Annotated in this window: 48 protein-coding genes and 8 pseudogenes (1 of these 56 cut by a window edge); 18 read left to right on the top strand and 38 right to left on the bottom strand. The window is 58.5% G+C overall.

The genetic code is table 11. The features are described from left to right. From NKK52_RS30720 to NKK52_RS30710, 3 genes and pseudogenes are all read right to left on the bottom strand, one after another. Window positions 1-1,516: the 5' portion of an ABC transporter substrate-binding protein gene (locus NKK52_RS30720; RefSeq protein ID WP_023685645.1), read on the bottom strand. The gene continues 5 nt to the left of window position 1, outside the view; the window shows 1,516 of its 1,521 coding nt (coding positions 1-1,516); its start codon is at window positions 1,514-1,516; the stop codon falls past the left edge of the window. Between the two features lie 49 nt (window positions 1,517-1,565). Next, window positions 1,566-2,588, bottom strand: coding sequence for a dipeptidase (locus NKK52_RS30715; RefSeq protein ID WP_023685646.1), 1,023 nt, complete (start codon window positions 2,586-2,588; stop codon window positions 1,566-1,568). A gap of 641 nt (window positions 2,589-3,229) precedes the next feature. Continuing rightward, window positions 3,230-3,674: pseudogene (locus tag NKK52_RS30710) on the bottom strand (hypothetical protein); the annotation flags it as partial. A gap of 157 nt (window positions 3,675-3,831) precedes the next feature. On the opposite strand from NKK52_RS30710, the pseudogene NKK52_RS30705 reads away from it, so the two are divergent. Then, window positions 3,832-4,906, top strand: a pseudogene (locus NKK52_RS30705) (IS630 family transposase). A 51-nt stretch (window positions 4,907-4,957) separates the two neighbouring features. Here NKK52_RS30705 and NKK52_RS30700 read toward each other — a convergent pair. Together NKK52_RS30700 and NKK52_RS30695 are read right to left on the bottom strand one after the other, a co-directional pair. Further along, window positions 4,958-5,902, bottom strand: coding sequence for a PhzF family phenazine biosynthesis protein (locus tag NKK52_RS30700; RefSeq protein WP_084634057.1), 945 nt, complete (start codon window positions 5,900-5,902; stop codon window positions 4,958-4,960). Continuing rightward, window positions 5,899-8,619 (bottom strand): AMP-binding protein, encoded by a 2,721-nt coding sequence (locus NKK52_RS30695; RefSeq protein WP_245263165.1) that lies wholly within the window; start codon window positions 8,617-8,619, stop codon window positions 5,899-5,901. Before NKK52_RS30695 ends, NKK52_RS30700 begins: the two co-directional genes overlap by 4 nt. Window positions 8,620-9,401: 782 nt before the next feature. Here NKK52_RS30695 and NKK52_RS32330 point away from each other — a divergent pair. Both NKK52_RS32330 and NKK52_RS30685 read left to right on the top strand, forming a co-directional pair. Next, window positions 9,402-9,989, top strand: a pseudogene (locus NKK52_RS32330) (transposase); the annotation flags it as partial. Between the two features lie 160 nt (window positions 9,990-10,149). Next, on the top strand, window positions 10,150-11,433 hold the full coding sequence (locus NKK52_RS30685) for an ATP-grasp domain-containing protein (protein ID WP_023685650.1): 1,284 nt from the start codon (window positions 10,150-10,152) through the stop codon (window positions 11,431-11,433). A gap of 912 nt (window positions 11,434-12,345) precedes the next feature. Here the strand turns inward: NKK52_RS30685 and NKK52_RS30680 are convergent. The 3 genes from NKK52_RS30680 to NKK52_RS30670 all read right to left on the bottom strand — a co-directional run bounded on the left by NKK52_RS30680 (window position 12,346) and on the right by NKK52_RS30670 (window position 17,257). Continuing rightward, complete coding sequence (locus tag NKK52_RS30680) at window positions 12,346-14,349, bottom strand: class I tRNA ligase family protein (RefSeq protein WP_023685651.1); 2,004 nt, start codon at window positions 14,347-14,349, stop codon at window positions 12,346-12,348. 324 nt (window positions 14,350-14,673) lie between these two features. Next, window positions 14,674-15,453, bottom strand: a complete 780-nt coding sequence (locus tag NKK52_RS30675; RefSeq protein WP_023685652.1) for a phytanoyl-CoA dioxygenase family protein — start codon at window positions 15,451-15,453, stop codon at window positions 14,674-14,676. Window positions 15,454-15,952: 499 nt separating this feature from the next. Next, window positions 15,953-17,257 (bottom strand): lysine N(6)-hydroxylase/L-ornithine N(5)-oxygenase family protein, encoded by a 1,305-nt coding sequence (locus tag NKK52_RS30670; protein WP_023685653.1) that lies wholly within the window; start codon window positions 17,255-17,257, stop codon window positions 15,953-15,955. A gap of 1,397 nt (window positions 17,258-18,654) precedes the next feature. Between NKK52_RS30670 and NKK52_RS30665 the strand changes: the two genes are divergently transcribed. Together NKK52_RS30665 and NKK52_RS30660 are read left to right on the top strand one after the other, a co-directional pair. Next, window positions 18,655-19,167, top strand: a complete 513-nt coding sequence (locus tag NKK52_RS30665) for a hypothetical protein (RefSeq protein ID WP_245263166.1) — start codon at window positions 18,655-18,657, stop codon at window positions 19,165-19,167. A gap of 146 nt (window positions 19,168-19,313) precedes the next feature. Continuing rightward, window positions 19,314-20,009, top strand: coding sequence for an OmpW/AlkL family protein (locus tag NKK52_RS30660; protein ID WP_023685657.1), 696 nt, complete (start codon window positions 19,314-19,316; stop codon window positions 20,007-20,009). 233 nt (window positions 20,010-20,242) lie between these two features. On the opposite strand, the pseudogene NKK52_RS30655 reads toward NKK52_RS30660, so the two are convergent. Then, a pseudogene (locus NKK52_RS30655) lies at window positions 20,243-20,581 on the bottom strand (transposase); the annotation flags it as partial. 672 nt (window positions 20,582-21,253) lie between these two features. On the opposite strand from NKK52_RS30655, the gene NKK52_RS30650 reads away from it, so the two are divergent. Next, on the top strand, window positions 21,254-21,463 hold the full coding sequence (locus NKK52_RS30650) for a hypothetical protein (protein ID WP_023685659.1): 210 nt from the start codon (window positions 21,254-21,256) through the stop codon (window positions 21,461-21,463). A 122-nt stretch (window positions 21,464-21,585) separates the two neighbouring features. Here the strand turns inward: NKK52_RS30650 and NKK52_RS30645 are convergent, their stop codons facing one another. The 3 genes from NKK52_RS30645 to NKK52_RS30635 all read right to left on the bottom strand — a co-directional run bounded on the left by NKK52_RS30645 (window position 21,586) and on the right by NKK52_RS30635 (window position 22,451). Continuing rightward, window positions 21,586-21,756, bottom strand: coding sequence for a hypothetical protein (locus NKK52_RS30645; RefSeq protein WP_023685660.1), 171 nt, complete (start codon window positions 21,754-21,756; stop codon window positions 21,586-21,588). A gap of 74 nt (window positions 21,757-21,830) precedes the next feature. Beyond that, complete coding sequence (locus tag NKK52_RS30640; RefSeq protein ID WP_023685661.1) at window positions 21,831-22,121, bottom strand: phage tail length tape measure family protein; 291 nt, start codon at window positions 22,119-22,121, stop codon at window positions 21,831-21,833. A 108-nt stretch (window positions 22,122-22,229) separates the two neighbouring features. After that, complete coding sequence (locus tag NKK52_RS30635) at window positions 22,230-22,451, bottom strand: hypothetical protein (RefSeq protein WP_023685662.1); 222 nt, start codon at window positions 22,449-22,451, stop codon at window positions 22,230-22,232. A 94-nt stretch (window positions 22,452-22,545) separates the two neighbouring features. Between NKK52_RS30635 and NKK52_RS30630 the strand changes: the two genes are divergently transcribed. Both NKK52_RS30630 and NKK52_RS30625 read left to right on the top strand, forming a co-directional pair. After that, complete coding sequence (locus NKK52_RS30630; protein WP_156939312.1) at window positions 22,546-22,794, top strand: hypothetical protein; 249 nt, start codon at window positions 22,546-22,548, stop codon at window positions 22,792-22,794. Between the two features lie 294 nt (window positions 22,795-23,088). After that, a complete protein-coding gene (locus NKK52_RS30625) occupies window positions 23,089-23,256 on the top strand; it encodes a hypothetical protein (protein WP_156939313.1) in 168 nt (55 codons plus the stop codon). A 2-nt stretch (window positions 23,257-23,258) separates the two neighbouring features. Here NKK52_RS30625 and NKK52_RS30620 read toward each other — a convergent pair whose 3' ends face one another. Next, window positions 23,259-23,909 carry a hypothetical protein gene (locus NKK52_RS30620; RefSeq protein WP_031204435.1) on the bottom strand — a complete coding sequence of 217 codons (651 nt, stop codon included), beginning with the start codon at window positions 23,907-23,909 and terminating at the stop codon, window positions 23,259-23,261. A 222-nt stretch (window positions 23,910-24,131) separates the two neighbouring features. Here NKK52_RS30620 and NKK52_RS30615 point away from each other — a divergent pair, with 222 nt between their 5' ends. Both NKK52_RS30615 and NKK52_RS30610 read left to right on the top strand, forming a co-directional pair. Next, window positions 24,132-24,368 (top strand): DUF2188 domain-containing protein, encoded by a 237-nt coding sequence (locus tag NKK52_RS30615; protein WP_155921697.1) that lies wholly within the window; start codon window positions 24,132-24,134, stop codon window positions 24,366-24,368. Window positions 24,369-24,431: 63 nt separating this feature from the next. Further along, window positions 24,432-24,772, top strand: a pseudogene (locus NKK52_RS30610) (transposase); the annotation flags it as partial. Window positions 24,773-24,946: 174 nt separating this feature from the next. On the opposite strand, the gene NKK52_RS30605 reads toward NKK52_RS30610, so the two are convergent. The 3 genes and pseudogenes from NKK52_RS30605 to NKK52_RS30595 all read right to left on the bottom strand — a co-directional run bounded on the left by NKK52_RS30605 (window position 24,947) and on the right by NKK52_RS30595 (window position 26,326). After that, entirely contained in the window at window positions 24,947-25,216 is a 270-nt protein-coding gene (locus tag NKK52_RS30605; RefSeq protein WP_502901980.1) for an ArdC-like ssDNA-binding domain-containing protein, read from the bottom strand. A gap of 443 nt (window positions 25,217-25,659) precedes the next feature. Beyond that, window positions 25,660-25,874, bottom strand: a pseudogene (locus tag NKK52_RS30600) (helix-turn-helix domain-containing protein). Between the two features lie 173 nt (window positions 25,875-26,047). After that, the gene (locus tag NKK52_RS30595; RefSeq protein ID WP_023682785.1) at window positions 26,048-26,326 is read right to left on the bottom strand and encodes a helix-turn-helix domain-containing protein; all 279 of its coding nucleotides are present in this window, start codon (window positions 26,324-26,326) and stop codon (window positions 26,048-26,050) included. 93 nt (window positions 26,327-26,419) lie between these two features. On the opposite strand from NKK52_RS30595, the gene NKK52_RS30590 reads away from it, so the two are divergent. Next, window positions 26,420-26,698, top strand: coding sequence for a DNA -binding domain-containing protein (locus tag NKK52_RS30590; RefSeq protein ID WP_023682786.1), 279 nt, complete (start codon window positions 26,420-26,422; stop codon window positions 26,696-26,698). 8 nt (window positions 26,699-26,706) lie between these two features. Here the strand turns inward: NKK52_RS30590 and NKK52_RS30585 are convergent, their stop codons facing one another. The 14 genes from NKK52_RS30585 to NKK52_RS30520 form a co-directional block, all read right to left on the bottom strand. Beyond that, entirely contained in the window at window positions 26,707-27,138 is a 432-nt protein-coding gene (locus NKK52_RS30585; RefSeq protein ID WP_352515268.1) for a DUF2285 domain-containing protein, read from the bottom strand. A gap of 118 nt (window positions 27,139-27,256) precedes the next feature. Further along, entirely contained in the window at window positions 27,257-27,514 is a 258-nt protein-coding gene (locus NKK52_RS30580; RefSeq protein ID WP_023682788.1) for a transcriptional regulator domain-containing protein, read from the bottom strand. Window positions 27,515-27,547: 33 nt separating this feature from the next. Beyond that, window positions 27,548-28,147: an acyl-homoserine-lactone synthase gene (locus tag NKK52_RS30575; protein WP_023682789.1), complete on the bottom strand. Its 600-nt coding sequence runs from the start codon at window positions 28,145-28,147 to the stop codon at window positions 27,548-27,550. A 90-nt stretch (window positions 28,148-28,237) separates the two neighbouring features. After that, window positions 28,238-28,966, bottom strand: a complete 729-nt coding sequence (locus NKK52_RS30570) for a LuxR family transcriptional regulator (protein ID WP_023671873.1) — start codon at window positions 28,964-28,966, stop codon at window positions 28,238-28,240. A gap of 522 nt (window positions 28,967-29,488) precedes the next feature. Beyond that, on the bottom strand, window positions 29,489-30,895 hold the full coding sequence (locus NKK52_RS30565; protein WP_023682790.1) for an aminotransferase: 1,407 nt from the start codon (window positions 30,893-30,895) through the stop codon (window positions 29,489-29,491). Between the two features lie 954 nt (window positions 30,896-31,849). Continuing rightward, window positions 31,850-32,344, bottom strand: coding sequence for a Mov34/MPN/PAD-1 family protein (locus tag NKK52_RS30560; protein ID WP_031203875.1), 495 nt, complete (start codon window positions 32,342-32,344; stop codon window positions 31,850-31,852). Further along, the gene (locus NKK52_RS30555) at window positions 32,344-34,146 is read right to left on the bottom strand and encodes a ThiF family adenylyltransferase (protein WP_023682793.1); all 1,803 of its coding nucleotides are present in this window, start codon (window positions 34,144-34,146) and stop codon (window positions 32,344-32,346) included. Before NKK52_RS30555 ends, NKK52_RS30560 begins: the two co-directional genes overlap by 1 nt. A 419-nt stretch (window positions 34,147-34,565) precedes the next feature. Then, a complete protein-coding gene (locus NKK52_RS30550; protein WP_023682794.1) occupies window positions 34,566-35,063 on the bottom strand; it encodes an Lrp/AsnC family transcriptional regulator in 498 nt (165 codons plus the stop codon). 481 nt (window positions 35,064-35,544) lie between these two features. Continuing rightward, the gene (locus NKK52_RS30545) at window positions 35,545-37,089 is read right to left on the bottom strand and encodes a fumarate hydratase (RefSeq protein ID WP_023682795.1); all 1,545 of its coding nucleotides are present in this window, start codon (window positions 37,087-37,089) and stop codon (window positions 35,545-35,547) included. A gap of 5 nt (window positions 37,090-37,094) precedes the next feature. Further along, a complete protein-coding gene (locus tag NKK52_RS30540; RefSeq protein ID WP_023682796.1) occupies window positions 37,095-38,528 on the bottom strand; it encodes an aldehyde dehydrogenase family protein in 1,434 nt (477 codons plus the stop codon). Between the two features lie 197 nt (window positions 38,529-38,725). After that, window positions 38,726-39,652, bottom strand: coding sequence for a LysR family transcriptional regulator (locus tag NKK52_RS30535; protein ID WP_023682797.1), 927 nt, complete (start codon window positions 39,650-39,652; stop codon window positions 38,726-38,728). A gap of 128 nt (window positions 39,653-39,780) precedes the next feature. After that, window positions 39,781-40,683 carry an HpcH/HpaI aldolase/citrate lyase family protein gene (locus NKK52_RS30530; RefSeq protein WP_031203880.1) on the bottom strand — a complete coding sequence of 301 codons (903 nt, stop codon included), beginning with the start codon at window positions 40,681-40,683 and terminating at the stop codon, window positions 39,781-39,783. A 132-nt stretch (window positions 40,684-40,815) separates the two neighbouring features. Next, entirely contained in the window at window positions 40,816-41,967 is a 1,152-nt protein-coding gene (locus tag NKK52_RS30525) for a CaiB/BaiF CoA transferase family protein (RefSeq protein ID WP_023682799.1), read from the bottom strand. A gap of 19 nt (window positions 41,968-41,986) precedes the next feature. Further along, entirely contained in the window at window positions 41,987-43,234 is a 1,248-nt protein-coding gene (locus tag NKK52_RS30520; protein ID WP_023682800.1) for a methylaspartate ammonia-lyase, read from the bottom strand. Between the two features lie 258 nt (window positions 43,235-43,492). Here NKK52_RS30520 and NKK52_RS30515 point away from each other — a divergent pair, with 258 nt between their 5' ends. The 4 genes from NKK52_RS30515 (at window position 43,493) to NKK52_RS32325 (ending at window position 44,927) form a co-directional block, all read left to right on the top strand. Then, window positions 43,493-43,720 carry a hypothetical protein gene (locus tag NKK52_RS30515; RefSeq protein WP_023682801.1) on the top strand — a complete coding sequence of 76 codons (228 nt, stop codon included), beginning with the start codon at window positions 43,493-43,495 and terminating at the stop codon, window positions 43,718-43,720. 160 nt (window positions 43,721-43,880) lie between these two features. Further along, a complete protein-coding gene (locus NKK52_RS30510) occupies window positions 43,881-44,099 on the top strand; it encodes a hypothetical protein (protein ID WP_156939247.1) in 219 nt (72 codons plus the stop codon). Continuing rightward, window positions 44,096-44,533 carry a hypothetical protein gene (locus tag NKK52_RS30505; RefSeq protein WP_156939248.1) on the top strand — a complete coding sequence of 146 codons (438 nt, stop codon included), beginning with the start codon at window positions 44,096-44,098 and terminating at the stop codon, window positions 44,531-44,533. Before NKK52_RS30510 ends, NKK52_RS30505 begins: the two co-directional genes overlap by 4 nt. Before the next feature lie 25 nt (window positions 44,534-44,558). After that, window positions 44,559-44,927 (top strand): transposase, encoded by a 369-nt coding sequence (locus NKK52_RS32325; RefSeq protein ID WP_156939256.1) that lies wholly within the window; start codon window positions 44,559-44,561, stop codon window positions 44,925-44,927. A gap of 121 nt (window positions 44,928-45,048) precedes the next feature. Here the strand turns inward: NKK52_RS32325 and NKK52_RS30500 are convergent, their stop codons facing one another. The 8 genes from NKK52_RS30500 to NKK52_RS30465 form a co-directional block, all read right to left on the bottom strand. Further along, window positions 45,049-47,157 (bottom strand): prolyl oligopeptidase family serine peptidase, encoded by a 2,109-nt coding sequence (locus tag NKK52_RS30500; RefSeq protein WP_023682805.1) that lies wholly within the window; start codon window positions 47,155-47,157, stop codon window positions 45,049-45,051. A 511-nt stretch (window positions 47,158-47,668) separates the two neighbouring features. Then, entirely contained in the window at window positions 47,669-48,673 is a 1,005-nt protein-coding gene (locus NKK52_RS30495) for an ABC transporter ATP-binding protein (protein ID WP_023682806.1), read from the bottom strand. Continuing rightward, window positions 48,666-49,673 carry an ABC transporter ATP-binding protein gene (locus NKK52_RS30490; protein WP_156939249.1) on the bottom strand — a complete coding sequence of 336 codons (1,008 nt, stop codon included), beginning with the start codon at window positions 49,671-49,673 and terminating at the stop codon, window positions 48,666-48,668. The genes NKK52_RS30495 and NKK52_RS30490 overlap by 8 nt, the downstream gene beginning before the upstream one ends. Next, window positions 49,670-50,602, bottom strand: a complete 933-nt coding sequence (locus NKK52_RS30485; protein WP_023682808.1) for an ABC transporter permease — start codon at window positions 50,600-50,602, stop codon at window positions 49,670-49,672. Before NKK52_RS30485 ends, NKK52_RS30490 begins: the two co-directional genes overlap by 4 nt. Beyond that, on the bottom strand, window positions 50,599-51,600 hold the full coding sequence (locus tag NKK52_RS30480) for an ABC transporter permease (protein ID WP_023682809.1): 1,002 nt from the start codon (window positions 51,598-51,600) through the stop codon (window positions 50,599-50,601). The genes NKK52_RS30485 and NKK52_RS30480 overlap by 4 nt, the downstream gene beginning before the upstream one ends. Beyond that, entirely contained in the window at window positions 51,593-53,260 is a 1,668-nt protein-coding gene (locus NKK52_RS30475; RefSeq protein ID WP_031203883.1) for an ABC transporter substrate-binding protein, read from the bottom strand. Before NKK52_RS30475 ends, NKK52_RS30480 begins: the two co-directional genes overlap by 8 nt. A gap of 199 nt (window positions 53,261-53,459) precedes the next feature. Beyond that, complete coding sequence (locus NKK52_RS30470; RefSeq protein ID WP_023682811.1) at window positions 53,460-54,056, bottom strand: hypothetical protein; 597 nt, start codon at window positions 54,054-54,056, stop codon at window positions 53,460-53,462. Window positions 54,057-54,086: 30 nt separating this feature from the next. Then, window positions 54,087-54,374, bottom strand: a complete 288-nt coding sequence (locus NKK52_RS30465) for a hypothetical protein (RefSeq protein ID WP_352630797.1) — start codon at window positions 54,372-54,374, stop codon at window positions 54,087-54,089. 258 nt (window positions 54,375-54,632) lie between these two features. Between NKK52_RS30465 and NKK52_RS30460 the strand changes: the two are divergent. The 3 genes and pseudogenes from NKK52_RS30460 to NKK52_RS30450 all read left to right on the top strand — a co-directional run. Continuing rightward, window positions 54,633-54,832 (top strand): annotated as a pseudogene (locus tag NKK52_RS30460) (transposase); the annotation flags it as partial. Window positions 54,833-55,420: 588 nt separating this feature from the next. Beyond that, window positions 55,421-56,434 (top strand): D-alanine--D-alanine ligase family protein, encoded by a 1,014-nt coding sequence (locus tag NKK52_RS30455; protein WP_023682814.1) that lies wholly within the window; start codon window positions 55,421-55,423, stop codon window positions 56,432-56,434. Between the two features lie 555 nt (window positions 56,435-56,989). After that, window positions 56,990-57,255, top strand: a pseudogene (locus tag NKK52_RS30450) (site-specific integrase); the annotation flags it as partial. Between the last annotated feature and the right edge of the window lie 416 nt (window positions 57,256-57,671).

Genomic DNA, 57,671 nt, shown 5'->3' with positions numbered 1-57,671 from the left:
TCCATTTCGCGTCGTAGAACGGAATGAACTCGTCTGGATTGATGTGCAGCTCGAGGTCTTTCGACATCGCAGTGTTCATGCTCCACACCCACAGTGGAACCCAATAGGCCCGATCGGCGATCAGCTTCAGAGCCTTTGAATAAAGCGCTTTGCGGCGATCCCTATCCATGATTTTGGAGGCTTCCACGACAGGCGCGACGATCTCAGGGTCGTTCACCACGTCGTCGCCTGTGCCTGCAAAGAAGTCACCAACGCTCAGCGCGACATCCCCCACGCCATAAGAACCCCAGTCACTATAATACATGTCCTGCTTATGGGCGCGCCACTGTTCTACGCCCGCTGCATACTGGAGATTGTTGAGGTTCAGGTTGATCCCGACCGCGGCGAGGTTGGCCTTCACGGCTTCTGCCACCGAGACGCCTTCGGGCGAGATGACCATGCTCAGGTTGATGCCCTTTTCCAATCCAGCTTCCTTGAGCAGCTGCTTTGCCTTTTCCGGATTGTACTCATAGGTGGTAACGTCGGTCTCGCAGCCGAACTGTACCGGATTGCAGGCCGAGTTGATGATCGGAGAAGTTTCTCCCTTGAATGCGTCGCGTATTTCTTTCCGGTTGATGGCGTAGTTGACGGCCTTGCGAACGCGTACATCAGCGAGCGGTGAGTTGGGGACGTGGGGATCGAGGCTGATTTCGTCGAAACGCATAACAGGCGAGCTTTCGACGTGTACGCCTGGTTGACCGGCAAGCCGCTGGATGTCATCTTTGGGAACACGCCAGATCCAGTCGATGTTGCCATTCAGCAATTCGGCATACTGGGTGTTGCTTTCCGGCAGGACCCGGAAGTTAATCTTGCCGATCTGCGGTTGTTCCTTCTGGCCGCCCTTGTAGTAGTCTAGGAATCGCTCAAGCTTGACTCCGACACCAGGCGTCAGTTCAACAAGTTTATAGGGACCAGTTCCGATGGGCTTGACAGCCATGCCAGCCGCACCGACCTTTTCGTAGTAGGCCTTGGGGTAAATAGGGACGTTGCCGGCGAGCATCTCCAGTGCCAACGGATAAGGAGCCTTCATGGTGAGTCGGACAGTATCATTGTCGAGCTTTTCAGCCTTATCGATCCAATTCACAGCGATGGCGTATTTAGCGCCGAAGTCAGGGCGGGAGACTAGGTTTAGGGTGAAAACCACATCGTCGGCGGTGAACGGAGACCCGTCGTGAAATTTGACGCCCTTGCGGATTTTGAAGTCGATCTGGGTGTCGGAGTTGAACTTGTATGACTCGGCCAGTTCGGGCACGAACTTTCCGGACTTAAAGTCCTTGGACACAAGGCCGTCGTAGAGGATGCGACCGACAGAGAGAGATTCTCGGCTGGTCCCGGTATAGTAGTCAAGCGTCTCGATCTCGTTGGTAAAGGCAACATTGAGCGTGTCGTCCGCCTTGCCCGCGAAAGCCGGGTGGCCGATTGTCATGAGGGCAAGAAGCCCGACGGCAGCTTTGTATTTTCTGACCTTGTTTTTCATTGCAGTTCCCCTGTTCTCGATGACAATGAGTTCCGATGCACCGTTTCGTTCATGTTTCTTTTGCTTCATCCCCCCAGATGGTTTCGTAGATCCGCAGCAGGTTATCGCCATAGATCTTGCGAATGTCGTCAGCCGTAAAGCCGCGCCTCAGCAGAGCTTCGGTCAGGGCCAACATGGTCTTTGGCGTTTCGATGCCTGCGGGATAGAAATGCGGGGGCTCGGGATAGGCGTCAGCGCTCCAGATATTTTCGGCAAGGAACCCACGATAATCCTTTATCGAAGCGGCATCATCCATGTAGGGAGACTGCCCGCTGTAGTAATCGATCCCTAGAGTGATGCACTGCGTACCAACAAGGTCGCACATGTAAACGATATGATCGATAAACTGGTCGATCGTCGGACGCTTGTCGCCCGAGACGAAACCGGGGAAGCCCACCACTCCAATGGTGCCGCCGCTCTCAGCGATCGCCTTGATCATCTCGTCCGAAATGTTGCGGGGCGACGGATGAACTGATTTGGCGTTTGCGTGCGAGATGATGACGGGCGCAGAAGAATGCTCGATGGCGTCCATCGTCGTCTGAATACCGGTATGCGAGCAATCGACGATCATGCGCGCTTGGTTCATCCGGTCGACTACTTGCAATCCAAAGCGACTCAGGCCTGCATCGGTGCGTTCTTCGCAGCCATCGCCGATGCGGTTCTTCACGTTATACGCGAGTTGCATGATGCCAACGCCAAGCGCTTTGAAAGCGTCGATCAGGTCGAGACTGTCCTCGATCGGTGCCGGCCCTTGGAAGTGCATGATGATGCCCGTCTTGCCCAGTGCCTTGGCCTTCCGAATGTCGGCAGCGGCACGGACCAACACGAGATCATCCCGCTCCCTCAGCAGCCTATGCCACGATCCGATCGTCCGCATCGTCGCGCCGGCGCCGTGCCAATACCCCACGGTTGGCGCAATCGCAGTCAGACCGCCAGCCTGGTAGTCCGCAATTCGCGCATGGTCATCCAGAAGCGGGCATACGGCATCAATGATGATTGCGGCCTCGTGCAGCTGTTTCTCCGTGGCATCCATCAAGTCCTCCTAGTCCAGTCCTCATTGCGTCCGGTCCACTAGCCGACCTGATTTTCTTGTAGGAAAATTTTGTCATCTATGCAACAAAATTGTCGTACTGTCGACACAAGAGAATCTCGGCGCCTCACCAAGGGAGCGGAAGGAACTCCGGGAAACCCACCGCATCTGGGCACGGCAGCCGTCGGGCTGGGGTCCTCTGCGGGACTCTCGGGCGGCAATTGACCGGGCACGTGCAGTGACGACAGGTTGAATTCCGGCGGCACCTGCGCAGCACCAAGTTGGCGAAGGTTCGGCTAACATGCTCGTCGTCTCTGCCGGTGCAACGAACAGCATTGCGACGCGTCCTTAGTGGGATTCATCGGTTCGACCGCGGTCGACAACATGAAAGCGACGTGCAACTAACAATCACCGTGGCGAACCCGGCAGCCCGGACCTGACCGCGCCCATCGCCCGGCGCTCGACCGCTCGAGAAGCCGTCAGCCGCTTGCCCTACCGTTGGGCCGATAGTGGCGAAAGACCTCAGGCTGACCAGCCACGAACAAGACGGAGATGGTCAAACGAGTTCGCTGTGCCGTTGGTATTGTTCCAGATGTAACGTGCCATGCTCGACAGATCGTTCTGAGCAAGCAACGTTCGGACTGCGCCGGGGCCACAGTGCTGTCCAGCCGCACGACCGCACCGTCTTCCAGTTTTAGTTGGGGCATTCGACGGCAGCGCTCGATTGATCTCTTCCCAGGTCTCTGGCCGAATTGCGCTGATCGTCTTTTGCAGCACCGACTTCTGCGGGCTCCAGGGACTACGGCAGACGGGCAAAGGCGCGAAACGAGGCTAGTCTTCGAGGTTGGAATGCGGTGTTGCTCGAGAAACGCACAGCGCAGCACCGCTTTGCCCCGGGGGTCTTGACGCCGCACCGAACCAAGTCTCGCGCCAAGCAGGTCATAGTGCTCATCCAGCCACTAGACCGCCTTCAACTCATGGCCGATCTCGTGCGTGGCGACAAAGATCGAATATGCTGGCTTGGACGGTGCGTTCTCGGCGCCTTGTCGGCTCCGGCGGTGCCGGATTGTGCTTTGGACTCGGCGCCATGAGGCGAAGTGTACCTGAAACCGCCGGACCTTGCCTGCGCAAAAACCTAGGGGCCCCCGAACAATATCAAAGTGATGGACGGAAACTAGTGGTTCTCGCCTGACATAAGAGTCCGGCTTGGGATTCCCTTTCGCGGGTTTGCATGCGAGTCTGGCGCATGCGCACAGGAATATCCCTCACCGTTTCGTTGATTGATCGCCAGCGCCTGAATGCGCTGATCCGGGATCTCGCACGCAGAAGCACGTTTGGCGCGCCGAGATCATTCTGTTGAGCAGCGACGGCGTCGGGACCGTCCAGATCATGCGGCAAACCGGCAAGTCCAAGACCTGCGTGTGGCGCTGGCAGGAGCGCTTCGCCGCCGAAGGCTTCCAAGGACTGTTGCGCGCAAGACGCGGCCCTCGCGCATTCCACCACCCGGGCCTGAAGTCGCCGAGCGCGTGGTGGCGCTGACGTTGCAGGACCCGCGGGCGAGACGACGCACTGGATCGCAGACATGATGGCGCAAGCGGCTGGCATCAGCGCAAGCGCTGTTCGTCGCATCTGGAAGGCGCACGGGCTGCGGCCGCATCGCTGGCGGCAGTTCAAGCTCTCCAACGATCCGCAGCTTGTCGACAAGCTGCGCGACGTCGTAGGCCTCTATGTCGATCCGCCTGCTCACGCCATCGTGCTGTCGGTCGACGAGAAGAGCAGATCCGGGCGCTTGACCGCACCCAGCCGGGCCTGCCGATGAAAAAAGGAAGCCTCGGCACCATGACCCACGACTACAAGCGCAATGGCACGACCACGCTGTTTGCCGCCCTCAACGTGCTCGACGGCACCGTTATCGGCAGGAACGTGCAGTGGCATCGCCATCAGGAGTTCATCCGCTTCCTCAACGCCATCGAGGCGCATGTTCCGGCCAGCAACGCCGTCCACGTCGTCCTCGACAACTACGCCGCTCACAAGCATCCCAAGGTGCGGGCCTGGCTCGATCGCCGTCAGCGCTTCACTTTCCACTTCACGCCGACTTCGTGCTCGTGGCTCAACGCGGTCGAGGGCTTCTTTGCCAAGCTGTCGAAGCGTCGCCTCAGGCGCGGCGCCTTCCACCCGTCGTCGACCTCCAGGCCCAAATCAACCGCTTCCTCGAAGAGCACAACCAGCAACCAAAGCCCTTCAGTTGGACCGCCGACCCCGACAAGATCATTGCCGCCGTCAAACGTGGGCACCAAATGTTAGATTCCATCCACACCTAGTCTAGCCGGAGCGCACGGCGACTATTTCGGATAAGCCTCTCACGGCACCTGCTATTCGCGCCCTTGCAAAGTTCGTGGCCAACGTTTCCACGCAAACGGCAATCCGTGGTGATCATCTAGCGGGCCTTCGTTCCCTAGCTTGGCTTTTCCTGCGACGATCACACGACCATCGGATGATGAGAGTTGCAACACTCCTCCACTCTCAGATGCCTGCAGCGCACGCAGCTCCGTCCTCCCCAGGACCCTTGCCCAATAGGGATAGAGCTTGCAGTGCGCGGACACGCAGACCTGATCCTCATTGATAGCGATCCTCGGCGAAAAGAACCTTGACACGATATCAAACTCGGCGAGTGCTCCTTTTGGATCAACAAGAGCCGTGAGAACGAGACCGCGGCAATCGATCTCTGCTATGGTCCGAAAATTCGGCTCATAGTCAAGAACGAGACGTTCGTCGCCGACGACGACAACGAAATCATCATACGCCCTCCGAACTTCCTTGATCGGCAGGCCCATGCACCGTTCGATCGTTTCATATTCCATGGAATTTGCCGCAGCCGTGTCGATTGCCGGAAGCGCGACTTGCACGACGTCCCCTTCCAGCCAACCGTGGAGAAGGCCGCTTTGCGACTGATAGGACACTCGAAGGTGCCGGCCGTAGTCGGCGAAAAAATAAAGCCAGTATGTCGCCGCCAGCGTTCCATGCCCGCAGAGATCCAGTTCGGCGTTCTGCGTGAACCAGCGAATTTCGAAATGACCTGCAACTTCCAACGGGCGAAGAAAGACGGTGACAGGCTGGCGAAACCGTTGCGCCAGCCGGAGGCACTCGGCCGTTGCCGGATATTTCTCATAGAGCACGACTGCCGCCGGATTGCCGGCGAAGCGGTCGTCCGCAAACGCATGAACGACCGTCGGCAAATCGCAATCCGATCGAGTCGCATCAAACGTTTCCTGACTTGAGCTAGGTGGGCTGACGAAACCTTGCTTGCCAGGGGTCATATCTCAACTCCCGGACTCGGGCTGAGATCATCAAGTTCCGTCGAAACTTGAAAGCCTGGGTCGGCCTGCTCTTCTTCGCTCGGATATGCGCGTTGCGCCTCGGCTCTGGCTCTCTCGTCCAAAAAGCCATATGGCTCGGCCCGCATGACGGGAACCAGCTTGGCCTCCATCTCTCTTGCGTCCACCAACATCGCGTGGGTCCCGCCTATTGGGAACTGCCGCAGCACATCTCTCATTTCGCGAACGTCGCGCTGAGTATCGTGTGCCAAGAAGGAATACTCGGGTCGACCCTTAACGTCGCGAGCATAAACCGAGGTCGAGAGATCCACCGGACCTTCTCCGAAGTCAGCGAGCCCCCTTAGGTTAATTGTCTTGCTGTAAGGTACGTCCCCTAACAGCTCGCACCTATGCACATGTGTAAAGCTTGATGTGCCGAGGCCGATAATCAAACCATCTGAGCGGCTGATCTCGCCAAATATCGAGTCATCGCCAAACGGGCTGCCCTGCCACCAATCTGTCTGGCACAATCGTTCCGTTCCCGGGCCGATAACGACCATCGAATAGGCGGGATGTTTGGTGCGCCTGGAGGGAAGCTGTCTCAACACTAGATCGGCCAATACGCCTGTCTCGGACTTCGTCTCCGTCCAGTGAAAATGCCGGGTGGCGCAGTAGCTCAACGTGAACGCGGGGAGAATAACTGTGGAGGAAGCGGAGACGCGCACTAATGCTTTCAGAAGAGTGGACGTTACCTCATCCGCACTTACGTTCCTCAGCGCCACCAAAGATGAGTGCAGGACAATGGTGCTGGGCGCTCGTGATTCGACGTATTCAACAATTTGCGCGAGCTCGTTTCCAAATCCGGAAGCTTGCCCGCACGCGGCAGTAGCGCCCGCTTGAAATCCGGTGCGGTCGATCGGTCGAATTCGCCTAGCCCACTCCTCGAGCGACAGGCCTTGCGCTTCATAGACGTCTTCGCCGAACATGAGGCCGCTTTGGGCCAGCATGAGCTGTATGTCGAGGAAGTGCAGGGAATCAATGCCATGTTCCCGGGCCGCGCAGTTGGGCAAAGCCGGTCGTTCCGTGACAGCGCGCACCGCCTTCAGTAGATGATCCAAAGGTGACCCCGTTCCCTGTCCGGCCTGGGGGTGAGCTGCGGCAGGCCTAGTATTCGCCCGAAGCGCTTCCTTGGCTGCTCTCTCAAGCGCGAGCTGATCGAGTTTTCCATTGGCGGTGAAGGGAAGCTCGACAATAGGCACAACAAGTCGAGGAACACGATCTTTCGGCAGCGCACGGGATAACCGCCGCTGAATTTCATCCACGTCGGCGCTCGCAGGCGTCACCAAGCAAACCAGCTCCTGATCCGCGTCGTCGTCTCCATTTAGCACGACCACCGCTGAGTCCCTGCAAGCACCCGTCTGGTCGATCGCGCTAGTGATTTCCCCTTTCTCCAGTCTGGTTCCGCGAAACTTTATTTGCTCATCCTTTCTTCCGAGAAACCGCAGACCGTGTTCTGACGAAGCCATGACGTAATCACCAGTGCGATACAGAACTTGCTCACCATTGTCCGTTATGCATCGCGCGAAGCGCAATTTCGATTGTGCTTCATCAGCGACATAGCGATGTGACGTCTGCACGCCTCCCACCCAGAGCTCGCCCTCGGCCTCAAGGCCAACATTGGACCCGTTCTCATCGACAACAAAGAAATCGACGTTGCACGCTGGCTTGCCGATGAACATCGGACTGGCTTCATCACCTCGAGGGCAATAGTGGTAACTAACGGCAACGCAGCACTCGGTAGGACCATAACTATTTATTAGAATGGCATTGGGAAGGCACGAATAGAATCGCCGCCTAACTGAATCTGGCAAGGACTCACCATTGCATACCAGATATTTTAGATCGGTGAATTGCTCAGCAATATGAGGCAGACGTTCAACAGTTCCAAGAAACCGTCGCAGCAGCGTCGGCACCATCTGAACGACGTTGGTTCGGCTATGAGCCAGAAACTCGATCGTCTGAATAATCTGTGTTTGCAGTTGAGTGGATGGCAAGACTATCGCACCGCCTGTCACGAATGGTACGAAGAATTCGGGAATGGAAACATCGAACGCAGGGCGCGTAAGCTGCGAAATGCTAGCTCGCTCCGAGAAATCGATCATGTCGACATACCAGTCGACCAAATTCAGAAGAGCTGCCTGGGAAACCGGCACCCCTTTCGGGATTCCAGTGGTTCCGGAGGTATGCATGATATAGGCGATCTCCGAGAAGGCTGACTTGATGCCGCCGCTCTGCGAAAGGCGCTCGACGCGGATCGAACCATTGGAATGGTGCTCGACTATGGCCTTGGGTTTCGTGTTGCGGCGGATATAGTCCAATCGCTGGTCGGTTTCCGCTGGGTCAATAGGAACGAAGGCTGCACCAAGCAATTGAGTAGCCAAAATGGTCGCAACCAGTTCTACAGATCGGGGAAGTTTGACAATGACCGCATCACCATGGCCGACCCCAGCAGCCTTCAGGCGCCCTGAAAGGCCGGACGCGGACATCCCCAACTCGCGGTAACTCACGTCGCCATTATCGTTCGTGCGCACAGCAATATTCGACGCAAACCTGTCCAAATTCTTTGCGATGAGGTTGGCTAACGACTCGCGCCCAAAACGCAACGGCCGGCGCGGACCCGAGAGGGTCGGCGTTAGAGTCTGCATCGTCAGCATCTTCATTTGGGTTCTCTCCAAAGCTCTCGAGTTCTTACGCATCCGCCCCGTGCAGCCGACGTGCTGAGCAGCCCGGCGGCGACGGAGGGTCTTCATTTGCGAGTCGCATGATCTCCTGAGTGGCGGCCGGTCGATGTATCCGGGACTGGCTTAAATACCTTGGCGCCCGGACAGTGATTGCTGCCAAAAGTCGACAGCGGCAAGCTGACGGTCGCCTTACCCTGCTTCATCGAAAGGCTGGAGCATGCCAGTAAGTGGGCAGTTCCCACCAACGCTCATCACCTCGCGCAATGTTTCGTCGCTAGTCCGTTGCTGCATGAACTTCACTGTACAACCGCATGAGCTGTGCCAAGTCGAAAAACAATTTCGGTTCAACACCGTTCGCTTCCGAGGTCCTCATTCAATTTGTCTGCGCGAACGCGGTTCTGTCCGCTTTCCGACAATGGATAAACGTTCAAAGGGGAATGTTGCGGAACGTTCGACACCGCCAAGACATCCAGATCCTTAAGGTCACTGCGCGTTTTCGACCGAGCGATCTGATCGCTGGTGGCTCCTCGAGTCCCTTCGTTGTGCGCGATGCACACCCTGACAAACGGCTGCCAGCAGTAGCAGCAGCGAGCAAAATGGCACGACTCTTGATGGCCCATTGAATGCGGACGCTGCCGCCTGCGGGCATTTGCCTTGCGGGCAACCCCAAAAAGGGATCAGGAGTTGAGCAACATGTCTGCGCAGATGGTCGGCTTGCCGAACGGCGAATGGAAATGGAGGTGGGCGCAGCCATCGGCCCCGCCTATAGCGAGAAGAACCCGCTGCGCCCCGCCCACCCGCAACGTCGCGAGCGCGACAAGGAGGCGCGCTCCGGCGCCGTCGAGCTGCGCACCGAAGCTCAGGAAGGAAGTACTCCCCGGGTTTACTCGAACCCCCGCCGCGCTGACCGCCGTCATCCAGGAAGCTATATTTTGAGCCCATCTCGACCCGGCGATTGACGCCAAGGGGTGAGCGGCAGCCTGGTATCAACGTGAGGCCTTTCTTCGAGCGGCCGATCGAGGGCGATCGGCCATACCTGTGGGTTGACGCCACTTGCCCGAAGGTCCGCCGTGGTGGGCCGATCGTCTCGGTCGCCGTCGTCATACCGTCGGCGTCACGCGGACGGACGACGCGAGGTACTGGGGATAGAGATTGGCACGTCTCGTCTGAGGGCGAGCCAATTGGACGGAGTTCCTGCGCAAGATGACCCGTTGCGGCCTCGCGACTCGGCGTCTCCAATGCCCATGAAGCCAAGAACGCGGCGCACCAAGGTTTTGTCGGCCATATGGCAGCGCTATCGCATCCACTTGGTGAGGAACGTACTTGCCCATGCCGGCGATAGCGGCCAACACTCTTAGCCTCCATCGCCACCGCTTTCGCCCCAGGATCCAGCGGCCACATTAACAGCCGTTTACAATTCATTCATACAACTTCACAACCTTAAATCGTCGACCCGTGATAATTTCACGACAGGTCTGAGATTAGGGCGCATCAAAAATGCAAAAGCCAATGACCAAAAGAGTACTTATCCTGGTTGAAGGCTCGAGGACTGGTCTGTTATACATCCAGGCAGCCCAGCGTCTTGGCCTTCATTCGATTACCCTATCGGCTGATCCAGCTCAGTATGACTATATTGCGAGGGAAGAGGCCGAGGCAATCCGTGTCGATACAGCCGACCTCGATGCCTTGACCGACGAATGTTCCCGGCTTCGTGCGACCTATGGCATTGCTGGCATTACGTGCGCCAATGAGTCGGTCTATGCGACAGTTGGCAAGCTCTGCCGCTATTTCGATCTACCGGGGCCAGACCCAACGTCTATTGAACGATGTTGCAACAAATTCGTTCAACGTGAGCTCCTCAGGGAGGCCGTCGTTCCAGTGCCGTCTTATCGCTTGGCAACGGATGCGAAGGATGTAACACGCTCTGCCGGGGAGATCGGCTTTCCGGTGGTTCTCAAGCCAGCCGTAGGAGTCGGCAGCAGTGGTGTCCGATTGTGCCGCGACATCGATGAGGTGGCCGAACATACGACCTATCTGTTGGGTGGGAAGCACATGTGGCGGTCGTCACCGAGGATACTGGTCGAAGAATTCGCACAAGGCCCCTACTATTGCGCCGACATAATGGGAAATGAGGTCATTGGGATTTATGCCGGAGAGTTCGGCCCCCCACCGCATTTCGTCTTTCGTGAATTGACTCTACCGGCCCCGCTGACAGATGATGAGAATGAGCGCATCGTAGATATTTCGCAAAACAGTTTGCGAGCTCTCGGCCTTGGCTGGGGGCCAACGAACATTGAACTCCGGTGGACGAAGCGTGGGCCAGTCGTCATTGAAGTCAATCCGCGTATGGCGGGTTTGCCCAATCCTCAAATGATTCAGCTGGCTTATGGTGTCGACCTAATCACCGAGCACATTAAGCTTGTCATCGGCGAGGAATGGGATTTGCGTAGAAGGCATTCGCAGATTGCGGCTGCGCGAATCCTAGTTCCGGATCGCGATGGCACGCTCGAATGGATCGACGGGGACAGTCGGGCGACTGCTGTCCCAGGCGTCGCCGAGGTCGAATTCTATATTGGGCCCAAGACGCGGATCGTCAGGAAAGGCGATCACCGGGACTGGATCGGACATGTTATCGCCGCCTCACCCATCCGGGCTCGTACCGAGGCGGTACTTCAGCAGGCCGTCGATTTAATCGATTGGTCGATCACACCATTTCCGACCGCCGGCGATCAGGAACAGTGTGCGGCCCCTCAACTCTCCGCACCAGCGCAGGTGGCACCAGACAAAAGGTGATCGTCTCGGAACATTGATCCAATCGAAAGCGCGAGACAGAGAGACGCAATTTGATGAGAGATCCCAATTTTTGTCTCTGGCTGCTCACCAACTAAACGCTATTGGATGCAAGAAGAGCTTAGAAAAAAAGTTCCAACGAGGACGGCCCAAGAGTCGGCTCGCAGGCTGATCGTCAAGATCGGCTCCGCAGTCATTGCAGACGCAGGAGAGCGGACAGGTACGAGGTACTTGGCTTGAAGATTGAGTCCATGTCACGTTACTTTCGTTAGACACAGCTTAGCCGACCCTAAAAAACTGGATGTATCTCTCGACGCTCGCGATTTTTGGCGGCCCTCGCCTGAGGCGACGGGCTGTGGTTGCGCGGGTCTGGTTGGAAGCTTGCGCACCATCGCCACCGTGAACGCTGGTTGCGAGCAGTAGCGGGTTTGTAGGGCAGAATTTGCTACCTTCCGATGTCAGTAGCTCAGTTGTTCTTCGGCCGACTGCCGTGCCGGTACAGACTCGGACAGAACCGAAGATAGCATCACGCAGGCATTCGCATTCAGCATTCACAGTAGTGATCGGCGCACGACCCAGGGTTCGCCAGGAGACCAAGCGGGTCGAACCGCATGACAGCCTTGACCGGCTGGAGGACGGAAATCCCGATGCCGAAGAGGTTGGTCAGCGCAGTCGAGCCCACACGGCATTTGCGGAACGAACAGCAAGGGCTGGGAAGCGATCGGCCGGGCGGTCCTCCAAGGGCGGGCCAGGGTTGTCGACGACGCGTTGGTTCTGGTCCGCTACTCTGGTCTCTACCGTTTGATAGCGGCTTCGGTCGCCACTGACAGCGAGTCAAGATATTTGGCATCGTCGGCTTTGATTACCGCGCAGATCTGGTCGAGATTGGGACAGCTCACTGGTGCACCTTTGGGCTCATAGTGCTTCCTCCTCATCAAGATGAGGATTGCCGGATTTGGCGTAGAACACCAACACGGGTCCGAGATCAAAGCGCGTTCCGGGCGCAAGGCGCTGGGCGGATCGGGGCCATGTTTCGGTTGAGACGCCATCGATGCCTCGCGCCAGCGTTCTGGCGAAGCGGGGCATCAGCGGAGCGAGTGTCGGTGCCAGGATCGCAGCGGCCGTCGTCTGAAGGGCTGTCGAAGTCCGATTGCGGGCGGGATAGAAACGTCGGGCCGCCGTATAGTCTCGCGCCCCACGGTAGATTACACAATCGCGCACGAAATCGCAGACCTGAGCGGCCGCGCGCCGAACCGAGAAGCCTTCGTCCGAATAGGCGCGCTCCATCGCCGCGCGATAGATCTCTATCCGAGCAAAGAAGGCGCGGTCGACCGGGCTCCAATCGCCTGCATCGGGTACACGACCGGCAAAATCCTGCTTGATTTCCTGGTTCAACGCCTCAAGCCAGTTCAGCCAGATCCTTTGGAACACCTCGTTCTCAGTGCGGCGCAGCGCGTCCAGCGTGAAATCCGTCCGCTCACCTTCTGGGCGTGTCAGGCCCAAATGGAGGCGCACGACGTCGACTGTCTTTGGGCTCAGAACCTCCTTGCCCCAGACCGCATGGCGGCAGCTGGTTGAGAATTTCTTGCCGTTGAGCAGGTAGAACTCGTTGACGTGATAGCGGATGCGTGGCGTCCAGTGGGAGAAGACCTCGGCGTAAAGAGCGGGGTAGAGTAGCGCGTGGTAGAACGAATTGTCGAAGCCGAAGAAATGGACAATCTGCCAGTCGTTGCCGGGCATTTCCGCCTTCCAGTCGCGACCCATCGAGCGGCCGAGCGCCTGGATGTTGTACAGAAAACCGAATGCCATCTCCGGCCACACCCAGATCACTTGCCCCGGGAACCCCTCGGCCGGCAGGCCCCAGTCCGAGGGGTGGGTAATGGGCACTGAGAAGTCGCCGCGTTGGCGCAGGCGCGCGAAGAGATCCAAGATCCGTAGCGGGACGCCCGACGCCCTTAGATGCCGGTCGATATTGTCGTAGCATTGGTCCATGGCAAGTTCCGGACGGCGGAGGGAGCCGACCACCGGCGCCTTTGCAGACTTCCGTGACCGCGCTGCACCTAAGTCGTGGCAAAGGTTTGGGGCACCGCATTCCTCGCAGATGTTGCCAGCGGCGGAGCCGCCGCAATCGGGGCAGAGGCCGCCAACATCCGGCTCGTAAAGATAGTGGCCTGTCACGGCATCAAAAAGCGCAGGGCTCTGGCGCAAATCTACCGCCGCGCTGCTCAGAAGACTCCGGAAACACGCGGTTTGGAACTCGCCGTAACCGTCATCGCCCATTGTGGCTTGGAAGCTGTGGAGTTCACAATCGAGAAGTGCAAGCGTGGCGCGTATCTCGTCGGCGTAGTAGCGCGCCACGTTTGCAGGAGTCGATTGATCGGCATCGGCGCGTGTCGCGACGTAGCTCTGGTAATCGTCGCTTCCGGTCAGGTGATAGGCCTCGAGTCCTTTCATGCGCAGGAAACGGGTATAGACATCAGCGCCGAAATAGGGGCCAGAAAGATGCCCCAGATGCAGATCGCCATTTGGCGTTGGCGGCGTGGAGAAGACGAAGATTGGGCCGCGTGGAGCCGTGAACTTTGCAGCGGCATCAAGGGCGGCCTCGCCGTCTCGCCAGTAGACAGCGACGAAATCTAGGTCTTTGTTCCCGTCGTTGCGCAGCACATGCGCTTCAAAAGGATGGAACAGAACGACGTCGCCGGCCGCGACCGAGATTTCCCCAAGGTCGGTGGTGACCTTGCCCGCGCCAGACAGGACCACGAAGGCCTCGATTTCGTCGTGCCGATGGGGCTCGGATGTGACCCCGGGTCCAACCTTTCCGAACGAAAACCCCGTGCGAGCGCTGCCCGTTCCAAGCGTGGCCGTGTCGATACCGAACGCCCGCGACAGCTCCGTTCGAGAAAACGTGTATTTGCGCATGACAACGAACCTAAGCTGTTGAAGAGTGGGCCGGACCTTCGGCTGCAACGAACAGCCTCAAGTGCACTTCATGGAGAGAAACGGCAGTCCGACCCGTTGGCGGCCCGGCCAGGATAGTGCAGCTCTGGGCCGGCAGGCGGGCGACCAAGGGGGGCGCTAGTCGGGCTGTAGGCACACGGAAGACCGCCTGCGACCACCTCCACAATCCACGTGGCCGAAGCGTCCGATGCTCCGCGAGCCCGAAAATCAGACCGCCATACCGTCCGCGCATTTTTTGAGCGGTCGATCAGTTTAGTGTGCATGCCTCCGCCTGGCTGCGTGAGCTCAATCGCGATAGAAGATCCCATTTGGGGGCTTGAGATTGTCGAGATCGGCCACTTTGCCCTCGGGCGGGTTAAGGGCGCGCTTAAGCACGTTATATTCAGCGCGGGTCGGCCCACCGGTTGAGGCACGCTGGAACACCAAGTAGAGTGTCCGCCGAGAACGATTGCTTTTGTTCGGTCGTGAGTAGTGCGGTGCGTAATCGTCGAAGATGAAGATGTCGCCAGCCTTCCATACTACGGGTTCCCAGGAGAACGTTTCGGCTATTTGAGGATAGATCACCCCACCGGCATCCATGGGAAAGACCCCCTTTTTGTGGTTGCCGGGGCTGAAGAAAAGCCCGCCGTTTTCCGGGTCGGAATCGTCGATGGCTATGGCAACCACCGCATGGACCATCCGGTCGGGGAGTTTGTGTGGAATATGATAAATGTCCTGATGCGGGAGATAGCCGCCGCTGTCTGGGTAGTGGAAAATCAGCAACTCCTTGAGCCTGCGCGAATCTTCGCCAAGCAAATCCTCGACCGCTGACTTTATGCGCTGATCTTCTAAGAGCAAACGGCGCAATGGATCATGGAAATCGAGAAAATTCTCGATCTTGGAGATGATCTTTCGATTGTCCGTCGTCTTCTCGAACCACATGAGCCATTTATCATCGCTGACATCCCAGCGTGACATATCTTCGACAAAATTAGAGATATCTTCCTGAGCCGCTGGCGCAAAGAAGCTTTCGAGCCTGACGTATCCGTCTTTCTTCCACTTGTCTCTTTGTGCATCAGTCAACATGCGAAAAGCCTCCTGTTGGAAAGACTGGTTGGTCGGACATCCCAATTAGGGCAGTCGGGCGCTGGGGAAGTTGCGGGTCCACGGAGACGGTCCCGCGCATGTGGGACGGCGATGCTAAGTGCGTTCCGCTCCGACGGATTTTGTCCGCAGAAGCTCGGCGCGAGACTGCCTATGTCAGGCTCAGCCGGGTCCAGGGCTTCGGTAAACTGGGCCGGATCATTCGGTTCACCCGGTCCAGCCGCGACACGCGTCGCTAAAGGCCGGCACCATCCGACCGCCGACCCAGCCATGGCCGCCAACACCACGGCGCTCTTTCGAGTGAGCGACCTGGTACGGTCTTGACAACCGTAGGGGAAATGCACGCCCCCAGAATAATGCGATGCGCCGCTTGGTCCAAGAACTTGTTCGGTCACAATTTCGGAGAAGCCTCCGGCCTTCGCCGCAGCGGAGGCGGACATCATTCCTAGGATGCCACCGCCGATGATCAAAAGTCTACGAGTCATATCCCGCTGCCCATTTCTTCGGCTGCGGGGGCGGGCCAGCTCTCGATCGAGGTATGGCTGATGAAGCCAGGATGCTCGGGGTTCGCGCATGGCGCGCGCCCAATAAGGCTATCGAGGATGCGGCGCGCGCGCCAGGCCAGCAGGCTTAGGTTCGGATCGGCCAGGCCGCGCTGCCCGAGGCTCGCATTTTGTACGAAGATGCGTCTGTCACGCGGTCCGTCCCAGCTCACCGAAAAATCCTCGCGAATAGCTAATTCATTGTCGATATGCTCCAGCCGGTGCGCGATAGGTTCGAAGAAGTCTGGGATCGCGTTCTCGTAACCGGTGGCCAGCACGACGATGTCAGCCGCGACTTCTTCGACCTCGACCATGCCGTGCTGCAGGGTCAGCCTGTGACCCGCGCCGGCGTTGATGCAGTGCGAGACGGTGCAGCCCGGCCGCAGTGTGATGTCGGATCGGTTTGGCTCGAAAAATGCGTGGCGGTAGAGCGCCTGATAGATCGCCCGCAACGTGCTTTCTGAAATGCCGTCCGAGGCAAGCACGAAACGCCGCAGGAGCAGCTTACGCTGCGACTCGCTCATGGCCGCGAAACGATCCGAAAAGCAGGGCATGAACAACTCGTTTGTGAACGGGCTGTTGTCCAGAGGCAGATAGTTTTCGCGCTGCGAGACCCAAGTGATCGAGGCAGGCCGCCGTTCTTTCGGCAGGCCGATAAGATGCAACATCACCTCGGCTCCCGATTGTCCTCCGCCGACCACGCAGACATGCTTTCTCCGCACCTCAGGGTGGATGTGCAGTAAAACAGATGAGTGGAACAGGTTGCGTCCAGTCCAGCCCTGGAACTGAGGCGGAATTTGCGCCTGCTTGCCAATGCCGACCACGACGTCTCTGGCGCCGAGAACCGCCTTATCCGTCCGCACCCGAAACTCGCCGTCAAAGCGGATTTCGCGCACTGTCTCGCCGCCAAGCACAAGTGGGTTCCTGTGGAAGACCCAGTTCAGGTATTGTTCGAACTCCACTCTGAGCACGGCTTCGAACTGTGCGTTCAGGAAGTGATACAGACGCCCCTTTTCGTGCAGGAAGTTTACGAAAGTGTAGGCTGATCGCGGATTCACTAGAGTGATCAGGTCCTTGAAGTGGCTGACCTGGAGCTCGGAGGAATCGAATGCATTGCCTGGATGCCAGCGGAAGTCGACCTGCCGATCCAGGAACACCGCCCCTTTCCCGACTTGCTCGTGTAGCTGACACGCAAGGCTCAAATTGGACGGGCCAGCACCGATCCCAACGCAAGATAACTCCACTGCTTCCTCCTATAGAGTCTTCCCACTAGGCTGCTTGTTCGCGGCGAATATCGGCCGCAGCCACTGGCCCCCCCTCGCGGACGTTCGGAGCACCGGTCCCGACCGGGTTTGCGAGAATTTGTCCAGCGCGTTCGCGTCGTCGAATGTGGACCGGAGCATTCCGGCGCGGTAAATCGAGGGGTCAGGCCGGCGACGTGGGCAACGATGTATGCCTTTCCGTTCGTCTGGATGCCCGCGTGGCCGTCACGCGAGACGCTTTGCAGGCCCATTAAGGTGTTTGAAGCCGGCCCAATCGCCGGCCCGACCATGACGCGCCGTCCTTTCGGCGACTTGATGGCAGGCGAGAGCGCGGTGTTCACTACGGCGACGGCATTTTCGGTGCGCATGATCATGGACAACGTCTCGCTGATGCATTCGCAGAGTCCCATGCATGGGCCATGCCAGAGAAGGAAACTATATTAAACAATGGGTTGGCGGAACTACGATCCTGTCCGAAATCCGACATTGAGGGGGACGCTTCAGGGCGGCGACCGATTTGCACTTCGGATGTCGCCTTTTTCCGAATAGCTAATCGGGCACCCTCTGCATCGGAATACTCATGGGACCAGCACAGTCTTCATGAACGGACAGTGCAGAACCCTGCGTCTCTGTCGGACAGATCACGACATGCCGTGTCCAATCGAGCCTCAGCAGTTGCAAGAGCTGCCAGATCCTTCGCCCTATCGTGCCGTTGCACTGGCTGTCCCGACATCCTCGGAGGCCGCGATCATGAAGAGTGACGCAAACTCATGTCCGCCGCGAGGCCTCTCTCATGGGGAAGCAATTCTCTGTGGTGAAGGATCGATGCTCATGCTCAGATGGTCGCGGATGGGCGCATGCCCGGCCTAAGCGCATCAATGAATCTCTGTACAGATAGCCGGAACAGAATTGGTTATGACCATTCTGCCGGTCCAAAGCACGACGCCACTCCATCCCTGCGGCTCAATCCAGGCGGAGGGATGAGGCAGCAGTCTTTTGCGGGCCTACCGGTCGGCCAAGAATGGGAGCCCTCGTAAACGCTGTCATCCGATGATGGCCGCCGCGGAGATCCTCAGGCAGTGCCGTGCCCGACACCGGCAACGGAGTGGTCGTCAATCGCCCCGTCGCCGATGTCGATTTGAAGCTCGGCCAGTTCGCGGTGAGCTTCACTGCTATTCCGCAGTGCCCACCGAGCTTGCACAGAGGTTCTATCAGGGCGGTCACGGCTGCACTCGTTGTCGGGTCTGCGACAAAGTCGACATGAGGCACACGGCAGTCAGAGCCATGTCATTGTTGTGAAATGATTTTCTCCTTTTGGCACGGCACGTGCAAGACTATCCGCAAACGCGCTGCGGCAAGGACTGAGGAGAAATCATATCATGATCGAGCCCGCCGAACATGCAGTCGCAGCTGCGAAAACCGGGCCTTTCCGAGCCGACAGGACGTTGCGGTTATTTTCCAGTCGACACCAGACTTCACGTTATCCGGACATGACCGTATTCGATTTCCAACCAACGCTGAATGCCCCGGACGATGATCCCTATCTTTGGCTCGAAGATGTGGAAGGAGAACAGACAATTGCCTGGGCCGCCAGCCAGGCCAGGATCCTGGCGCAGTTCGGTGGAACACAGTTCAATCGCGACCACGACGCGCTGACAGCCATCTTCGCCCGTCCCGACAAGATTCCCGTGTTCATGCGGCGCGGTCAGTACCTCTACAATTCTGGCAAGACGGCCGGAAATCCGCCCTCACTGTGGGCCCGGGACCACCATTGCCACCTACGCAGATCCTGCTCGCCACCACGAAGCGGGCCGAACGCGCCCACCCGTGCCACGCGCGTAAGATGGTCGCAAAGCTGCAGGCCTTTGGTTATCCCGCTTACGTCTAAGTGAGTACAGGTCGATGATTGCGAGCACGGCGCAAATAGTGTGTGCGCGGTCTCGCGCACACTGCGCATGAGCGCTCCGCCAATCTCACGCCATTTGCAAGAGTTTTCGTAGTTCAGTGCATCATTTCTGAAGAGCAAGGAGAGAATATCATGGCGAGAAAGCGAATGGGCGTGGCGCGGGGCGTAACAGCGGCCATCGTCCTGATTCTGATGGGGCAGCAGGCCGTGGCGGCCGAGCTTGCGCAATCCGCGAGCGTCCCGCAGGCTGGAGCCACGGTCACGGAATGGCCAAATCCTTGGCAGTTCCGCCTGCGCGCGTTGGGGGTCATTACTGAGGATTCGGGCTACGTCAATGCAGTGCCCGGCTCCGACCTTTCGTATTCGAACACTGTGACGCCGGAACTCGATATCTCCTATTACTTCACGGACAACATCGCCACGGAGCTTATCCTCGGCACCACCTATGCCAACATTGAGGGCCAAGGAGCGATCGGCGCGCTGGGCAATGTCGGCAAGGTTTGGCTGCTGCCGCCCACGCTCACATTGCAGTATCATTTTACCAATTTCGGCGCTTTCAAGCCCTATGTCGGCGCCGGCGTGAACTACACGATATTCTATAACCAGCATGCCGGCAGTGCCGATGCTTTCAAGGTTGATAACACGTTCGGCACCGCGCTGCAGGTCGGGTTCGACTACATGGTGGATCAGCATTGGGGCGTCAATTTCGACGTGAAGAAGCTTTTCCTCAAGCCAGACTTCGACGTCACAGTGGACGGCGCGAAGCAGACGGGAAAGGCGGAGCTCGATCCCTGGTTGATAGGCGCAGGTGTCACCTACCGCTTCTAACAACGAAAGGTGAAGGCGGCTGGCTGATAGCCGATCGAAATGAAGGGCGCGCCTTTGTGCGCCCTTTTTCCGTCGGCCCTGAACGGGCGACACTTGAAGAAGCCATTGTCGATGGGCGGCCGCCTCCTCCTGCGAAACAAGAAGGGTGACCCTGATCAATGCGGGCTCGACTAACGCCGGTAGTGTGCTGAGAGTTCTGCAAATTCGCTGAGAGGGGGCGGTCATGATGCTGGTCATGCGGCTTGGCGCAGAGCGAGCTTCTTGTGCTCGCGCAGGTCGTCCATGTTGATGTATCGGTTGGCCTCCATCCAGTTTTCGTTGGTCTCGACGGCCAAGGCCCTGACCAGGCGCAGGCAGCTTTCGGTATTGGGGAAGATGCGCACGACATAGGTGCGCCGGCGGATTTCCTCGTTGAGCCGCTCCAGCATGTTGGTGGACTTGAGATGCTTGTGGTGCTGTCTCGGCAGCCTGAAGAAGGTCAGGGTTTGTTCGATGGCATCCTCGGCCCAGCCTGTCAGGCGCGGATAGCGTGCCGACCAATTGGCAGGCCATGCGGCAAGATCAGCCCTGGCTCTACGACCGGCGCGATCTCGGAGCGCGCAGGCTGGGGTTTGGCAGCTGATCCAAGCGGCTACGAAGCGAATAAATAGAGGGTAGCGGCACTCAATTAGCTTGATCGGCGCCGAAACGGAAAACGCCGCTTGTCTGCAGGGGCCGAGTCGAGCGGGCCGAGCCTAAAAAGCGACTCTGGAACAAAAAGGGAACAAAAACCTTGTGGGTAAAGCCAGTCCCGGCGGGCAGAGAGACTCGACGATCTGTATATTGGATGGCGCTGGATGAGGCCTGCGGCGTCACCTTGGAAATGACATCAGCCGCAGGCCCCGAACTTCCAGTTGGCACGGGCGCACGGGAGGTAGCTCTAACTACCTCCCGTAGCCGTAACCATTTTGGTTACATGTTGCGATTTTCGCAACTCACAAATTCAACCGTTACGCTAGTTGTCCACCGCCTCTTGATCGGCGGCTACGCCTTGACAGCCGTACTGGCTCAGCTACCTTTGCGGCGTGCTTTGAGAGAACCGGCGCCTAGCACCTTCGACAACGCCGCGTGATAACCGACGATGGGGGAGCCCTTACGTCGTAGACAACGAGCAGCACGGCTGCCCAACAAAAACTCGTTGAACATCAACGTGGCTCGCGGTCCCGCTTACGCGCGTCCGCAGCCCAAGGATATTGGAGAATGCAATGCCTCTACCTGTTGAGTACCAAGACGATGACGTGATGGTAACCTCGCACAATCCCTTGAGAGGGCTGCTGCCGTTTGTCGGCGAAGACGAAGAAGTCGAGCTTTCGCTTGATAGGGACACCGCGGAGCTGCTGATGAGCGCCCTGCTCGAATTCCTCATGGCCGGGGAAGGCGGTGATATGCCGAAGATCTCAATTGGGAGGGGATAAAGTATCAGCCCGGTCCTCGGGCCGGGCGTTTTCTTCAGGCTCGTCCCAAAGCCTAGCTGCCGCGCTCTGCGGCCCTCAGCATCTAACGCCGCCTGTAGCGCAGCGACATGCGCAACTCCGCACTATGGATCATGGCTGCTGCCAAGGCTCCACCATTCGTACTTGTGCTGCTTGCCTGCAACCACGTCGTATGCATCGCCGAGCCGCTTGATGTTTTCCTCGTGGTTCTTGAGGATTTCATCGAGCGTCTTCAGGCTGCTGCCGCCAAACTCCTGGTATGCCAGAAAAGCCACGCCAGCTGCTGCTATCGCCGCCGTCGCCAGCGGGAACTTGGTAGCCAGGCTAAGCGCGCCTTCGCCTACCGCCTTTAGCGGTCCCTTGACACCTCCCTGCCCCTGCTCAGCGCGTCGTAAATCTGGCCGGCCTGCGATGCAAAAATCTGCATCGGCGGCGCGCCAAGCGCGAACATGGTGACGACGTCATTACCCCGCGACAGGTTGAGCATTTGGTTGGCGCTAAGCTTGGCCGATCCGCCAACCTTCCTAAGCGCCGCATCGTGCGTATTGATCGCGACGACATTGGATGCAAACGCAGCCTTCTCGCGCGCAATGGCGGCGGCCGTCTCTTCGGTGCCGATCGCCCCGAGGGCCTGCGCCATTTTGATATTCTGCAGGTTGGTCAGGTAGGTCTGCTGGGCAGCAAAGAGCGGGCTGTACTTGGTCCGAAGCGCCTCAAGCTCACGCCCCTGATCGGCAAGGACGCCGTTTCATTCCTTGCTGGCGTTCGTGCCAATCCCGACCATTTCATTGATGCGCGTCTGCAGCGCCGTGGTCATGGCCTTATCGATGCCGCGGCCGACGCTGTCGAACTGCTTCTGGATGCCGCTTGTCGCAGCGCCAATGTCGGCGCCAAGCTGCTTAAGTTGACGGCGGACAGTAGAGAGGTCGGTAGAGATGCTTATTAGCAGGTCGTCGCCATTTGCAGTCAATGTTTACTCATGGCGGTGCGATCGCGCCGAGGCGCGTTGCGTCGTGGTTATGTTGTCCTTGTGGAAAAGGAGGGGACGCCTGTGGAAAGCGTGCATGCATGACGAATTAGGGCATCGTCAGGGATTGAATCATCTATCTATATTGGTGATTGCTGGCGGCAACCTGCTTTCTGACAGCTTAGGCTGCACTCTCACGGATGGCGGCGCAACAATGGTGATGGTCCGTGCCGGGGCGAAAATCCCCTACTGGTGGCACACCGAGCACCCTGTGCGGCGGACAACCGAGAAACGCCGGCAAACCGCTGCGTATGGCGTTGCTGTATCTCTGCGATTCGTGGATTAGGCGCATAGTGGCGGCACCGTAGGACACTAACTCATGCAATTCGGCGTAGCGGGTCAATGAACACCTCTTCCCCTGGCCAAGGTAAGGTGGAAGTCTACTACGCCGCATTCTGCAGTGCACGTGCGAGCAAACCCTCATGTTTTCAATTGTGGCGTTGTGGACTCTGGAGCCCCCGCCGGTCCCTAGGACCATCGGCCCTAGATATCCGACCGCCCCCTACCCTCGACGGCTAGATGGGATTAGCTCAATCTGATATAATGAAGTCGATTAACTCGTTCCCGGAGGATTGATGTAGTGAACAGCAGAAAAGATGAGACCCAAACTCAGGTAGTAGATTTTGAACAGAAAAGCGCTGTTCCACATACAACCGGGAAACCAGAGCGCGGCGGGCAAGAAACTTCTCAAAATCCGCTTACAACAGAACCCAAAGAAGGTGGAGGCGCGCCAAAGCTGCGCCGCTAACTCTATCTTCTCAGCTGTCTTACCTTCCAAGAGACGTCCATCTGCCGTATCTGAGAACGAGGTATGTATGTAATTGTCTCGAATCCGCTATTGTCACCTTGAGTAAACTGCTCCGATGTACCATCTGGTCGATAGATGGCGCTTAGATAGACAGACACTCCGTCTTCGTGCAATCTGATCCCGGGCAGCGGAACTTTCTTATCGAGCTTGTTGAAATGACTCTCTAATACTTTTCCGTCTTCGAGATGTATTTGGACGCAGTCCCACAATGCACGCGCGCCAGTTATTGAGTTCCACGTGCTCGGCTCATGGTCATCTCGGTATATTTCGAAATGTTCCATGGCCTTGCTGTACCATTCAGAGCCAATGGCGCGCCAAAACATTGCTGACAACATTGCATTGATTATGACCAATGCAGAATACGTGACCACGGCGGCATTGCCACTAAGGCCCCAGTGAAACCCTTGCAAGGTCCACAGCCCCTGCAAGGCATACGTCAAGAGCCTTCCAATGACACCAAAGGCGACTATTTTTAAGAATAACTCTTCTTTGGTATCCGTCTGTAGCTTACCAATCACCGCTGTCTTATAGGCGAAGTAGCCAGAAACCAGCAGGATCTGCAAATCCAGCGATAGGCTTAGCAAGTCAGCCACGCAAAACACTCCCCAACGAAACGCAAGTCGTATCTTCAACAGATAATTGGGCGTGCATCAACTCGCTGAGTGAAAATTAGGCCAAGCGGCTGCAAGCTCCTAGACTCAACTGCCCGTCGCCTGCCAGTTCACACGCTTGCCGAACGTCGTCACTGCCAGGGATGTTCTAGCCAGGACCGCTCGCCGCTGCTATCACTCACTTGTATCTATGGGAGTATGCGAATGGCAAAACGAACTGTATTTCATTCGTCGCCGTCAAAGGATGGTTGGAAGGTGACGCAAGGCGGAAACACATTATCCAATCACAAGACCCAGAAGGCGTCTGAGGCCAGCGCAACGGCCGCAGGTCGCGCAGTGCATAAGGCTGGCGGCCTTGCCCAAGCAGTGTTGCACAAGGCAAAGGGAACAATTCGCGAGGAACGCACCTACGGTGCAGACCCACGAAAAACCAAGGGTTAGGTTTACGGCGTCCGAGTTTGCGTGGCGCAAGTGGTCGACGTCTGGAGTGCGCCAAACAAGGCAGAGGCCAGGGCTGATCTTGCCGCATGGCTTGCCAAATGGTCGGCACGCTATCCGGTCTGACAGGCTGGGCCGAGGATGCCATCGAACAAACCCTGACCTTCTTCAGGCTGCCGAGACAGCACCACAAGCATCTCAAATCCACCAACATGCTGGAGCGGCTCAACGAGGAAATCCGCCGGCGCACCTATGTCGTGCGCATCTTCCCCAACACCGAAAGCTGCCTGCGCCTGGTCAGGGCGTTGGCCGTCGAGACCAATGAAAACTGGATGGAGGCCAACCGATACATCAACATGGACGACCTGCGCGAGCACAAGAAGCTCGCTCTGCGCCAAGCCGCATGACCAGCATCATGGCCGCCCCATTTTGCAGAACTTGACGCACACAACCCTAACGCCTGAAATGGAGGTGTTTAGATGCGCTTTGATCAGGAGGGCTATTGGGTATTGGTGATGGAATGCCAAGGTTAGGGCCTTTGCCCGGCATCATTCTCCCGAGCTATTCGACTGTGTTAAAAATCACGGAACTCCTCGACGCCGACAAGATGCCTTGTCAGCCACGCTGCGGCAGCTGCTGTTCTTTGCTGCAGGAGCGGCGACTGGCCCCGTGGACGCATTCCTCGGCAGGCCGAGGCCTGCTTTTGCGCTGCCCCATGGCTTGACCCATGGCACGGTGCCGCGCTCGAGCTCGGCAATGATGCGGTCGGTGATCTCCTGATAGAGGCTGGCGCTGGCGCCTGCCCTTGCCTGCGCCAGCCTCTCCGCTGGTGGTACGCTTGCTGTTTGCATGCATCGTTTCATCCTCCGCTCACCAATCGCCGCGCCTTTCCCCGGAAGCGGGGTGGGCGGCGAGTCGCGACCGGAAAGGCCCGCCGTGGTAGGCGGACCGCATCCGAAGGACCGGAACGAAGAGGAGGACCCTGAGCGGCACGCGAAGGGTTGCGGGCTGCCGCGGCGGGTCTAGAAGGGAGTGCCGCCCGCCCTGCGCCACCGGGAAAGGCCAACAGACAAACCGCGCCCCCCGCAAGGGCGGCGGCCGTCACAGCCCGAAGGGCTGCCCACGCCAAGGGGCGAAGCCGAATGGCCGAGACCGCCTGAGCTTGCCGAAGAAAAGCGGGCTCGGTTCACGAGAACCGGCTGCGAAGGCGCGCGGGCGTTCCTGTCAGCAGCACGAATGCCTGTAACCTTCTGGCCGAGTCTCATCAACCGCGTTTTCGTCTCCGCTTCCAGATTTATTCAGAATGAGGGTTGAGTAGATCGGCCGGATCGATTCCGAGCACTCTGGCGAGTTTCGCCACCGTATCAATGCTGGCGGCATAGACCGAGCGCTCAAGTGCGCTGACATATGTTCGGTCAACGCCAGCCTCATGCGCCAGCGCTTCCTGGGACAGTTTCTTTTTTGACGATGCCTGCGCAGATTGCGGGCAAAGACCTCTCGGATTTCCATGCACGAGAAGCCACCCCCTTGTCGAGGATTTCACCACGGAGTATTCTCTACAAAGATCAGAGGCAACAAAGGGCGAGCGGCTGCACGGCATCATTTCGCGAGGGCAAATCCCCTGACCGTGAACTCAAGGACGGGAGTCGTGGAGTTTGGCAGCCAAACAAAGCGCACGCCATCTACAGGTCACGAGCGCGACTCAATTGTGCCAGAAGCTCGCAAGGATCGATACCGAGAGCCTCGGCGACGTCGAGAAAGTCAATGACGTCCAGCCGACGTTCACCACCTTCGTACTTGGCCACGAAGGATTGTGGGCGGCCCAACATATCAGCAACCTGGGTCTGGGTGGCCCCTTTGGTTTTGCGCGCCGCAATCAGCCGTTGTAGCAGCCGGCGCTGGCGAGCTGATCGAAGTGATTTCGGCATCAGACGAACCGGGCCAAGAAGGAACCGGCTCATGGACTAATCCCAGTTTCGGATTATCCCATTTTAGGATATTGTGCGGTCAAAGATCTGCGCGGCGCGGGATAGGTCTTACCGGCGAGAGATGAAATGGTAGACAGATTGCTCAAACCTGCTGTTGCCGACGAGGTCCCATGGGCGGAGAGCCTGACCGCTTACGACGATGAGCACTTCACGACATATTTGAAGCTCTTAGATGCATGTGCCGGCAATGCCAGCGAAGAAGAGATGGCCAAGGCGATATTGGAAATCGATCCGGTGCAAGAGCCAGCGCGCGCCCAAAGGGCGGTTCGCAGCCATCTCGCGCGCGCCCACTGGCTGGTGGTGGCGGGGTACAAGGAGCTGTTCTCTGGCCGCCAAAAGGCCTGATGGTGGCGTTATAGAAGAAGACGCTTATAACCACCGTTCATTAGCGAGCGCCCGCGTCTGACTGCACGGCGGACGCTGTCTCGAAGATGGTCACCGGGGTCGGCCCAGTCCTGCTCGACACGGGCTCTGCCGAAGAGAGCAAGGCCGATTTCGCGGTGTGATACGCCAGCGATGAAGCCGTCGAGGGCATGCAAGACTCGGCGCAACCGCGAGCTACGGGGCTCGGTCGGGAAGAATCCTGATTGCAGCCTGCCGGTCCAACAGAGGCTGTTCAGACATTCCAACGCGTTCAGGCGCTGCTTCAGTTCCTCTGGCGGCCAGAGGACGGAGGATGTCAATCGCACAGGTTCGAGGATGCTGACGCCGGAAGCAGCCAGCTGCAAGCTCCTGCCACTGTCCTCGACCAGGAGGTGCTGATGCCCGTCCCGCGTGACGAGCATGGAGATGCGGCAGGAGTGCCGGGCGAGATCAAGCAAGTCGACCCCGCGCGGCCGCGCCGCCGTTTCGGCCACTATGGGCAAAACATGCGGACATTGGGGGCACCAAAAGACGCTCGCATCAGTTCCTTTTGAGCTTGCAAAACAGAAGGCCCCACCGCGAGAGATCAACAGTATTCGAAGCCAGGCTGATAATGTCTATGGATCGGGCGTTCGTGCGTTCGGCACCGCGTAGCGCGTTCGCCAGATCTTTTTGGAAGTCCGGATTGCGCCTGAGGAATTCCCAGGCCCAGCCTCGGCTTGTGAGCTGGTCGACATAGCCATAGGCACGATCATCTTGCCTGTCCGGCCAAGCAGGGCCAGGTCTTGTTTCGTCCATTGCATCATGTCCAAAAAGGGTTGGATTACAGGCTCAGGCGATCTTAATGACCGGGGTCCACAGGACCGGGCCCTTGAGCCCGCCATTGCGGCGGAGGCCTTCCAAGCTCTCTCTCGAGACGTCGAGATATCCGGCAACGGCGCGTGTGTTGCCAATTGTTTGCGGATCGGACAACCGTTCGAGTGGCCAGCCGGCGCGACGCAAAATCCGCTCCATGCGCAGATCGGTTACGGTGACGATGCTGCGCAGACCGCGTGACAAACCAAACTCGACCATTCCGGCAAACAGCTCGTAGGTGCCAATTGCGATGCCCGCCTGTTTGGGGGCGGAAGGCGGCAGATCAAGCGCAAAACGGCTGCTTTCCCAAACACGTGGATCTTCCGGCGCTGGACGGTCGGGCATCGTCGGTCCTGTAGTCGGCAACAGGCGCACGCAGCCGTCGATGCGTCCGGCGGGCGCACGCAGCAATAGGTAATGGGGACGAAGCGCATCGAACGGATCGACCTCAAAGCCGCCGCTGAACGAAACGTCCCAATCAAGTCGATCCCTGAAAACGCGATACCGCAAGCGATGCATCTGCTCGAGCTCGTCGCTGAACTCAGCGTAACAATCCGGCGTGATCAACTGCAACATGATGGCCTTCTCCTCGCATGGATAGCACCTGCGATTGAAGGCAAAGGCCGGAGTTGAAACAACCTGTGTATGTGCCCAGGTTTCGGGAGATCAGGTGAAGAGAGATGGCCGAGACAGTGCCAGCCGAACAGCTGCCTGAATAGCCGTCTTCACGCCAAGCTTCTTCCTGGCGTTATCCCGATGATAGGCTGCGGTGCTCCGACTGATTCCCAAGATGCGGCCGATTTCCCACGCCGTCTTGCCCCGAGCCGCCCACTTCAGACACTCCATTTCCCTTCGAGATAGGGTGACACCATCCACGGTCCTGCCGTCGGCCAGCTTGCGACAGGCATGAAGGTGGAAGAAGATCGCGATGAGTTCGAGCGCGCGGTCATATCGATTAATCAGGCGAAAGAACGGTGGTCGCCTTTCATCGGAAGCGAAGGTCAGTGCGGCAAAATTACCGGTGCTGTCATGGATCGGGATCGTGAAGCCGCAGTGAATGCCAAATTGCGTCGCCTCATCCATCAGTTGTCGCTGCTGCGTCGATAGTTCGAGATCAGCACCGTGCGCATCCCAGCTGAATGGTTCCTGACCACCACGCGCTTGATGAATTACAGGGTCAATCTTTTCATACCGACTGTGAAGGTAGTGAGATGTCCAGGATTGAGGGTAGGTGGAAATCAGGCGCACGTTGCGGCCCTTGCCAGAAGAAGGGAAAAGATAGGCGAAAGACGGCAAATCGAGCGAAGAGGCAATCTCGCCCAGAGCGTTGCGCAGGTCAGTCGCGTCAGCGCTGTCTGCGATCTGCCCTACAAATCTATGAAAAGCGTCTTGCATAGCTAAACTGCAGTGAGTTCTGGCCCCCTCCAGGAGCCAACACGGGCGGGCCAGCCATTCTGGGTTGAAGGCCCGGCCGGAGACTGAGCTCCGTGCCGGGCCGTGCGCCTTGGGAGGGCGATCCGTGCTTCGACGGCTCTGTTATCGACGTCGAGACCTCATTCCAGCGCCATCTGTTAGCAGGGTGACAGTTGTCCTCTTGGGTTTGCACTTCATTGCGGTCGGGCTGTCTTTTTGCGTCCGGCTTGAGACTGCTCCATGGAGGAGCTCAGCCTCACGGTACATTGGGGTGTGAGAGCGTCACCGCTACATTCTTGCAGCAGCTCACGTGAGCGTCTTCGCACGCGAAGGCGGTACTGTGTCGTTCGAGACTGGCTCGTATTTCGGCATCGGCTGGCACACCCTCCATGCAAGTAGCCTTAAAAAACGGAGCGGATTGTTGCGCCCCTGCTCATGATGCTACACGGCTGCCGCACGTGAATATTCCGGCGATCCGAGTTGAAGGCGTCATCTCACGCCAGATCATATCGCGCCTTCCGCCTGCAGCGCACGATAGGTCGTATCGACTGATTTCGCAGTCGCATCGACGATGATGTCGATCTCTTTTCGGGTAATGATCAAAGGTGGGGCAAAGCCGAGAATATCCCCATGCGGCATGGCGCGGCCTATGACGCCATTTTCAAACAAAGCAGCGGCGACCCGCACGCCGACCTGAAGTCCGGGTTCAAATGGCACCCGGCCCTTCGGATCCCCCATCAGCTCCACGGCGGCTAAAATGCCGATGCCGCGAACCTCGCCGACAATGGGATGTCCTTCCAGTTCGGCTTTCATGCGGGCTTGCCAATAGGGTCCGACGTCCCGAACATGTTCCAGGATGTTTCTTTCCTTTAGCAATTTGATGTTGGCAAGCGCTGCGGCAGCACAAAGCGTGTGACCGGAATATGTCCAGCCATGGCCGAGTGGGCCGTGCTTTTCCGTTCCTTGTTCCAACACCGACCAGACGCGATTGCCGATGATTGACCCGGAGATAGGGAGGTAGGCTGAACTCAAGCCCTTGGCTATGGTCACGAAATCCGGACGCATGCCATAGAGATGGGAACCGAATTTCTCACCGGTTCGCGCGAAGCCGCAGACCACCTCATCGGCGATAAGAAGGATATCGTACTTGTCAAGCACTCCTTGGATCGCGGACCAATATCCCTTAGGGGGCGGAACGATGCCGCCGGTCCCAAGTACCGGCTCTCCGATGAAGGCGGCAACCGTCTCTGGACCCTCAGCAAGAATAAGAGCTTCAAGTTCGCTGGCACAGCGCCTGGCGAACGCTTCCTCATTTTCGCCATCATGCGCCTGGCGGTAATGGTGGGGCGCCGTCGTATGGCGCACCAAATTCAGAGGCAGGTCGAAGAAATCGTGAAAAAACGGAAGGCCTGTCAAGCTTCCGGTGACCAGCCCGGACCCGTGATATCCGCGATTGCGCGAGATGATCTTCTTCTTTTCAGGGCGACCGAGGATGTTATTGTAGTACCAGACCAGCTTGATGTTGGTTTCATTGGCGTCCGAGCCGGAAAGGCCAAAATAGACCCTTCGCATGTTCTGACCGAAATATTCGACCACGGCTTCTGCCAAGAGGGCAACCGGCGCCGTGCCTTGACTGGCATAGACATGCGCGAACGGCAGCTCATGCGCTTGCCGGGCGATGGCTTCGGCGATCTCCGTGCATCCATATCCCATGTTGACACAGTAAAGCCCTCCGAAACCGTCAAGGCTCTTTCGGCCGTCGGTATCCCAGATGTACACGCCTTCCGCACCGGCCATGATCCGGTTTGGCGTCTCGCCGCGGCTGTGCTTGGCCAAGTGCGTGGACGGATGGAAGACGAAGCTTCGATCCTTCTCCCGCAGTTGCTCGGTTCCCAGATTACTCAAGCTCATAGTTCCTCTCCTCGCGAGCAGTAGGCAGAAGACACTCACCCAGCCACCTATTAAAAACAAGCATACCCGCAAACACCTCTCGAGTTTCGCGGGACTGCACGTCTTTAGCCGGTGAATTCGCGAAAATCGGCTCGAACGCAGTGAAAACCAAGGTTTCTGGAGTTACCTTCTCCTTGAGGCGCATAAGGGGATCAGTGCGGCCGCCGTGTTCTGTTCGTCGTCGGATGTTTGCGAAAGGTACCGCATAAACCGCGGGGACTAATATGGGAGATGCGCTGTTCGAAGTCCCCATCCAGCAGCCCAACAGAACCTTCGCGATGTGTTCTTCGTGTCGCCGGGATATGTTCGGGCATATGAAGATGCGCACGCTCGTGGCGGCACGCCTTGGCTATTCAGGACTGCCACCCTCGCTAAGCGGACTCGCAGCGTCGTGAAGGCGTTGGGATCGCGAGTCGCGCGGCAGGGGAAGCATGCTCGAGAAGCCCCTCCGCAGTCTCCTCATCGAGCAGCAAAGGTCCCCTCTTCACATCACGATCGACTTACGATCCCAGGACCTACTCTAATAGTTTCTTCTCTCGCACAGATTGGACGGGCACGCCAATGCTCGACGCCGTGTCCACACAGCAGTAGACGCTTCCATCTGTCCCGATTGCAACTGGCTGTCTCTATCTTCAAGCCGTGGTCTTCATCACGGAAGAACTGCTCGATGAGCCAGCGCTGCGTGTACAAGCGACATCGGCCAGTTCGCGGCGGAGCAGGTTGCCGCATGGGTGGTAGGAGCAGCCAATGCAGCGGGTCCGCGCCGGCGGGCTCGGCCGTTTGCGACTTCACCCGCTGCAGCCCACGCCGTCTGGCAGGCCGTCCTCGCGCAGGTTTGCCGGACCGTCGCCGGACCGAAGCGGATGTCAGGTCATGCCTTTCATCAAGCCGCCGGCATCTGCGGGTGCAGAGATTTCAAAAGGCCCTTATCTGCACCGGATCGAGATGCAGCTTGTCCCAGAGTACCACGCGCGGCACCGTTTGTGCTCGCCACGCTGTCAGCTGCCATGTCCCGGAAGAACCCCATAGAATCATCATCAGCGGCAGTGCGCAGCGCGCTTCTGGCGTGGTGATAACGCGGCGAAGGACGCCGCGGTCGGTCCAACTCAGCGCGCCGCTCGGAGCGCCGGGGTGGCTATGCCAGTCACCAAGGTAAGTCTCGCGGCGACCCGAACTCTCATAGTGGGCGGCAATCTGCTCAACCTGCCATTGCTGATCCGGCTGGAACCGAAAGCGCTCGTGAAGGGCGCCGGGTCCGGGACCAATCATGGCGGCTACGACGGCGGTATCAGGACTCAACCACCAGCCCATGAACGTGCCGCCGGTCTCTAATGGGAATTTGGTGTCGGCTTCGTCCGCACATTCCTGAATCAGGGTGTTAGGCAGCCAGGCATCGACATCCGGCAACATCAATGCCCGCCCCAGCAGTCCCGATGTATTGGCAGCGGATCGACACGCCAGCTCGGCGGACAGCGCGCTCGTTCATCATCAACAAAGCTGAGTGTCTGCACGACCGAACCCTCGTCCGCCTTGCCCGAGAGGGTATCGATGGCCAGCCTCACCGCCTGCAGCGAGAGTTCCTGCAGATCATACGCGGCACCGGTGAATGTGCGTTCGCTGCACCCGGCCGGCTGGGTCAGGGCCTCGTCACCGGCATCCTGTCCTGGCGGGGGTTCCATCTCGTTCTTGTGCCATGCGTGCAAAAGGCAATTCGGGCAGCCGCTTTCGCGGACGTGCCGGACAACGGTGCCGCCCTCCATCGTCGGCGTCGCGGACATGCTTATGAGGGGAACGGCTGCGCTTCGGCAGCGGTCATCGAGCAGCGTTGTAACGGCGTGCGAAGCGCTGCCGTCGATAACGAGATCGGCGTCCTTGATGAGCGAGTCGAGTATATCGTCGTCACCCGGATCGCTCAGAGCCTGCGCCGCAATACCTATAAAATGCGAATGGCTACGGACTTCCGTTGCCGGATACTGGCGAGCAAGAAAACCCTGCAAGGCTTCTGTCTTGCGCTGACCCCAGGCGGCTGCGCCCAGCGGCCAGCGGATCGTGTTTCCAGGCTCAAGAATGTCATGTTCAACGAGATCGAGGGTGCCGCATCCGTTGCGAGCAAGTTCGATCGCTACCGGTGCGGCGACGGCGCCAACACCGACGACAAGGATCCGCTTTTCTTTGAGGAATGCAACGGCCGGAACACGCCAGCCAATGTCGACCGGCCCGGCGCGAAAAACGGGCAGCGCCGTGATACGCAATGATTTAGGGGCTTTGTTCTTCTTCGGCTCAAAGCCGTGCGCATGACCGAAGACCATGACGAAGCACCAGCCGAGGCCCGTCTCACCAAAGCCGAGCTCGCTCGGATAGACGAGTGCGCGGAGGTCAAACTTCAGACCTGAACCGTACTTTCGTGGCCGGGTACGCTGGAGCCATGAGTAATCTTGGCGGAGCCTTTTTAGCTGTGCATCGAGCTGAGGTTCGGGTAGTATCGTGTCTTTTGATCTTACCCACGGAACCTCAAGTTGATTCTTCGCTTCGGTCAGGTCGGCTGGGAGCGGACCCGCCCATTGGTGAAGCACTTGGCCATCCTCAGCGCGAACCTCTTCGACATAGGCCCTGACCGCCGGAATATGGATTGGACCGTTCTCGGCCTCCACTTTGACCGTTTGATCTTGGATGTAACGCAGCTGCAATGTGCCCTGCGAGGCGTCGCCGACATCCCAGCCGCTGTCGATCAGACAATAAGATCCGGAATTACGGCCAAGGTTGTTCCACCAGTATTCGGCAGGCTCGCCCTGCTGGTCTTCCTCACCGGTACCACGCACGGAGTCGGCGAGCTGTTTTTCGAGCAACGTGCAAAGCGTCCAGCCCGGTGTCCACTGCCGGGTGTCGCGGCCGAGCAGGCAGAGATTGCCCTCGATAGGACTGCGGTGGCGCGTCGGCGGTGGGTCAAGGCCGGCGAGCAGAAAGACCTGAGGCCGAAAGTGCGGGTAAGCGTCGGGAAAGACAGCCTGCAACCGAAGGGTCGTCGCCCTATCGAGCGGCCAGTCGAGAGTTAGCGACAATCGCCCGGAAGAGAGGGCCTGCTCGTCAATCTCAGGGGTTATTCCGGCTGCGTACAGCGCGTTGAGTTCGTACTTAAGCCGCCCCGGATAACGCTTCTCCCAGCGGGGAACTGGCTGCGCCGGGGTCGTTGTGGATGAATCGGGATCAACCATCCTCTCATCCCACCTTGCGCGGCGGGGGCACGGGCGGAACGGGTGGCCCCGGCGGAACATTGTGAGGCGGCCCGGAAGGCACTCCGTGAGGCGGTCCTTTTCCCGGATTATCTGGTGGTCCCTTTCCAGGGTTGTCAGGTCTTCCAGCCATAATTCCCTCCATATCTACATAGTTGTGAGCTTGTGGCAGAGCAGGCACTCAAAGGTCTTTGGCAATATGTGCTCTGAGCTTAGATCCTGGCCGAATGACTTTTCGGACTCTTAAACGCTTGGCCGCTCTTCGCCCGAAAATTGAAGCGGAGCACTCGGTTGAGGGCTCGTTATATCCGCAACGGCCTCTTGGATTTCGCGGAAATGTGCGTATCTGACCGATTAATTCGCGGAATCGGGGCTAGTTGCCGACGGAAACGCTTCAGAGTTCATCTCCGCTTGGATGGGGACAACGGAATCGGTGAATTGGCTTTCACTGGCTTCGTCACGACAAGGCTGTAGTATTGGTTGATCCTCAATCCTGCCTGCAGGAGTCCCTCCATGAAATCTTGATACGCAGCCATGGAGGGAGACGAAACGCGCATCAGATAATCGATACGTCCCCCAATTGCCCAGCAGTCCAGGATTTCCGGGACGTTTTGGATGGCAGCCTCGAAGTGTCTTTGATCCTCGAGACGATGGCGATCCAAAACCACTTCCACCAGTATAGAGATGATGCCCCCCATGAGGGCTGGACTGAGTCGCGCAAAGAATCCCTCAATGATGCCTGCGGCTTGCAGCGCGCGGAGCCGTTCTGAACAGGCCGACGCTGAAAGGTGAACACGCTTTGCGAGCTCGCTTTTTGAAATCCGACCATCTGACTGGATCTCTGAAAGAATCCGGAGATCCCAAGTGTCTAGTCGCACAGGATCGGGTTTCGACTTCATGACCTTTTGCTCTCAAGTGTTTGGTCGACAGCGCAGTTAGTTTTCACCAATTCTATCATCAATTGAAGCGAGCGAATTCAGTGGACGTCATCCGTCCTCAGCCCGAAACGCGTCAGTGCGAGGTTGTCGAAGGTCAGGCGACTGAGAGCAATCCAAGCAGAAAGGCTGTAGAACAGTTGAGCCATAGCCCTCCCCTAACCGGGCGACGACGCTTTTGGAGGCGGCTACCTCGTCGTAATGGATAGGCTCTTTTTTGGTATCTCCGATGCTTACCTGTTGGCATCCTCGACAGCACGCGAACGTCAATCGAATGGTCGGCAGGTCCATGCGGTGTCTACATCCGAGCATTTGGCATCGAAGAGGACTTGCAGGCCTTACTATGCCTCGCCGAGGAGCTGAACCACAGAAAACCCCGCTTGTGTTGCGGATGCGGCTCAAAATCCGGTGCGGGAGGCTGGCCGGATCGCGAAGCCGGGAAGGCTCAAACGCCGATGCTGCGGGCAATGCTGTCGGCAGCCATGCGCTTACGCCACTCAAGGGGCCCGGAACTGTGAATGGAGTTTCCCTCAACATCGACAGCCGCGATAGCCGGCATGTCCTGCACCTCGAATTCATAGATGGCTTCCATGCCAAGGTCCTCAAAGGCAACGATCCGCGCCGCCTTGATCGATTTTGAAATCAGGTACGCAGCGCCGCCCACTGCGACGAGATAGGGTGTCCTGTGTCTGACAATCGACTCGATGGCCGCCGGTCCCCTTTCCGCCTTACCCAGCATCGCGAAGAGCCCGGTCTCGGCGAGTATCTTTTCAGCAAAAGCATCCATCCGCATGGCGGTCGTTGGGCCAGCAGGCCCGACGACCTCATCCCTCACCGCGCGGACTGGTCCGACGTAGTAGATCACGCGTCCCCGCAGATCGATCGGGAGCGGCTTCCCGGCATCGATCAGGTCGACCATTCGCTGGTGGGCGGCGTCACGGCCCGTCAACATCTTTCCGGACAAAAGAAGGGTTTCCCCGCAGCGCCATGATGCCGTCTCTTCCTTTGTGAGCGTATTGAGATTAACCCGGCGGACGCCGCTTGCGTGCAAATCCTCATGACCGATCTGGGGCCATTCGGAAAGGTCAGGCGGCTCAAGCCTGACGGGTCCAGAGCCGTCCAGGGTAAAATTCAGGTGCCGGTTTGCGGCGCATTGTGGAATGAGCGCCACGGGCTTGGACGCGGCGTGGGTAGGATAAGTCGCAACCTTGACGTCAACGACTGTCGTCAGGCCACCTAGGCCCTGAGCGCCGATGCCTAGCGCATTAATCCGTTCATAAAGCTCGATCCGCAGTGCCTCCTCCGCACTTGATGGCCCCATGGCGATCAATTCCGACATGTCAATTGGCTCGTTCATGGCCTCCTTGGCCAGCAGCATCGCCTTTTCAGCGCTACCACCGATGCCGACCGAGATCAGGCCGGGCGGGCACCATCCGCTGCCAAGCGTCGAAACAGTGTCGACCACCCAGTCGGCAACGGACGCGCTGGGGTTAAGGGTGCTGAAACGTGCCTTGTTTTCCGATCCGCCGCCTTTTGCGGCGATGGTGATTTCAATCTGGTTGCCTGGCACGAGGTCGACGTGGACGACTGCCGGCGTGTTGTCACGCGTGTTCACCCGCCCGGCAAGCGGATCCGAGACGATCGATGGTCGAAGTGGATTGTTCGGGTCTAGATATGCTCGGCGGACGCCCTCATTCACGAGGCCGGCGAAACTGGCAGTTGATTTGATGCGGACGTCCATGCCGACCTTTGCAAAGACCACCACAAGACCGGTGTCCTGGCAGATCGGGCGCCGTCCGAAGGCCGCCATACGGGAGTTCAGCAAAATCTGCCCGATGGCGCTCTTAGCCGACAAACTCTGTTCGCGCGCGTATGCTTGGGAGAGGTATCGGATGTAGTCTGGAGGATGGTAGTACGAGACGTACTGGAGGGCGTCAGCGACGCTCTTTATAATATCCTTGCCAGCAATGGTGCGCGTGCTTTTGCTCAAGAGGCTTATCCGAATGACCCGAGCCCATTGACCAATTTCAGACTTTGGAAGCTCCGCACCCCCTGTTCGCCCCCTTCGTATCCATAGCCGCTCTGTTTCACGCCCCCATACGGCGCATCCGCGGAAACCCCTTTCAGGTAATTTACACTGATCGCGCCCGCCGAAAGACCGCCGATCAGTGCCCGTATCGCATCGGCGGCGCCAGTGAAGAAGTAGGCAGCCAAGCCATACTCGGTGGCGTTGGCTTCTTCGATCGCCTCCTCGATCGAGTCGAACGGTGCCACGGTGAGGATCGGCCCGAACGGCTCGTCATGAAGCACTTTCGCAGCCTTTGGCACGCCTGTCAGGATGGTTGGCGGCCAGTAAAAGCCCGGCTGGTCGAGGCGGGTGCCGCCGGTCGCGATGCGGGCGCCGCGATCGACGGCATCCTTGATCAGACTATGCATGGCCTCGATTCGCCGCGCGTTTGCCATTGGGCCCATCTCCGTCGCCGGGTCGTCCGGTGGACCGATCTTGATCTTGCGGGCGACTTCGGTCATCCGGGACAGGAATTCCTCATAGAGAGGCCGCGCGACGAGGATCCTGCTGGGCGCATTGCAGCTTTGGCCCGCGCACTCGAACTTGTATTCCGAAATTGCCGGAATGGCCGTCGCCAGGTCGGCATCTTCGCATATAACGACCGGGGAATGCCCACCGAGTTCAAGAATGCACCGCTGCAAGTTGTTTGCTGCTAGCTTGGCGAGCTGTTTTCCAACCTCGGTAGAGCCCGTGAAAGTTAGGACCTTGACGATCGGCGAGCTGAGGAGATGCCGGGATATTTGCACCGGAACGCCAAAGACGAGATTGACCACGCCGTCCGGAATACCCGCTTGTTGCAACGCTTCGACGAAATGGACAGCCGCGCTTGGTGTCTCTTCAGCCGCCTTGAGGATCACGGGGCAGCCTACCGCCAAAGCAGGGGAGAGCTTGCGGGCGATGAGAACGGCGGGATAGTTCCAAGGCGTAAAGGCAGCAACGACGCCAAGTGGCTCGGGGACGATCATCCGGTTCGGGCCCATCGGAATAGGGGCCGACAACTCTTCGGCGTGGGTTCCGTTCCACTCCAGCGTTTCGACAGCGCGCGCGTACTCACCTGTCGCTTCGGCAATCGTCTTTCCCTGTTCGGCTGACAGGTCCCTAGCCGCCGCTTCAAGCTTCGCTGCCAGAATTTTGGCGGCCGCTACAAGAATCTCGCCACGATCATTTGCAGGCCGCGAGGCCCAGGCCTTGCGGCTGCGCTCTGCCGAAGCGAGGGCCTCATCCAGATCCGGTATCGTCGCCGAGGCCACCGAGGCAAATACCATCTCCGTCGCCGGATTGATTACTGGCAGAGTGGCTCCGCTACCACCGGGTCGCCATCTGCCATTGATGAAAAGCTGATAGCTCGTGGCGTTGGACATCCCATGCTCCGCTTGAGTATTTCTGCAATGCGAGACCAGCCGATCTCCGACCATGGGCTGACTTCTCTGCAGTCTCATCGAGATGGTCACGCTAGGTCAAATATGGAATGTCGCCCAAAACCATCTCGAATCCAGATTGAGGGCCGGCTCGGGCGGTGGAAGCGTGATAGCACTGGGACTCGGTTTGACGGATATGCCTAAGCCCGAACCGGAGCCGTGGCCGGCCACTGCCCGCTCTCGATTAATGTCCTGGTGACATTGGGGATCAGCTTGCGGACAGCAGAGACAGCGGGAGATTGCTCATCTTTGGGGTTGACGGCAAGCACAACGGAGCGGGTAATCACTGGATCAACGATTTTAACCGTTCGGACCTGTCCCTGACAGGCTTCCCTCTGAATGGCCGACGGGGCAAGGATAGAATACGCTTTTCCTTCCATGACCATATTGATGATCGTAGAAAGGGAGTCGACTTCGAATCTGACGTCAAGCACAGAACCGTGCTGCGCAACGACATCAGCCACCGAACGCCTGACATTGTTGTTGCGCATGGGAACCGCTAACGGGAACGCATGTAAATCGGCGAGCGGTATCTCGTCTTCGAACGGTGGTTCACCCGGCGGCACCACAAGGCAAAATTCTTCGCGTGCCAGCACCGTCATCCGCCCCGCGCTCTCGGCAGTGCGGTAGAGGACAGCCAGATTGAAGCGGCCGGCAGCCATCCACTCCTCCAACGGTCCCGTCATGCCCTCGATCATCTTAAGGGAGATCCTTGGCATCTCGTTTCTTACGGATTCAAGCAGCGGACCGCTAAGGACACGCGCAGCCCCGGACGGAATGCCTATGGTCACCTCTCCGGAAGGAGAAGCCACCGTGTTGGTCAGTTCCATCTCGGTGAGTCGAACTTCCCTGAGAATCGTCCGCGCCCGCTCAAGCAGTTTCGTTCCAGAGGCGGTCACACTGATGCCGGTCCTGTCGCGTACCAGCAGCTGAGTGCCGAAGCCTTCCTCCAGTTGACGCACATGGAGGCTAAGGGCGCTCTGAGCGACATGCAGGAGCGAAGCGGCCTTCGTGAAACTGCCGGCTTCCACTACGCCGACAAAGTATTTTAACTGCCTGATATCCACGGCTTAACCTAACTGAGGCAACTCCCCCAGTCCTTTGCATTTATCTCGAAACGAGATGGGCCGCAAGTAATACTTGCTGGCGCACAGCAGGGAAAGGTTCCCGGTCGGACCATTGACCGGAGTTAGGTTCAGTTGCTACCGGCGAGGGTCAGGATTTCGTGGGCGCGCCGCACCACAGGCGGATCAACCATCCTACCATCCAACGAGAACGCAGACAGTCCGCGGTCAGCGGCATCGTTCTCCGCTGCAACAACAGCGCGGGCCCACTCGACTTCCTGCGCGCTTGGCGAGAAAGCCTCATTAAATATGGCCACCTGTGTCGGATGGATCGCCAAGGCTCCGGCAAAGCCAAGCCGCCGCGCATGCGCCGCGGCCTCGCGAAGCTTATCAATGTCCGAGAACTGGCCGATGCTTCCGATGAAACCGAGCGGGAGCAATCCGGCCGCACGGGCAGCAAAAAGAACTGCAAGGTTCGGAGTCAACAGAAGGTCGAATTCCGGGGCGCCGCCGATAGCAGCACTGAAGTCTTCAGGACCAAGTGCCATTGCGACCATCCTTGGATGCGCCGACGCAATGGTCGCGAGCCTTTGCAAGGCGCCCGGGGTCTCGATCTGGGCAAGGAACTGGATGCGTCCCAGCGGAAGATTTCTTTCTCGTTCAAATTCCGAAACCGCATTGGCGATCTCGGATACCCACTCTGCCGAGTCCGTCTTGGGAAGAACAAGTGCATCAACACCCGCCACAGCGGCTGCATCGAGATCGGCAGCTAACGCACGCAAACCACGATTGACCCGGACCAAAACGGATGCACCCTTGCGGGCCACCTTTGCCACGGATTCAGAAAGCTGCCGCCGCGCCTCGTCCTTCTGATCCTGAGGAACGGAGTCTTCCAGGTCGAGGATGACGCCATCTGCCCCGCGCTCGTGGGCCGCCTCCACAAAGCGCGGAACGTGAGCGGGAACGAAGAGCAGAGATCTCCAGCGGGGTACAGACATCGCGCTTTCAACGGTCGGACTGGTGTCCTTGATCATGGAGTTACCTCTGCGGTCGATTTTAGCGAGGGCGTTGGCAATAAGGTTGCTGGACGGCTGCACCGGGATGGCCTGAAGTATGCACGCTTTTTGTAAATCGCGAGCACGCCCACTTTTCCGAAAAGAGGCCGCTCACGCTGATGCGGCTCTTTCGCGCAAACGCCCCAGAACCTCTTCGCGGACAGCCTCGGTGTTGGCGCCAAGAGCCGGCACCGGGCGCAGCGAGGGGCGCTCAGAGTTGAAAATCGCCGCCGGCGCTATCGTCTCGACGGTTCCTTCGGGTGTGCCAACCTCGACCCTGCGAATGTGTGGATGCCTCGAAACATCCACCACTTCGTTCAGTCGGCCATATGCCAAGCCGGCCGCCTCGAGCTCCCGCATCGCTTCATGGCAGGACAGTTCACAAAAGCGCCTCTCAATGACCTCATCAAGCTCCGCGCGGTGACCTAGGCGCTCCATGTTATCAGCAAAACCAGGTGCGCGTGTAAGCTCCGGCTGCTTCAGGAATTTCTCGCAGAAGTTTACCCATTCGCGGTCGTTTTGAACCGAAAAGATGAGTTCTTTGCCGTCAGCGCAGCGATAGGCGCCATAGGGAACCAGCGACGGGTGCTTCACGCCGGCGCGTACGGTGTGATAGCCGCTGTAGTCGCTTTGCAGAACCGGAACATTCATCCAATCGGCGATGGCATCGAACAGTGACACCTGGATGCTGGTGCCTTCGCCGGTGACCTCGCGGTGATAGAGGGCCTGAAGAATGGCGCTATGCGCTGTCATGCCCGCCGAGATGTCACAAACCGAAACGCCTACACGCGCGGGCCCCTGTTGGTTGCCGGTGATTGCGCATAGACCTGTTTCGGCCTGGACGATGAGATCATAAGCCTTCAAATGGGAATACGGCCCTTTGTCCCCGAAACCCGAGATGTCGCAGGCGATCAGCCGCGGAAACCGTCGGCGCAGATCAGCAGACCCGAAGCCCAGTTTTTCGATACTGCCCGGCTTCAGATTCTGGATAAAGACGTCGGCATCGGCAATGAGCGTGTCGAGGACCTCGCGGTCCGCCTCCAACCTCAGGTCTAGACACACCGACTCCTTACCCCGATTGAGCCAGACGAAGTAAGCGCTCTGCCCTCGAACCAACTTGTCATAGCTTCGGGCAAAGTCCCCTTCCGGCCGTTCGATCTTGATTACCCGGGCGCCGGCATCCGCAAGGCGAGACGACGCATAAGGCGCGGCCACGGCCTGCTCAACCGCAATAACTGTGATCCCCTCAAGGCTATTCTGCATTGGTGACACACCGCGCTTTTCAGCCAATATTTTCAGTTGCTCGACGGCTCAGGATCGCGAGCAGCCGGCTCTGTTCGTTCCCAACGATGGAAAATCCCTCGTCGACGCCCATTCCGGGCTTCGCGAGCATCATGTCGGCTTGGGTTGCCACCGAGACGTGGACAGAAGCTTGAGCGGAGAGATCCGTCTCGGTACAGCTTCCCCCGACATATGCCCCAACCTTATTCGCCTTGCAGATAAGAACGGCGCGCACCGTATCGGCAATTGAGCCGACATCGGGGGTCTTGATTTGGACGAGATGGGCGGCCTTCGCTTCGGCGAAGAGCCGGATATCCGCAAGCGTATTGCACCTCTCGTCTACGACAATACGAGCATTGGAGCCCCGGGTGTCCAAAATCGATACGATCTCGGCGTAGTTCTCAATTTGAGCTTGCGTCGAACCAAAATCGGCAGGGAACTCGATGTTAAGAGTGAAACCCGGTACGCTATCGGCAACCTTGCAGACAAAGTCGGCAATACTTTGCGGCGCCAGCCCGATTTCCTGACCGATCCAGCCATACACATCGAAGTGCAGCACGGGCTGATATCCCGGATGGCCGATCTCGCGCGTGCGCACCGCAACCCACTTCACGAACTCCTGGAAAGTCTGGCCGCCTGCGCCGAATTTCTGCCTGGAGTTGATCAGGCCGTGCGGAAGGACATCCACGGCTTTTAGAATCATCTTGTCAACGTTTGTTTCGCGCGCATCTCCACTCTGGCAGTAAATCGGGACTCTAAGCGTTGGCAGCGGTAGGTTAAATTCTCTGCAAACGATCTCCGCCATTGTCGTACGTTGAAGATGAGCCGCTGCGCGAAGCAGCGCCTGGCTGACCCCGTACTCAATCGCGAGAGGTAACCGCTTGCGTCCGATGGGCTCGAAAATCTTAGCGCAGGCATCAAGGTAGCGAGACACATCGACATCGAGAAGCCGCGGCACCACAACCTGCGACGTCAGATCTGAGATTCGAGCAGTTTCAAACAGAGGATCGCGTCCACCGGCACCAGAATACTGAACGCTCATCATGTCGCCCCAAACGACGGTGTCGTCGACAAGGACAAGCCCGACACTCAGCGAAGATGCCGGAACGCGAATGGATTGGAAGTCCGGCGTGACGGGTTCACTCACATAGACAAAACCGTCCTGCGAGGCACCGGCTCTTATGGCTGCCTGATCGTCGTAGAAAAACGCGCCGTTTCCTGGCGCGAGGAGCACGTCTTTGATCTGCACTTCAGTTCGCTCGATTTCTGTCGGACGGCGTTGACGGGAGGATGCAGTGGGATCCGCTACCCGCCGAGTATGTGCCACTTGGCATTGAGTCCGCCAATATAATGTTCCAGACAGTGCCATCGCGTTTTGAGATGGCTGCTGCCTTACTTTTAGGACGGCCGTCGCTCTTTTGTGCAATACTGTGCGTGCTGCGCTCGATGTTTTCTCGAATCCTCATCCTAGTGATGCTTTCATGTAGTCCAGCCGAACAGTTGGTATGTGGAGGAACTTGCCGAGCCGACCGCCGCTTTGAGAGTCGGAATAGCAAGGACCAAATGGGGTGAGATCGATCTGGATGCGGAAGTCCTGCGCGCCCTGGAAGCGAGGGCTTCACTCCTCGGGGACGACAATGCGCCGGCAATGGCGCGCGCGATTGATTCTAGTACTTTGGCGCTGGTCAATTTGGAGCACTACGAATATGGCCGAGCTGAGCAAATCGACCCTTGAGAGCTTCATGAGGCCTTGCGGAAAAAGCGCTTTCAGGTGGGTGAGGCGATCCAAGGATTCGATATCCTGCTGACTCCCATAATGCCCCATGTCGCTACTGCGAGCGGACTGTATTCGTCCCGGCGGATCCTGCCGCGAACGGAATGATTTTGTGATGATCGTGGCGCTCGATCCGCCGGATTTCCGGACGATCAGCGACTTCCGCAAGCGGCATTTGAAGGCGCTCGAGGCGCTGTTCGTGCAGGTTCTGAAGCTGTGTGAGACGGCAGGATTGGTCAAAATCGGCCATGTCGCGCTGGATGGCACGAAGATCAAGGCGAACGCGTCGAAACACAAGGCGATGAGTTATGAGCGCATGAAGAAGCGCGAGCTGGATTGAAAGCCGAAGTCGCTCGTATGCTGGCGGCGGCCGAGGCCGCGAATGCCGAGGAGGACGTGACTGTCGGCAAGGACAAGCGCGGCGACGAGATGCCGGATTGGGCCGGCGACAAGCAGAAGCGGCTGGCCAAGATCCAGCAGGCGATGGCGTCGCTGAAGCCGAGGCCAAGCTGGCGACGCAAGAAGAGCGCCGGATCGAGGCCGAAAAAGAAGAGCAGCGCCAGGCCGCAGGCCGCAAGAAGCCTGGCAAACCGGCGGCGGCGCCATCAGAGGAGCCCGATCCCCAGGCGCAACGCAACTTCACTGGAAAGCCGCATCATGAAGTCGAAGGATGGCTTCGTGCAGGCCTATAATGCCCAGGCTGCCGCGGATGCCCATGGCCAGATCATTGTCGCGCACGACCTGACTCAGTGCGGCAGTGACCAGGGCCAGTAGGTGCCCCTGATCGAGGCCATCGAGAATAATCTCGGGGCCAACCAGCGCAGGCCTCAGCGGACTCCGGCTACTGCAGCGAAGCCAATCTCGAAGCGCTCGAAGCGCACGGCATCGACGGCTACGTCGCGCCCGGACGCGCCAAGCACCCGACCGCCGCGAGCGGAAAAGTCGGCGGGCCGCTGACCCAACGAATGCGAGAGAAGATCGGCGACGGCGGCTTCGAAACGCCCCATCGATTGAGAAAGCAAGTGGTGGACCAGTGTTCGGACAGATCAAACAGGCACGTGGCTTCCGCCAATTCCTATTGGGGGGCGTTGAAAAAGTGCGTGCCGAGTGGGCAATGATCTGCACCGCCGCCCGCCTGAGCCGGCTATCGTGCAACAAGTGCCCGTAGCAATGACCTATCTGGACGGGCTCCTAGAGCACCTGTGTTGGCAAGACGGCACGGAAGGCCGACGAACTTCCCTTCTGACCACAGCCGTCATATTTGCGACACTCAGCGCTCAGTTGCTTGATCATCGGAGATGGTCGAGCGTCCAGGCCATGCGAAATGCTCTTTCCTCGGCTACGCCAGGCCCGTGAGAAGCACCGCTGTGGCCGCCGACCATCCGCATGCGGAAAACCAGCTCGGGATCGCGATCGGCAGCACAGGATCGACGCTGCGCCACATAGCGAGCGGGCTGATAATAGAGCACCTGGCCATCATCGAGCGCGGCGTCGACATATGTCGGCGGAAGTGGGCGATCGGCGCTGAGGTTGTAGTAGGGGTCGTAGCTGAGCAGGTGCCGATATTCATTGGCGATGTGGGGATGTCCATACTCCGCCCTCTCCCATAGAGCCCACGGCATTGCGGCGTCCATTTCAGTATCCAGGATGTCGGCGAGCGGAACCTCGGCAAGCACGGCGCGGAACAAGTCCGGCCGCAAGGCGGCCGTAGCAAGCACAACGCCCCCGCCAGCGCTCGCTCCCTCGATTACAATCCCGTCGCGGGTGGCGAAGCCCTGCTCAACAAGTCCCTCGGCAGCGGCGATCAGATCTGTGTGGGTGGTGCGTTTTGCCTCACCCATGGCCGCCTCGTGCCAGGGGCGGCCGAGTTCACCGCCACCACGTACGTGGGCCCAACCGAAAGCAACCCCTCGGTCGAGCAGGCTTAACCGAGCAGTCATGAATGAAGGCCAGGCCTTGAACGACGGCCATCTTGATGACCCGTAACAGCCGTAGACGCGGAGTACGACCGGCCCAGGGCTCGTTCGGTCGCGCCGAGCAACAAGCGAAATCGGTATCTCAACGCCGTCTTCCGCTTCGACCATCATAACCTGGGACACGTATAATGCAGGGTCAAACCCTGGTATGTCGGCCTGGAACAAGGTCACCGAACGGTCGTCGTCGAGATCATGCTCTTTTACAGCGTCAGGCGTCACAAACGAGCTAATTGAATAAACTAACTTCGAGCTTTCGAACAAATGCCGTGCAACCGAATGCGCCCCTCCTGCGGATAAGCCGGCCTTAAGAGTGCAACTCGACTCGTCGGGAACGATCGTTGTCCCAACACGCCCGCTTCCGTCACGTGAGACCAAGCGAGGACGCAGGCCTTCTCGTTCTAGGACCACCAAGTGCTTCTCTAGGACGTGTACTTCCTCGAGAGTCACGCCCGCTCGATGCGGGATGATCTCCTCCCAGGACGACGGTGACGGGTTATCTATCGGTGCACACACCAGCCGGCAATACGGTCCAGCGTCGTCCACCCGAAACAGGAAACTATCGCCCCAGTGCTCCGCATAGATCTCGTGGCCGTTTCCGCGCCTCACAATCCGGCGCCAATTGCCCCCCGCCTGGTCGGCAGGAAGACACCACACCTCTTCAGCACCGACATGAACAGGAAAACACGAATAGCCGGAGAAGGCAGTCACGTCGAGGAACAACCAGGCGCCACTATCAGAACGCCGAACCTGTACTTTCAATTGCTCGTTGGTTTCCTCAAATACTACCTCAGAAAGCCCAGTTGCGATGTTCAGGCGGATAAGCTCATGACATTGTTGTCGGCTAGGCTGCTCGCGCGTGAAAAACAAAGTGTGACCATCTGCGGCCCAAGCCACCATCGCAACTTTGTTCGAGCCCTGCCAGACATCTTGGCCGGTCTTCATGTCCCGAACCCTAAGCTCGTAATTCTCGTTCCCAATCACGTCGAAGCTGAAGGCCACGTAACGACCGTCGTCACTTGGCTCGAAGACACCGAGTGAGTAGAAGACCTCTGCACCGGGAATCGCGTTTGGGTCAAGCACTTGTTCCTCCGAGCCGCCTCGTACTGGGCGGCGCCACCAAGCCGGATGAGCCAAGCTCGGCTCGTCCCTCTGGAAGTACTCGAAAGGCCCAACTTGTAACGCTGGTGGGATTCCCTCGCGAGGCTGACGACCATCAATCTCGGCGATGATCTCCGCCTTAAGCGCTGAAAGGTGAGCTGTCGCTTGCTCTGCGTAGCTGTTCTCGGCTTGCAGATACGCGCGAACATCGGGATTGTCCCGGTTGCGGAGCCAGCGATACGAGTCCATCATAACGTCGTCATGAAGCACCCGAATCCGTGGCTCAGCCCGAGGAAGAAGTGGCTGAAGGCGCTTGTCTCCCATCAGACGACGCTCATCTGAAAACAGGAGTATTTTGCCGCGGCAATCAGCAAACAACATAGTTTGTGCATTAATATTCCTCCTGGGAGATAGCGAGCAAACCGTTCAAGCCGCCCTAGCTCAAATTGCCAAACATGTTCCTTTTCATCATTTTGGCAGCATCGCGTCCGGCCCGTAGTAATGCTCCCTGTCGGATGGAAAGAAAGCGTACATTCTTCAACACTGCATCTGAAGTACACCGAGAAATAACCCGCAAACAGGCTATCTCCTCACATATCTAGCTGATCGCGCGGCAGCTCCCTCGCCGTGCTGCTGATCAGAGTTGCATGCTCATCTCGGAATTGACAAACATAGAATGAAGACCCCAGCTATCGAGAATCTAGATGGTCAGTCCTCATCCGTGTCCGACACGGTGCAAACGTGCGAAGGCTGCCTGTGGTGCGAGGTCGAAGTGCGTTGGCAATGGCGTTTAATGCTGACGAGAACCTCGTCGGGGGATTTCGTTACGAAGCCGTCAGCCTTCACTTCGCCAGCACGCGGACATGTGCCGCGTTCCGACTTCGATGGCGGGCGGCTCCTCGACTTTGCAGCGATCGAACGCCAGTGGGCAACGCGTATGGAAACGACAGCCTTTCGGCACGCGCGCGGCACTTGGAACCTCGCCTTGTAGGGCCGGCAGCTCGGAGCGACCTACGTTGCCGCCAATCTGTGGTGTGGCGTTACGCAAGGCAACTGTATAGGGATGGCATGGGTTGAACGTGAGCTCGTCGGCACTGCCGATCTCGACCAATTTTCCAAGATACAAGACCGCAATTCTGTCGGCGATCAACCAGGCGAGCGGCAGGTCGTGGGTAATGAACAGCAGCGCCATATTGTGCTTGTCGCATAAGTCAACCAGGACCTGAAGAATCTGCGCGCGTATCGAGACATCGAGCATCGAGACAGGTTCATCAGCAACGATGAGCTCTGGCTTCACGGCAAGCGCACCGGCAATAACGACTCGTTGGCGCTGCCCGCCGGATAGTTCGTGTGGGAAACGGGAGAAGAAATCACCGGGAGGATTGAGCCCGGCGGCCGCAAGCGCTTCGCTCACCCGCTCGGCGAGTTGAGTGGCGTTGTCGACCAGCCGCAGTGAGCGCAATGGCTCCGCCACGACATCGAATACGGTGTGTCGCGGGTTGAGTGCCTGATAAGCGTCCTGGAAGATCATCTGCACGCGATGCCGGTAAGGACGCAGGGCCGAGGAGCCTCGCTCCGCGGTCATGTCGCGGCCTTCGAACAACAGCTTGCCGCCTGTTGGCTGAGCAAGCTTGGTGATGACACGGCCCACCGTCGTCTTGCCGCTTCCCGATTCCCCGACCAAGGCGACAATCTCACCTCGTCCGATGTTGAGGTCGATTCCGTCCACCGCGCGCACGGCGCCGGCAGGTCGGCCCAGCACACGGTCGCACAGCCCGCCCTGTATAGGAAAATGGACCTGCAGCCTCTCGAGACGCAGGATATCGGCGGTGTCAGGCATGAGCTGCGACCTTGGCTTCTTGCGAGGACCGGTAAAGGTGACAGGCAACGCGCCCCCGCCCGAACTGATCGAGGCTGGGGACTTCGGTCCCGCAAATCCCCATGGCCGACGGGCAACGTGGATGGAAAGCGCAGCCTGAGGGTCGATTCACCAGGTTGGGGGGATCACCGGGTATTGGCCGAATGATCCGTTTGCCGCTCGCTGGGTTCGGGATCGATTCGATCAGCAGGCGCGTGTAGGGATGTTTAGGCTGGGCGAAGATTTCGGCGACAGCGCCATCCTCGAGGATCCGCCCCGCGTACATGATCATCACGCGATCGCAACACTCAGCCACGACAGAAAGGTCGTGGGTGATCAAAATGAGGGCAAGGCTAAGCTTCGATCGCAACTCCCCCAGCAGCTTAATGATCTGAGCCTGTGTTATGACGTCCAGCGCCGTGGTGGGCTCATCGCCGATGACGATCGAGGGGCGACATGCGAGCGCCATCGCGATCATCACTCTTTGACGCATGCCGCCGGACAACTCGTGCGGATAGGCGGAACCGCGGTCAGTCGGAATACCCACGAGCCCGAGCAGCTCTCTTGCCCGCGCGGTCGCCTCAACACGCGACATGCCGAGCTTCAGCATACACGGCTCGGCGATCTGCTTGATGATGCGGTGAACAGGATTGAGCGCATTCATAGCGCCCTGGAAGACTACAGACGTTTCGCACCAGCGATGCGGTCGCATCGCCGCATCATCGTCGATCGGAAGTCGGTTACCGCGATAGCGTACCTCGCCCTCGCTGACCCTTGCGTTGGGTGACAGCAGACCCGCGATCGCCATGGCAGTCGTGGTCTTGCCACTGCCCGATTCTCCGACGAGGCCAACGGCCTCTCCGGCCCGGAGCACGAAGCTCACGCCGTCGATTGCTCGCGATGAAACGCCCTTGAGCCCATAGTCGACAGAGAGACCGTCGACTACCAGAAGCGGAGCCTTGTCCTGGGAGGAGTTTATCACGGGATAACCCTCCGCCGTGGATTGAAGGTGTCGTCGAGGGCATTGCCAATCAGGACGAAGCTAAGGGAAACCGTGACTACGCACATCCCGGGAGCACCAAGGTACCACCACGCCCCAGCGCTGGCCGCCCCGGCGCGCTGGGCGAGCGATAGCAAAGTACCCCATGAAGGCTGCAAGGGGTCGCCAAGCCCGAGAAACGAGAGCGATGTCTCGACATAAATCGCGCCGGCGACGACCAGAGCCCCGTTGGCCGCGATTTGCGGCACGAGATTGGGGAGAATGTGTCGCAACATGATCCTGAGATTACTGCTGCCGGCAACGCGTGCACGATCAATGAATGTTCGCTCCTTGAGTGACAGTGTCTGGCTGCGGACGATACGGGCGACGAACGCCCAGCTTGTCATGCCAATAACGAGAAGGATCACAAAAAGAGAGGGACGGAAGCCGAGGATTTCTCTGCCCCGACCCATCACCTCGAGAACCACGGGTGTGATGACCAGCGCTAGCACGAACGACGGCATGACGAAAAAGAAGTCTGTCAAGCGCATCAGCCAAACGTCCACCCAGCCACCAAAGTAGCCCGCGGTCATTCCGACCGTAGTCCCGACGATGAGGCTAATCACCGTCGCCAGCAGCGCAATCGTGAGCGAGATCCGGGCGCCGTGGACGACCAGATTGAGCACGTCCCTCCCGACTTCGTCTGTCCCCAGCAGATGCTGGCCTGAGGGTGGCACGAGGAAATCGCCGGATGCGTTGATCGCAGTCTGGAGCGGTCCCACCAGCATATTGGGCATCGCTGCCATAACAAGAAAGAATAACAGACACAACAGGCCAAGCTGAGCCTCGCCATAGCCAAGAAATTGACGAAGAAAACCTTTTACGGCGCGCGCACGGCCTCGCGGGGAGTACCGAACAGTACTGTCACTCATTGTCGAACCCTCGGATCGAGAAGGCCGTAGGCAAGATCTGCTACGAGGTTTGCGAGAACAATCGAGGCGCCGAGCAACAGGAAAACTCCTTGAAGGACTGGGTAGTCCCGTGCATTGAGCGCCTCCACTGTCAGGCCGCCGATCCCCGGCCAGGCGAAGACAGCTTCAACCGTGATGGCACCGGCGACAACGTAACCGAGATTGAGGGTAATCAAGGTTACGACGGGCAGCATTGCATTACGCAATGCATGTCGCAGCAGCATCTGGCCCCCGGTCAGCCCCTTGGCCCGCGCGGTCACCATGTAATCCTCGGTGACAACGTCACTCATCGCGGCACGAGCGACCACGACATATTGGCCGATGAGTCCAAGAGCCACCGCGGTGACTGGAAGCGCGAGATGCCGCAAGTAATCGAGCAACGAATCAAGGGAGCCTGTGCTCACGCCGGGTGAATATGCACCATAGCCTGGAAGCCAGCCGAATTTCGTACTGAAGATCACCACAAGGAGCATGCCGAGCCAGAACGACGGCGTAGAGTAGAGCGCCAGGGAGACTCCCGTGGCGATATGGTCGACGGCTCCTCCTCGGCGCCAGCCCGCATAGAGGCCAAGCATCACCCCAACAACGATTGCAATTACCTGAGCAACTCCGACCAGGGCAATGGTGGCGGGCAGGCGCTCCACAATCAGGTCAGCGACATGCCTGCCCCTGAACTTGAAGCTGTAGCCCAAGTCGCCCTGGAGGGTCGCGGACAAGTAGTCGAGGACTTGATCCGGAAATAAAGGCCGATCGAGGCCCCAATTTTGACGTTGCGCCTCCATCTGCTCAGCGGTCACGCTGGTGCGCGCTCCGCCAAGCAAAAGCGATGCAGGGTCACCAGGAATGACCCTGAACAGGATGAAGTTTAGCGTTGCCACCATCACGAGCGTAACGATGGCTCTTAGAAGGACCTGCCCAATGCGCCGACTTGTCCGGCCCCCGCTTCCAGGATTAGCCATTGCGTGGCTTCAGGCGATCAAACGGGAAATAGCCCCACTGTGACACCGCATCATCCGTCCCCCAGCCTTCGAAGCAATCCTTGCGATGGGCCTCGAGCGTTAAGGGATAACTCAGCATGATATACGGGGAATCAGTATAGATGAGACGCGCAGCCTGGTCGACCAATAACTGGCTCTTTTTGACGTCAACAGTGCTATCCAGTTCAGAAAAGTATTTCTCGAATTTCTCGTTAGTCCAGTACGAAGTGTTGTTCAGAGCCTTCCTGCTTCCCAAGCTAAGAAGGTCGTGAGGCGAGGTAGACAGCCAGGTGCTGGCGATGAGCAAATCCCAGCCTCCGCCGCCGTCCGCCGGCGGTTTGATGCGGGCGCCCAACGCCCCAGAATCGAGCTGGGTCACGGATACGGGAATGCCAATTTGACTCAACCAGCCCGCGATGAGCTGCGTGACTGCAATCGGAATTTCATATACACCCGAAAGATTTCCTGCGATCAGCTCAAGCTGGAAGCTGTTTCCCTCCTTGTCCTCGCGGACACCATCGGCGTTCGTGTCCCGATACCCGGCCTCATCGAGCCGACGAGCCGCCTCTGCGAGATCGAAATGGCGCCTGATGTCGCCCAGGTCCGAATAGTAGTCAGCGGCCACCGGCATTGCGATTCCCACACCAGGGTCGGCGTGCCCGCGGTACGCCCGATCGACAATGGTCTTCTGGTCGATCGCGTAGCCGATCGCGTCGCGAAACGCTGGATCCTGCAGCGCTTTGGTGCTGCCCGCCCCTTCGGCGGACGCCGTGTTGAAGGCCAGGTAATCCCGCTGCTCGTTGCGCGCTTCACCGACCACGACATTGGGGTTCTTCGAGAGGTCAGCCCATTGGGCAGCCGTTACGCCACCATAATCAAGACTACCACTCTTCAGACCCTGGGCAATTGGATCTTGCGTGCTGAACTGGTGGACAATCATGCCGGCCGTTGTCGGCTTCCCTGTGCGGAAATAGGGATTCGGCGCGAGGCGCACAAACTGACCCTGCTGAAACTCAGCAACGATCATAGGCCCAGTTCCAACCAGCGGCGGGTCGTTGCGGAAAGTGCTGCGCGCATCCGCGTAGCTAATGTCCTTCCAAATGTGCTCGGGTACCATTAGAAGGTAGTTGTCAACTGGCCAACGCGTAGGAGCCTTGGAAACGATCTGCAAAGTCTCATCATCAGTGGCCGTAACGGATGCAATTTGTTCCATGCCGTTAGTGCTGTTTTGGCCAATATTCAGTTCGTCTGGCTTGCCTATGGAGCCAAGTAGATAGTTAAAAGTGAACGCGGCGTCTCTCGCGGTGGCGGGTTGGCCATCCGACCACTTCATGCCGGGCCATATCTTAAATGTCCAGGCGAGACTGTCATCAGCGACGGACCACGTCTGGGCAAATCCCTTCCGATCATCGTGTCGCTGGGCGTCGACACCGACCAGGCAGTCGTAAGTGTAGAACAAAGGGAAAGCCGAGCTCCAGGTCGCGAATGGATTCATTGTATCGGGAGCGCTTGTTGAGCCGATACGCACAATATGGTCGTCGCAAGACGAGGCGAATGCTTTTGAGCGCAGCACAAAAGGCGAGGCGGCTGCTCCCACTAGAAGTGCCTTCGCGAGCGTGCGTCGGTTGAAGTACGAATTCATTCTTTTCTCCCCTTTACCTTGGGCCGCGCCGGTTTCGGCTGCTTGCAGCGCCAATTTCTGGCACTGGTGCCCCACACTAGCCTGTGGTGCCGCGGCATCATTTTTCTAGATTGAAGCTACGTCTGCCGATTCTTGGCGGCAAATATTGAATCGATAACGCAGCCATCCAAAAATTAGATGGCGCTCTCGCATCGTTCTTTTACCGGTGACAACTCGAGGCCTTTGGTCCGGTGCAGGTATGCCGCCAAAGCGGATTTCTACCATTGGGTCCTTCCTGCGTTCCCGAGACCAAAATCATGGAGTCGTCGGCATAGCGCACCAGTAGGAATAGACAGCGACCAGCTTTGCGGTCGGTGTCCCGCGCACTCTTTCCCGCCTTTACCCCGTCACTCGCGGCGGGCCTGGGTCTCGGTGCGGAGATACGTCCATCGCGACGAATCATGCGCAGGATGGCCACGACGGCATTGACGCCGGTGATCGTCTGAAGCCAACCGACCTGCGGATCGTCAATCGCATCCCTGGCGATATCACGATCAACGTGTGCCAGATCCTCGGCCAGGCGATCGATCTCACGGATATGTCTGGCGATCGCGGCCCGTTCGTCGTCGGGAAGCACCTGCCGCTCAAGCCAGGCGCGGCCGCAATTGTTGAACAGATCGGCATGCGGGCACTTCGGCACGAGGTGCGCCTGCAGGATGCCATGCACCTCGTTCTTCACGCGCGTGCGATGTCGCACGACGTGATTGCGCCGCGCGACGAGACGGCGAAGCCGCTCGGTCCGCTCGTTGGGAACCAACACCTCCGGCAGAAAGCCGCTGGCATGGAGCTACGCCAGAACCCCGACATCGATCTTGTCGGTCTTGATCCTGTCATGGGCGATCGCCTTCACCTGCATCGGATTGGCGACAATCACCCGGCCGACGAAGGGCGAAAGCACGCGCACCACCGCCATGGCATTGCCGGTCGCCTCGACAACGACCTCGTCGAGTTGCAACCAGGCTGCGGCCGAACCCTTCCAAACCGGAGCGGGTGATGACGATCCCTCCGTGGTGGCGCAGCCGGCCATCTTCCCAGAAAACCACTTCCGCAAAAGTGCGGTGGATGTCCATTCCAATCACACGTCTCATCGGCTCCCTCTTCCTTGAACAATCGGGAGCCGGCGGGCGACGCGACACCTACGGATCCGCGCTCTCGGCGGAACCGGGCAGGTCGCAGGGGCGGCCAGCTACTAACGCGAGCTCGCATCTGATCGAATACCTCGGCCTGCCCACACTTGGCGTGCTCCCGGTGCCCCTGTCCCGGATGGTCGCACGATAGGCCGAAAATCTCGCATCTCCAGCGGGGGACCAGATGGCACGTCATGATTATAGCGGTTACGAACATGCTGGAGCGCCTCAATGAGGAAATCCGCCGGCGCACTTATGTCGTGCGCATCTTCCCCAATCCGAAAGCTGCCTGCGCCTGGTCAGGACATTGGCCGTTGAAACCAACGAAAACTGGATGGAGACCAACCGCTACAATATGGATGATCTGCGCGAGCACAAGAAGCTCGCTCTGCGCGAAGCCGCGTGACCAGCACTATGGCCCACCCATCTCTGCTGCCGCTTGACCGAACCGCACACACGGTGACGGAACGGTGCGCGCATCAGAATCCGCAAGAGCTTCGCAGCCTTCTCAATTTCGCAGCGGCCGTCATAATCACGCTGAAGCTCAACAAGCCTTAGTTCGATTGAGGACAATCCGTGCTCAGAACCAGACGTCCCTGGACGCTGCTAGTATTAAGCTGGCTGAGGGTGCCCTTCATTTTGTGCTCCTTGCTCGCGACACCTTTCGTGGCATGCCAATTGCGAGGGTATCACCAGATGCCTGTTCCGACAGTGGCCGTCGCGCAGTCTTCAAACGCAGGAGTTCACATGACACTCGGCCACGCAATACCTGCTGCGCATCCCGTTGGACGCGCCAGCGGCGCTGGGGCTGCCTGCGGACCGGCGGCATCTTCCGTCCGGCAGCAACCTTCAGTCCGGAGTGCATTTAGTGCTGATGACATTGTTCATCAGCATTCTGACAGGCTGGTCTGTTAGTACTCGCGCAGGTAATCGGGGCACCGCGCAAATCCGAGCGAGTCACCGTCAAACCGATCAAACATCAAAGGAGTAGCTCATGCGAGTAGCCGTTGTTACGAACAGAGACCTTAAGGGGGTGATCAACCGATTCGGCCAGCCTTTGCCGCAGCCGCCGGAGCCTTGCACAGCGTGGGAATGCGACAGTGTGGTGCCGGCGCTGCAAGAAGGCGGCCACGAGGTGCTGCTGTGTGAGGGTGATAAAGGCATGCTAACTACGCTTGAGCGGTTCATGCCACCCGATTCGCAAGGCCGCCCTTCAGGATTCGTCTTCAACTTGGCTGGTGGAATTCAGGGCGAGTCCCGCTTCTCCCACGTTCCTGCCATGCTCGAGATGGCCGGCGTTCCCTACATAGGAGCAAGCCCGCTCGGACACGAGCTTGCTAACGACAAGGTCGTCACCAAGATACTCATGCGCGACCGCGGTGTGCCGACGCCGAAATTTCGAGTGATGCATCGAGGCGATGAGAATACTGGAGACCTGAGATTTCCAGTGGTAGTGAAGCCTCCTCGTGAAGGTGACAGCCTCGGATTGCAGCTCGTACATGAACCCGCTGAGCTAAAGCAGGCCGTAGAAGTCATTGTCGAGCAGTTTGCGCAGGAGGCGCTTGTTGAAGAATACATTGAGGGGCGGGAAATCACCGTTCCGCTGCTTGGAAACGGAGAACTCGAGGTATTTCCGCTCGTGGAGCAGGACTTTGGCGATCGCGCAACGCGTCTTATGACTTGGGAAGCGAAGTACGTGGCGGCTGCTGCGGTGTCGAAGATTTGCCCGGCACAGATCGGGAGCAGGCTTGCGGCGGTCCTGCGAGATATTTCGATTGCGTCATTCCGCGCCTGCCAGTGCCGGGACTATGCCCGCGTCGACATCCGGATCGACCGCTCCGGCCAGCCTTTTGTCCTTGAGATCAGCGCCAATCCGTGCCTCACAAAGGGCTCATCGTATTGCGTGGCTGCGAGCACAGCTGGACACAGCTACTCGAGCTTGATCAATCGCATCCTGGATATCGCCCACAGGCGGTATTTCGGAACCGCTATCCCCAGCCGAACGTGACTTTGCGCCTTTCGCCTAGGGCTAGATGAAGCGGCTGGGTCTCTCCGGCCCAGACGTCAGCCTCGCGCCGAGAGAGGTCGATCAGCATCGCGGGATTAAAGATCTGATCGGCCACCAGAAGCAGACCTCGACGGCCTCAGGCAACCTGAGCAATCGCCCATCTCACGACGGGTGTACTTGAACCGCAGAGCCTTCCTCCCTGGGTGTTGGGGGGCGAGTGACGGATCCGGTCGTAGGGTATGAGCGCAGCGCGCTGGCGAATGGCGCCGGCGCATCGGGGCCGACCCGCGCAGCACCTGACGCCTGCTCGGCGGCTCCGGCCACCACCGCGTATGCCGTCATCTCGTCGCAAGAAGACACCAATCTGCGAACTGAATTGGACGCCCGCGGCCATGGGCTGTCTAGGGTCCGGACCCATAAAGGGATTCCACTGACGGTGGTTTTATGATTGAACTAAACCGCTGCCGCGGTAGCTTATGCGCGGGTCTGGCCTGAGGACGCCCCTGTCTGAGAAGATTTGGTGTCGAGCCAACCTTCCAGACAGGAGAACCCCAGATGGCCCAGATAAGCCCTCTGCGTCAGCGGATGATTGAAGATCTGACGATCCGCAATTTGTCACCGGAGACCCAGCGATCCTACGTGCATCACGTGGCGAAGTTCAGTCGATTTTTTGGACGCTCACCCGATCAACTGGGATACGAAGAGGTGCGCGCCTATATCAGGCCCACTTAGTGGGCCGAAGGATCTCGTGGGGCGCGTTGAACCAGACCGTTTGCGCCTTGCGTTTCTTCTACGGCGTGACGCTGGGTCGATCTGATCTGCGCCATCTGAGCCGACGCCTCGACCAAGTTCGCGACTGAGAAAGCATGGAACGGATCGATGAACGCATCCAAAGTCTGGCAACCCTAATGGTGCTCGCCAACCTATCCGCTAATGAGACCAACGGTGCGTGCGTATTCCCCATAAAGGCCACGGCCCACGAGCCGATCGACAGGCCGGATACATATGAGCGACTTCCTCTATCCTTGCACGCCTCACTTGCGAAAGGCAGCCGGTCCATACATAGGGTCGGGTTGCTCACATCAACCTGATTCGAAGGAAAACCGATGACCGCCGAGATGAAGCTGTTGAAGGCGCGCTCGCCAGCGGCGTCCTCGCCGTCGACTTACACCACGTGCTGGGGCACGACCCCCAAGACAGCTTAGCTGCTTCAACGTTTCTTGTTCGCTGTGTTGCC

Source organism: Mesorhizobium sp. C277A (genome assembly GCF_040324395.1).
In the GTDB taxonomy this organism is placed as follows: Bacteria; Pseudomonadota; Alphaproteobacteria; order Rhizobiales; family Rhizobiaceae; genus Mesorhizobium.
Note: the sequence above shows the minus strand (reverse complement) of the source record. Positions and strands in the feature narration are given on the sequence as shown.

Bases quoted from the DNA above. Each gene is read 5' to 3' on its own strand.
- NKK52_RS30680 (WP_023685651.1), bottom strand. From the start codon at position 14,349: ATGCGCAAATACACGTTTTCTCGAACGGAGCTGTCGCGGGCGTTCGGT.
- NKK52_RS30650 (WP_023685659.1), top strand. From the start codon at position 21,254: ATGCCTCTACCTGTTGAGTACCAAGACGATGACGTGATGGTAACCTCG.
- NKK52_RS30500 (WP_023682805.1), bottom strand. From the start codon at position 47,157: ATGGGAGACAAGCGCCTTCAGCCACTTCTTCCTCGGGCTGAGCCACGG.
- NKK52_RS30695 (WP_245263165.1), bottom strand. From the start codon at position 8,619: ATGAAGATGCTGACGATGCAGACTCTAACGCCGACCCTCTCGGGTCCG.
- NKK52_RS30485 (WP_023682808.1), bottom strand. From the start codon at position 50,602: ATGAGTGACAGTACTGTTCGGTACTCCCCGCGAGGCCGTGCGCGCGCC.
- NKK52_RS30615 (WP_155921697.1), top strand. From the start codon at position 24,132: ATGGCAAAACGAACTGTATTTCATTCGTCGCCGTCAAAGGATGGTTGG.
- NKK52_RS30525 (WP_023682799.1), bottom strand. From the start codon at position 41,967: ATGCAGAATAGCCTTGAGGGGATCACAGTTATTGCGGTTGAGCAGGCC.
- NKK52_RS30555 (WP_023682793.1), bottom strand. From the start codon at position 34,146: ATGGTTGATCCCGATTCATCCACAACGACCCCGGCGCAGCCAGTTCCC.
- NKK52_RS30455 (WP_023682814.1), top strand. From the start codon at position 55,421: ATGCGAGTAGCCGTTGTTACGAACAGAGACCTTAAGGGGGTGATCAAC.
- NKK52_RS30630 (WP_156939312.1), top strand. From the start codon at position 22,546: ATGCATGACGAATTAGGGCATCGTCAGGGATTGAATCATCTATCTATA.
- NKK52_RS30640 (WP_023685661.1), bottom strand. From the start codon at position 22,121: ATGGCGCAGGCCCTCGGGGCGATCGGCACCGAAGAGACGGCCGCCGCC.
- NKK52_RS30495 (WP_023682806.1), bottom strand. From the start codon at position 48,673: ATGCCTGACACCGCCGATATCCTGCGTCTCGAGAGGCTGCAGGTCCAT.
- NKK52_RS30580 (WP_023682788.1), bottom strand. From the start codon at position 27,514: ATGGACGAAACAAGACCTGGCCCTGCTTGGCCGGACAGGCAAGATGAT.
- NKK52_RS30605 (WP_502901980.1), bottom strand. From the start codon at position 25,216: ATGCAAACAGCAAGCGTACCACCAGCGGAGAGGCTGGCGCAGGCAAGG.
- NKK52_RS30550 (WP_023682794.1), bottom strand. From the start codon at position 35,063: ATGAAGTCGAAACCCGATCCTGTGCGACTAGACACTTGGGATCTCCGG.
- NKK52_RS30665 (WP_245263166.1), top strand. From the start codon at position 18,655: ATGATCGAGCCCGCCGAACATGCAGTCGCAGCTGCGAAAACCGGGCCT.
- NKK52_RS30575 (WP_023682789.1), bottom strand. From the start codon at position 28,147: ATGTTGCAGTTGATCACGCCGGATTGTTACGCTGAGTTCAGCGACGAG.
- NKK52_RS30530 (WP_031203880.1), bottom strand. From the start codon at position 40,683: ATGATCAAGGACACCAGTCCGACCGTTGAAAGCGCGATGTCTGTACCC.
- NKK52_RS30685 (WP_023685650.1), top strand. From the start codon at position 10,150: ATGACCAAAAGAGTACTTATCCTGGTTGAAGGCTCGAGGACTGGTCTG.
- NKK52_RS30595 (WP_023682785.1), bottom strand. From the start codon at position 26,326: ATGAGCCGGTTCCTTCTTGGCCCGGTTCGTCTGATGCCGAAATCACTT.
- NKK52_RS30715 (WP_023685646.1), bottom strand. From the start codon at position 2,588: ATGGATGCCACGGAGAAACAGCTGCACGAGGCCGCAATCATCATTGAT.
- NKK52_RS30480 (WP_023682809.1), bottom strand. From the start codon at position 51,600: ATGGCTAATCCTGGAAGCGGGGGCCGGACAAGTCGGCGCATTGGGCAG.
- NKK52_RS30540 (WP_023682796.1), bottom strand. From the start codon at position 38,528: ATGTCCAACGCCACGAGCTATCAGCTTTTCATCAATGGCAGATGGCGA.
- NKK52_RS30475 (WP_031203883.1), bottom strand. From the start codon at position 53,260: ATGAATTCGTACTTCAACCGACGCACGCTCGCGAAGGCACTTCTAGTG.
- NKK52_RS30660 (WP_023685657.1), top strand. From the start codon at position 19,314: ATGGCGAGAAAGCGAATGGGCGTGGCGCGGGGCGTAACAGCGGCCATC.
- NKK52_RS30700 (WP_084634057.1), bottom strand. From the start codon at position 5,902: ATGACCCCTGGCAAGCAAGGTTTCGTCAGCCCACCTAGCTCAAGTCAG.
- NKK52_RS30590 (WP_023682786.1), top strand. From the start codon at position 26,420: ATGGTAGACAGATTGCTCAAACCTGCTGTTGCCGACGAGGTCCCATGG.
- NKK52_RS30585 (WP_352515268.1), bottom strand. From the start codon at position 27,138: ATGCTCGTCACGCGGGACGGGCATCAGCACCTCCTGGTCGAGGACAGT.
- NKK52_RS30565 (WP_023682790.1), bottom strand. From the start codon at position 30,895: ATGAGCTTGAGTAATCTGGGAACCGAGCAACTGCGGGAGAAGGATCGA.
- NKK52_RS30675 (WP_023685652.1), bottom strand. From the start codon at position 15,453: ATGTTGACTGATGCACAAAGAGACAAGTGGAAGAAAGACGGATACGTC.
- NKK52_RS30560 (WP_031203875.1), bottom strand. From the start codon at position 32,344: ATGTTGCCGGATGTCGATGCCTGGCTGCCTAACACCCTGATTCAGGAA.
- NKK52_RS30570 (WP_023671873.1), bottom strand. From the start codon at position 28,966: ATGCAAGACGCTTTTCATAGATTTGTAGGGCAGATCGCAGACAGCGCT.